Below are 57,671 nucleotides of genomic sequence, written 5' to 3'. Positions count from 1 at the left end.
CCCGGTTGGCTGCGTACGGAGATCTGGCCGCCCATCAGCCCGACCAGCGTCTTGCAGATCGCAAGGCCCAGGCCGGTACCGCCGAAGCGGCGTGTGATCGAGCTGTCGGCCTGCTGGAACTGCTGAAACAGCCGCGACAGCTGCTGCTCGTCCATGCCGATACCGCTGTCGATGATGTTGAACTCGAGTTCCACCCGATCGCCCCGCCGCTCGGCCAACGAGACGACGATCCGGACATGCCCCTGCTCGGTGAACTTGACCGCGTTGCCGGCCAGATTGACCAGTACCTGGCCGAGCCGCAACGGATCGCCGATCAGCGCCCGCGGGATCTGCGGCGGCAGGTTTATCACCACCTCCAGCCCCTTGTCATGGGCACTGCCGACCAGGATATCGGTGACCGTGTCCATCACCTCGCTCAGACTGAACGGCACCTGCTCCAGTTCGAGCCTGCCCGCTTCGATCTTGGAGACGTCGAGAATATCGTCGATCACACGCAACAGATGGCGGGCCGAGTTGTGGATCTTCTGCAGGTAGCGGCGCTGCAGTGCGGTCGGTTCGGTCTGCTCGGTCAACCTGCCGAAGCCGATGATGGCGTTCAGCGGGGTGCGGATCTCGTGGCTCATATTGGCCAGGAACTCGCTCTTGGCCCGGTTCGCCTGCTCTGCCTCACGGCGCGCCAGGTCCAGCGCCTGCTCCGCGCGGTCGCGCGCATCGACAAACACCGAGAAGGAGTGGCCCATGCTGGCGATCTCGTCCTGGCCACGGGTTGGAATGGCGACCGGCTCTCCGGCCACATGGGCCAGCATCGACCGGTTGAGGAGGTTCAGGCGACCCACGATACGACGACCGATATAGAACACCCCAAGCAGGGTGAAAGTCAGCATCAGCGCGGCAACCAGCGCCACCGCCACCATCGCGGTCTTGGCGATCTCTTCATGACGTCGAGAGGCCTGCTGCGCCGAGTGCTTGAGGTCGAGATAGTAGTTGAAGGTGCTGCCGGTCAGCTTCTGCGCCAGCACACGGGTCTGGCGGGCAGTGGACAGGGTTGCCCGTTGGCTCTGCAGGGTCGGTGCGCGCTCGTCGAACACCTGCGTCACCAGCGTTTTCAGTTCCGCCCTGCGCTCGTTCAGTTCGGGGCTTGGCAGCGTGGCTTGGTCGATCGTCTGCAGATTGACCTCGGCCGCCCGACGCAACTGATACAGCTGTCCGGGCCGCTCACTGCTCAGCGCCGTTGCGGCATAGCCCAACGCCGCCAGGGCGTGAGCGGCGACCGCCCGCAACCCATCGTCAGTGCCATCGGCCAGTTGTTCCCAGCCCTCCGACTGGCGGTAGAGCCGATCGGGTATCTTCAGGCGCCGCTCCTTCAGTTGGCGCTCTTCATGGATGCGGCGGCGCAGTTGCACCACGCTGTCGAAATACTCCTGCTGCCAACGTTCAGCCCCGCTCAGCGAAGCATCACCATCGGTCTCGTCCTGCTGCAGTCGCTCCATGACGCTGTCGTAGATCCGCATCAGGTCGGCATCAGTCTGGCTTTCGTCGGCCTGGCTGCGATCCACCCCAAGCATGCTCTCGAACACCTCGGCTGCGATCACCTCGGCATCGCGGGTCAGCTCGGCGGCGGTCATCGCGCGGTCGAAATGGGTGCCCGACAGCTCCTTGAAACCCCGGTACTGCTCGAACAGGACGTAGAACACCACCGCGATCGACAACAGGCTCAGGCCGAACACGCCGACGAACGCCAGGTTGAGACGAAAGCTGACGCTGCGTCCGTACGACAGCCGCGGCAGATCCGGCGATGCGGTGCCATCCCGGGACAAGCGCGAGGAGTACGGTGGACGCGGGTGGCTCATGACGGTTGCGTGACTCCTATACGGCTTAGAGTCTGTTTATAGACCTTTAGAGCGATTATGCCAGCCTACCCGGCGAGTCGACTACCAGGATCGCCTGCATCATGCCGAGGTCCTCGTGGGTCAGGTTGTAACAATGGGACACGAAGGTACCGGTGTAGTTTTCGAACCGGGTGCGGAAACGGATCCGCTGGAACGGTGCCAGGTTGACCCTGTCCAGCGGAATCAGCCAAGGATCCTCACAGGAGAACAGCAGGCCCGGTTATTTGAACGGCGGCGCAAACAGTAGCCCGCCCCGCGACCAGAGCCGGTTCAGGCCGCGTTCGACCCCGATCGGGGTATCTGGCCCAAAGTGGCGATCATAGATCTCGCCATAGTTGCCGACCGCCTTGATCGCCCGGTAGGCCCAGGCCTTGTTCAGCCCGAGCTGAGCCCCGATGTCGCCGCTGTTGCCCAGCAGGTTGTCGACCTCGGCGTCGTGTTCGCCGTTGAGATAGGAGTCGACATTGTCTTGGGTGATCCCCTTCTCCTCGGCCAGAATCACCGCATGCACCACCGAGCGCACGATCCGCGACCACTGCGGATCGTCGTTGCGCACCGTCGGGCCGATCGGCTCGCGCGAGACCACATCGGGCAGAATCAGATAGTCGTCCGGATTGTCCGCCCGATTGGCGCGGTTGGTGGCCAGGTTCATTCGGTCCGCGCTGTAGGCATCACAGCTGCCGCGGAAGAAGCTGTCGCCGTTGGAGAACAGCACCTTGGCGTCAAGCCCGTGCTGCTCGTTCAGTTGCATCAGGTTGCGATGGGTGGTGGTGTTCTCGGTGACGCAGATCGACTTGCCCTTCAAGTCATCGAGCTGCCCTATGCCGGAGCGCTTTCGAACCAGAAAGCCCTGACCGTCGAACAGGTAGATAGTGGGAAACTCGACGTTGTAAGTGGATTCGCGACCCAGCGTCCAGGTGGAGCTGTACATCACCACGTCGGTCTTGTCCTCCACCAGCGACGTGAAGCGTGTCGTGGCGCCCACCTCAACATACTGCACGAAATCGGGGTTGCCGATCACCGCGGCGGCCACCGCCTTGCAGAAATCCACATAGAAACCGGCCCAGACGCCGGAGGTTGTAATCGCGCTGCGCCCCGGATCGTCCGGGTAAACGCCGCAGCGCAGATCACCGTTGCTCTGCACCCGCTGCAGGGTCGAGCGTGCCGCGTCGGCGTTGGTCTCGGCAGCCGCTACCGGCAGCGACAGCAGCGCCAACGCGCCGAACGCGCCCCACATGCCGCGCCGAACGCTGCCCGACAAACTACGCATCGCCTTGATGTGTTTGACTCGCCCCTCTTCCGCTTTCACCCGGACCTCCATCTATCCCTGAATCGTGAACAGTCATGTATCCCGACTGTACGACGATTCGACCGGAAAACAAGAGGTGTTTTATCGGGTTACCCTGGCTATAGGGTCATTTTATTAAGAAGTATTTACGACTGTCGCAGTTCACCTCTTGGCAGGAAACGGCCAAGCCGACCCAGCAACAAAAAAAGTATCAGCAAGCCAAGCGCATAGAACATCTGCAGTCCCAACGTGAGCAGCGTCAGCGCGCACAACAGGGTGCCGACAGCAGCCGTCCAACGCCAGAGACCGGGCAGCAGTACCCAGCCCGCCGCCATGCTGAAAAGGTAGACCAGCACGAAGTTACCGTTGGCGTACTGGATCAACTCGGCGATAGGGATCGACTGCCACCAGGCCAGGATCGTGAACAGGGCGCAGGCCACGATCACCAGTGTCAGCGCCCGTGCCGGGACGCCATGTGCGTTGCGCGCCGCCAGGGGTTGCGGCAGCTTGCCCTCGTCGGCCAGACTCCAGACCAGGCGGGCGAAGCCCTGAAGGTAGATGTTGATCGACGCGAAGCAGGCTAGATAACCGACCAGCGCCGCCACACCGCTGATCCGCTCGCCCCATAGTTGACCGATCAACAGCGGCAGCGAGCTGACGTCGGTCCGCTCGTCGCCGTAGACACCGAAGCCGAGCACTGCCGCCGAGAAGCTCCAGTACACCAATCCGGCCAGCAGCACGCCGATCAGCAGCGCGGGCAGGAAGTCACGCTGCGGATTGCGGAACTCCTCGCCCATGTGGGTAAACGCCTCGATACCGACAAAACACCAGAACATGACCGCCAGCGCGGCCGGCATCGCGTTCCAGTTCAGATCATTGAGGTTCGGCACCGGCAATTGCACGCCAGACGACCCGGCACCCCACCAGATCGTGGCGACGGTGGCGATGATCACCAGCGCGATGATCGTCTGCACCCGGCCGGAGGCGCGGGCCGGACGCTGCCCCAGCAGATAGATCAGGCCGAGGGTGGCCAGTTGGATCAGCAGTTCCTGAGTGACATCGAGCGTTAACAGCGCATGCCAGAAACCGCTGGCCATCTTCAGCGCCGCCGGCAAACCGACCGGGATCGCCGCCAGGAACAGAAACGCGGAACTCCGCTCCATGCGGCCACCAAAGGCCCGTCCAATCAGCGACGGGGCGCCGCCAGCGTGGGGAAAACGCTTGCCGAGCTGGGCAAAGGTAAACGCGATCGGCAGCACCAGCAAAATCAGCAGCAGCCAGGCCCAGAGTGAAGCGCGGCCCGCGAGCGTGGCGGCAACCGCCGGCACGATGAAGATGCCGGTGCCCAGCAATGAGGTGGTCAGCAGGCCGACGCCCTGCAGCAGGCTCAACTCTTTGGATAAACGACTCATGATCGGATGCTCTCAGCGGCACAGCCTGGCGGGAAGGTTATCCCCCTCGGGGTGTGCACAGGTGGTGGTAACAGGCACCATATAGTAAGCCGCCAGGGGCCGGCGGTTAGCTGGCAAAGCGGCGGATTTCGCCTGCAGTTCGACGGATCTGAGCGACGATCTGCCACCGGCAGCCAAAAAGAGCGATCATAGGCCGTTGGAGGGGAGCATAAGGAACCCCCAAGAGGTAGCTAAGGAGCATCGTGGACAAGTTCGACCAACAGATTCTGGCCCTGCTGCGCAACGACGCGCGGATCCCGACCTCACAGATTGCCCGCGAGGTAAATCTGTCACGCACTGCGGTCAGCGAGCGGATCCGCCATCTCGAACAGCAGGGGATCATTCAGGGTTACCACGCCCGCGTGGCCACGCACGACCGTCCGGCGGTGCACGCCTTTCTCGAGCTGGTCTATCGAAACAGTCGATGCGAAGAGTACGTCGCCCAGATCCGCACCATCCCGGAGGTTAAGCGCTGCTGCGGCATCAGCGGCGAAACCGACATGCTGGTCTATGTCGAAACCGCGACAATGGAGCGACTGCTGGAGATCCGGGCGCTGATCGAGAATCTGCCCAAGATGGTACGGGTGAAGACCCACATCATCCTGAAGGAGTGGCAGATGTAAACGAAAACGACTCGCATTCATGCGGCAAAAACCAACCTGTTTACTATACTACTCGCGCATCAGTTTATGCTTGGAGAGATCCAATCGGAGTGCGATATGCGATAGCGCAAGGAGCAGGGAACTATGGCGTTTGAACAGATCAGAGCCTCGGAATTGCTCAAGCAGTTTCAGATCAGCGAGTCGGACCTTCAACTTATCCGCGAATTCGGCCAACTGCCTCAGATCGATGTCGACAACCTGATCGAGGATTTCTACGAGTGGTTGCAGTACCAGGGTTGGTATCGCGATTTCTTCTCATCCGGTGTACCGCCGAGGGTCAAGTCGCTGCAAGGGGATTATTGGCGGGACTTTCTCAAGGCCGAGGTTGACGAAACCTACACGGAAAGACGCATCACCATCGGCAAGGTACACGCGTCGATCAACCTGCCGGTATCGGCCTATCTGGCCGGAATGAACTTCTGTCAGGTCTGGCTGGGGAATCACGCTCGCCGGCAGATCAAGCAGAGCGACAAGCGCCTCGAGTTGATCACCGCCATCGGCAAGCTAGTGCAGCTCGATGCCAATATCGTCATGCATGTCTACGCCTGGCAAAGCATGGAAACCATTCGCCTGCAGGGCGAACTGACCAACAAGATCGTGACCGAAACCGCCCGGGTCGTGAATACGGCAGCAACCGGCGATTTCAACGTCCGCTACATCAGTCAGCAGCAAGAGGATGGTTTGGAGCAGCCGATCAACCAGTTGATCGAGAGCCTGGGACTGGTCGCCAGCCAGGCGCGGGAGATCGCCGAGGGTAACTACGATATTCAGGTCCGCCCGCGTAACGACAAGGATCAGCTCGGCCTGTCGATGAACCGCATGGTCTCTTCTCTACAGGATATCGGTCGGGTTGCCGAAGCGGTCGCCCAGGGCAACTACGAGGTCGGCCTGGAGCCAAAGGGGGAAAAGGATCGGCTGAGCCGGGCACTGAACCAGATGGTCGACAACCTGCGCCGTTTCAGTGTCGACAGCGAGCGGGAAAAGTGGTTGAAGACCGGCATGGCAGACCTGGCGATGGTGGTTCGGGGCAGCCTGGATATCACAGAACTGACCGACAGAATTCTGCGCTTCCTCGCCGACTACCTGCAGGCCCAGGTCGGCGTTTTCTACGTCACCCAGAGCGATGGCGCACTGGAACTGGCCTCCAGCTACGCCTTCACCCGCCGCAAACACCTTTCAAACCGTATCCAGCCGGGCGAGGGTCTGGTCGGTCAGGTGCTCAAGGAGCGCAAGCCGATTCTGCTATCCAATGTGCCACGCGACTACATCGCCATCAGCTCGGGTCTCGGCGAGCAGGTACCCGGCAACATTATCGTGCAGCCGGTGGTCTATGACGGCAGGGTCACGGGGGTCATCGAACTGGGTTCCTTCGGCACCTTCAGCGATATTCAACTGGAGCTGCTGGAGCAGGTCGGCGAGACCATCGCCATCAGCATCCGCTCCGCTCAGGACCGGGACACCATGCAACAACTGCTGGAAGAGTCGCAGCAGACGGCGGAGGAGCTGGAGGCTCAGCAGGAGGAGCTGCAGGCCGCCAACGAGGAGCTGGAGGAGCAGGCCCAGGCGCTGAAACGTTCGGAGGAGGAGCTGACCTCGCGCAAGGAGTTGCTGGAAAAATCCAACCGCGAACTACAGCGGAAGACCGCTGATCTGGAACGGCAGAAGGCGGAAGTCGAGCAGGCGCGAGCCGAGTTGCAGCGCAAGGCGGAACAACTGGCGATCACCAGCCGCTACAAGTCTGAATTCCTGGCCAACATGTCCCATGAGCTGCGCACCCCGCTCAACAGTCTGCTGTTGCTGTCGCAGTCGCTGGCCGACAACAAGGAGGGCAACCTGAGCGAAACGCAGGTGGAAGATCTGCGCGTCATCCATGAAGGCGGCAGGTCGCTGCTGCTGCTGATCAACGACATCCTCGATCTGTCCAAGGTCGAGGCGGGCAAGATGCAGATCAGCAGCGCCAAAGCCAACCTGACGGCGCTGAGCGACAGGTTGTCGAGTCAGTTCAAACCCATCGCCCAGCAAGGCGGGGTGGAGTTCCGGGTTGAGATGGCGGCCGATCCCGAGCTGGAGATCCATACCGACGAGCAGCGGCTGGAACAGATCCTGCGTAACCTGCTCTCCAACGCCTTCAAGTTCACCCACAGCGGCAGTGTCCGTCTGCTGATCGAAGCGGTCGATGCCGGTCTGGCGTTCCGGGTGATCGACTCCGGCATCGGCATCGCGGCGGAGAAGCAGAGTGCGATTTTCGAAGCCTTCCAGCAGGCCGACGGCTCCACCAACCGCGCCTACGGCGGCACCGGACTGGGTCTGACCATCTCCCGTGAGCTGGCCGGCCTGCTCGGCGGCGAGATTCACCTGCACAGCGAACCGGGCCAGGGCAGCACCTTCAGCCTGGTGCTACCCCGTCGACCCGCGCTTGAGCCCGCACTAACGATCGGCCGGTCCGGCAACGACAGCGACTCCACCCCGTTGCCCGCAGCCGCACACCACGCCGCGCTGACAGCGGAATCCGGCGGCACCGTCTCTGTCACACCGCCGCCCGGCAATTATGTGCTGATAGTCGAAGACGACCCCCAGTTTTCCAGGATCCTGGCCGAAATGGCGGAGCAACGCGGTTTCACCAGCCTGGTCACCGACAAAGGCAAGGCAGCGCTGAAGCTGGTGCTCAGCCACGAGCCCAAGGCGGTGATCCTGGATATGGGACTGCCCGACACCGACGGCCTGCAGGTACTGGAAGCACTCAAGGCCTCGCCCCACACCCGCGACATACCGGTGCATATCATTTCGGCCCGCGACGAAGACCTGCAGACGCTGCAAAAGGGCGCGCTGGGTTTTCTCACCAAGCCCGCCTCTGTCGAGGAGCTGGACCAGGTATTCACCCGTTTCGAGGCGTTGCTCCAGCGGGATATCAAGCAGTTGCTGCTGATAGAGGATGACAGCGGTGCCTGCCGGGCGATCCGCCGACTGCTGGAGGACAGATCCCTGGAGATCCATACCGCCCAAGATGCTGAACAGGCGATCGAGACTCTCAAGCGGCAGCATATCGATTGCTGCGTTCTGGATCTCAGCCTGCCGGATATCAGTGGCTTCGCGTTTCTCGAACGGGTGGATCGCGACCCGGAACTGCGCATGCCACCGGTGGTGGTCTACACCGGCAAGGAGTTGAGTGAAGAGGAGTACAAGCGGTTGATGGGATACACCAACCGCATCGTGATCAAGGATGGTCGCTCGCCCGAACGATTGCAGGAGGAGGTGGAACTGTTCCTGCACAGCGTCCACCGGGGCTTACCGCCCTCCCTGCAGCAGGGGCATGAGGTGATCAAGGCGTTGGACCTCAACGGCCGCAAGGTCCTGGTGGTCGATGATGATCTGCGCAACACCTACGCCCTGGCCAAGGTGCTCAAGGAGCACGGCTTGAAGGTCAGCCTGGCCGACAACGGCCAGTTGGCGCTGGACAAGCTGAAGACCGAGGAGGATGTGGAGCTGATCCTGATGGACATCATGATGCCGATCATGGACGGATACGAGGCGATGAAACGGATTCGCGATCAGATCTCCCAATCGGTACCGATTATCGCACTGACCGCGAAGGCGATGGCGGATGATCGGGACAAGTGCATCGAGGCAGGCGCCAACGACTATATGCCCAAACCGGTCGACATCAACAGCCTGCTGTCGATGATGAAGGTCTGGCTATACCACTAGGGGGCGGACGATGCAGGGCAAGACAAATGTCGCCGAGATTGAACTGACCGCCCTGTTGGAGTGTCTCTACCAGCATAGCGGTTACGATTTTCGCCACTATTCACGCAGCTCGGTGCAGCGCTGTCTTGCCCAGCATCTGCAGGTTGAAGGGTTGTCCTATGTGTCGGAACTGATCCCGTTGGTCCTGTATCGACAGGATGCCTTGCAGCGCCTGCTGCAATGTTTGTCGGTCAATGTGACCCAGTTCTATCGCGACCCCTTTTTCTTCCGGGCGCTGCAGGAGAGGATCTTCCCGGTGCTGAAGACCTTTGCCTTTTTCAAGATATGGCATGCCGGCTGCTCCAGCGGAGAGGAGGTCTACTCCCTGGCGATACTGCTCGACGAGGCGGGCCTGCTTGATCGCGCCCGCCTCTACGCTACGGACTTCAACCACGGCGTCCTGGCCAAGGCCAGGGAGGCGGTGTTCGCGGAGGAAGACCTGGATACACGGCAACAGGCTTACCGAGAGTCCGGCGGACAGGGGGTGCTGAAACAGCATTTTCATTGCCGGTACGGCGTGGCGAAACCGGCAAAGCACCTGCGTGAGCACATTACCTTTGCCCACCACAATCTGGCCAGCGATGGCGTATTCGGAGAGATGCAGTTGATCATCTGCCGCAACGTGATGATCTATTTCGACCGGCAATTGAAGAAACGGGCCCTGACTCTGTTCCACCAGAGCCTCTATCCGCTCGGATTCTTTTGTCTGGGCGACAAGGAGAGCCTGGACCGGGAGATGGAAAGCGCTCATTTCGAACTGGTGGACAAGAGGGCTCGTATCTACCGCAAGCAGTCGGTCAACATGGAGAATCTCGCTGTCGAGCATGCCGGCATGTTCACTGAGCCAGAGTGAGTGTACAGGGCATCGATCGCGTAGCAAGGACAGGAGGAGCCAAGGTGCAGCAAGAGAACGGTGTGGAGCTTGTACGTAGCGATGGCGGGTTGCCCAATATACTGATTGTGGATGACCGACCGGAAAACCACCGCGTCATCAAACGTATCCTGCATGAGGTCAAGGCAACCTTTCACTACGCCCACTCCGGCAAGGAGGGGCTGTCGATGGCACTCAGGGAAAAATATGCTGTCATCCTGCTCGATGTGATGATGCCGGACATGGACGGCTTTGAGACCGCCTCGCTGTTGCGGTGCAACGAGAGTACCCGGCATGTGCCGCTGATCTTCATCACCGCCGCCGACCCCAGCAAAGAGTTGGAGTTCAAGGGCTACGAAGTCGGCGCCGTCGACTACCTGTTCAAGCCGATCAACGCACACTCGCTGCGCAGCAAGATACAGGTATTTCTCGAGCTGGAGGATCAGCGCAGCCGTCTGCAGCGCACGCTGGGCGACGTACAACGGCTGGAGAGCAAGAACCGTCTGCTGCTCGAATCGATCGGTGAAGGGATTCTGGGGGTCGACGCTCAGGGCCGCATCACCTACACCAACCCCGCCTGCGAGAAGTTACTGGGGCTGCCGGAGGCTCAACTGAGCGGGCGCGGGATACAGGAGTTCGTCAACCTGTCGCATCACCAGGAGGAGCACATCGCCTGGCAGGACTCGCAGGTGTTCAAGCGCTGTAACGCCGGTCTCACCTTTCACGAGGAGTTCGGCCTGTTCTACAACAAGGAGAAGCAGGTATTTCCAGTCAAGTACCTGGCCAACCCCATCCACGACGGCAATCGGATGGTCGGCGTGGTGATCGCGTTTCAGGATATCACGCAGCGGCGCAAGATCGAGGAGCAGCTGTCACGCCTGGCACAGTTCGACACCCTTACCGGCCTGCTCAACCGCGGCACCTTCGAGAAGCATCTGCATCGGGCCATCGAACGGGCCGATAGCAATCGCCGGGGTTTCTCGTTGTTGCACCTGGACATCGATCATTTCCGCCAGGTAAACGATCAGTTCGGCCATGACGTGGGCGATCTGCTGCTGCAGGAGGTCAGCCACCGGGTATGCCGGCTGATACGCGACGGCGACCTGATCGGCCGCCTGGGCGGCGACGAGTTCATCATTCTGCTGGAGAGTTTCACCGAGCATCACAACCGCAACGCGGCTCAGCTGGCGGAACGGATCATCGATGTGTTGTCGGAGGCGTTCAAGATCCACGGCCACGAGTTCTTCATCGGCGCCAGCATCGGTATCGCCACCTTCCCCGAATCGGGGGAGCTGTTCGAGCCGCTGCTGCAGGCGGCGGAGCTGGCGATGTTCAAGGCCAAGAGCAGCGGGCGGCAAAACTTCCAGTTCTTCACCGAAGAGCTGCAGCAGCAGGCGCTGGCCGCCATGGAGCTGGAGCGCAACCTGCGCCGGGCGCTGGCCCAGCAGGAGTTCGAGCTGTACTACCAACCCAAGCTGGAGCTGGGCAGCGGTCGAATCCTGGGGTGCGAAGCGCTGGTGCGCTGGAAACCGGACGGCAATATGACTATCGGCCCCGACACCTTCATACCCAAGCTGGAGGAGATGGGCCGCATCGGCCAGTTGGGCGACTGGATCATCGACCAGGTCTGCCGCCAGCTGAAACACTGGCGTGACGAACATGGCCTGAGCCTATGCGTGGCGGTCAACCTGTCGGTCAAACAGCTGCAGCAGGAGGCGCTGCCGGAACAGGTCGGGCTGCTGCTCGATCAATATGAACTGCCCCGGGACTGCATCGAGTTCGAGATCACCGAAAGTATGATGATGCACGACCCTGAAAGTGCCGTGGCCACCCTGAGCGCGTTTCAGTTCCTGGGAATCGCCGTGTCGGTCGACGACTTCGGCACCGGCTACTCCTCCTTCGGTTACCTGCAACACCTGCCGCTGGATGCGCTGAAGATCGACCGCCTGTTCATACAGCGGCTGTTTCAGGAGGAGAAGAGCGCCGAAATCGTGCGCGCCATCATCTCCCTGGCCCACAACCTGAACCTGAAGGTGATAGCCGAAGGGGTGGAAACCCAACAGCAGTTGGCATTCCTGCAGGACGAGGGTTGCGATTTTGCTCAGGGCTACCTGATCAGTCGCCCGGTGCCGGCTGAGGAGATGACACAACTGTTGTTGGGGCATCGAGACGGCAAGCAGTAACCGTTTGCCCCTTAGTCAGGCCGATAGAGGTCAATGCCGACCAGCGTCAGGTCGTCGCTGCGCTCCTCCCGCTGCTGCCAGTCGCACAGGGCCGCCAGCAATCCCTCTCGCAACTCATCGATCGGTCGATCCCGATATGCCAGCAGCAGCTCTTTCAGTCGCCGCTTGCCCAGCGGGAACCCCTTTTCTCCACCGTTCTGGTCGATATAACCATCGGTGGTCAACAGCAGGCGCCGTACCTCGGAGATCCTGAGCTCATGCTCGGTGAATACGAAGTGAGGGTCTGAACTGCGATAACCTATCCCCTGGCGATCACCCCTGATCGTTTGCAGCTCTCCGACGCCGTCGAAATAGAACAGCGGGGTTTCAGCGCCGGCAAAACGCAGCAGATCACGCTGTTTGTCGAAATAGAGCACCGCGCCATCGAGGCCGGCGTTGCTGGCCGCATCGGGGCTGTCCTGGCGCAGCAACGTGCGGATGGTACGGTTGAACCGCTGCAGAATTTCCGCCGGATGCACCTCTTGATCGCTGGCCAGCAGATCACTGACGATGCCACGCTCTACCGCCTTGACCAGCATGGTCATGAACGCCCCCGGTACCCCATGGCCGGTGCAGTCGATCACCATCAGCATCGCCTCATGCGCGTTGCTGAGCGAATCGAACAGGAAAATATCACCACCGACCACGTCCTTCGGTTCCCAGATGGTGAAGTGGCTGTCGAAGAAGCTCTGCAGCTGCGCCTGTTCGGGCAGCAGTGCATTCTGAATCAACGACCCGTATTCGATGGAGTCGGAGATCTTGCGGTTGAACGCCTCCAGTTGACGTTCGGTCTCCTTGCGCTCGGTAATATTGATCGCCACGCCGGCGGTCGCGTAGAGACGCCCACGATGATCGTGCAGCGGGAAGCGGTATGAGAGGAAGATATTGTCCTGGTCATGTACCGGAACCTTCACTTCCCGTATGGTCAGCTCCTTGTACTCATCCGGCAGCTGATCCGGATCGATGACCGGTGCCGAGTCTAGTTTCAGTTGCGGACTGTCCAGCCCTACCACCTCGTAGTCCATGCCGAATACGCTACGCCAGCCACGGTTGACCAGCAGGTAGTTACCCTCAAGATCCATGACGTGTATCACCGCATCGGTGTTGTCGATCAGATCATGCATCAGCCGCCGGCTCTTGTTGAGCTCCTCCTGGGCCGCCTGCAACTGGGTAATGTCGGTCAGCACGACCAGATACAGCGCCTCATCGCCGATATCGACCTCGGTGGCACTGACCGTGAACAGGTTGCCGGCGATACAGGCGACATGGTTGGTATCGGGGTGGAGCCGCACATACTCGAGCCAGCTGTGCTCGCCCATATCCCGCTGCAGATAGTGTTCGCCCTCGCGCTGCTCGAAGGTGTCGCAGATGCAGTCATGGGCAAACTGCTGCAAGGAGTCGAGACGGTAGAATTTGAGAAACGCCTGGTTCACGCTTCTGATCCGGCGACCATCCGTGGTCATGACGATACTGGGCTGGGAATCCAGCACTTCGGCCAGATACTCCTGGCTTTCGCGCAACTCCTCGGTACGCTCCTCAACCTTCTGTTCCAGCGAGCTGCTCAGCTCCTCCACCTCTTTCTTGGCGGTGATGTCCTGGCGTATCGCGCTGTAGCCGATGTGGCGTCCATGATGATCGTACTCCGGCTGGATGATCGCCTCGACCCAGAAATGGCTGCCATCCCTGCGCAGGTTCTTCAGTTCGCCACGCCAGGTTGCCCGCTTGTCGGCAATGGTCTGCCACATCTCCCGATAGAGTGCGGGGTCGTTATCCGGGTGCTTGATCAAGCGGTGATTCTGGCCCAGCAGTTCCGACCTCTGATAGCCGCTGATCGCACAGAAGGCATCGGACACGTAGGTGATGCGCCCCTCGAGATCGGTTTTGGAGGCGATGACATGGCGGTCAAACGAGTCGAGCAGCGCTGTCAGTTCCGCCGTCGCCCGCTGCACCCTGCTCTTCAGCGACCGGTTCCAGTAGATCATCACCGCCGCCAGCGCCAGTACCACCGCCAATGCCTTCCAGATCAACGAGTAGTCGATCCCCTGCTGCACCGCGACCTGAACCCAATCGTGATAGAACTGCTCCCGCTCCTTTTCGGTCAGCGTGGCGAACACCTTGTTGATGATCGACTGCAGTTCCGGATAACGCGGCGAGATCAGGAAGTGATGATTGAACTGGAAATCGGTATTGCCGGCGATGCGCAGCTCACCGCCGGGCATCTGCCCCATGTAATACAGTGCCGGCGCCAGGTGTCCGATAAACGCATCGGCCTCGCCGCTGGCCACCAGCCCCAGCGCTTCGGGCACGTCGCGGGTCTCGATCAGCCTCGCATCCGGCAGCGACTGCCTGAAGTAGTGGGCACTGGTATACCCCTTGGGCACGGCGAAGGTGCGCTGACTGAGTTCATTCAGCGAGCGCACGTAGGCGATCTGGCTATTGGTCACGATAACCATCGGATAGCCGGCATAACGATCGCTGAGCAGTCCAAGCGAGCGCTCCTGAGGCGAGTCCCCTGCACCCGGAATCAGATCGATCACGCCGTTGGCAAACTGTTCGAGCACCTCCGGCCAGCTTTGCGCCGGTACATACTGGAACTGCAGGCCCGTACGCCGCTCCACCAACGACAGGTACTCGCCCATGATGCCGGTCATGCGTCCGTTGTCGATGATCGACAACGGCTTCCAGTTGACTTCGCTGTAGCGGATAACCGAGTGGCTGCGCAGCCACTCCTTTTCCTCACGAGTCAGGTTAAGCGCCTCCAACTCGGCCGGATCGGGATAGCTGTTGGAGTCACCCAGCCAGAGTTGAATAAGGCCACGCATTTCGTCGGTGCTGATCGCCGCCAGCCCCTTGTTCAGGATCGACGCCAGTTCAGGTGCACTCTTGCGTATGGCAATGGCCAGTGGCGAGGGTTGAAACAGCTGCGAGTCAAGCTCCGATTCGGGCAGCGCGGAAATTTTCAGGTTGGTGATGTAGCTCTTCTCCATCAGATACTGATGGGCCGCCATCACCCCCAGGGTCAGATCAGCCTTGCCGTAGGCAACTGCCTGCAGCGCTTCCTCGTCGCTGTCGACCAGGTAGAGCTCCACCTCGGGGTGGTATTTCTGAAAATACTCGGTGTAGTAGAAGCCCCGAGGCAGGGCGATGGTTTTATCGAGCAGCTCCTCAAAGCGCTGCACCGGCGGCGCGCCCTGGCGCATCACGACGCCGCGCAGCGCTTTGATGTAGGGCGCGGTAAACGCAAGATACTCGGCACGTTCGGGCGAGGGAGACACGTCGAGCAGCAGATCGATGGTCCCGTCACGGGCTCCCTGCATCGCCTCATCCCAGGCCGGTCCGGTGACATACTCGACGCTCAAGCCGGCTTTCTCCGCAATCAGGTTCATCAGCGAAACGGAGAGCCCTTCTGCCTGCCCCGCCTCGTTAAAACTGAATGGAGGCCAGTTGGCGTCGTGATAGACCTGGATCTGCGGATGCTGCGCGAGGAACTGACGCTCTGCCGCGCTGAGATCGACCCTGCGCCGAACCGGTGCGGCGGACTGTTCGCCAAACCATCTGCGCAGGATGGCATTTTTCTCTTCGTCACCGATCGAGGCGACCGCCTTTTGTACGATGCTGGCCAGCAGCGGCTGACGCTTGCTTACCCCCACATGCAGGCTGTTAACGTAGAAATCCACCGGCAACACCGGTTTGAGCCCGGTTTGCAGGTTGCGCGCCAGCTGATAGCGAACCACCGCATAACCGTCGATGTAAGCGTCGGCGCGCCCGAGCAGCACGGCATCTATCCCCTGCTGCAGCGAACTGACCGGAACCAGTTCGATATCGGGGAAGCGCTTGCGCAGATTTTCAACAATCTGATAACCATCGATCACCGCTATACGCAGCTGCGCCAGCGCCTCCAGCGACGCAGGCGCCACCGCATCGCTGCGCATAAAGGCGTAGTCCTTGACCTCGAAGTAGGGGGCCGTAAACTCGGTGTATTCTGCACGCGGCTCGCTTTTGTAGATCGCCGGCAGCACATCCAGCTCGCCACTCCTGAACGCCGCCAACATCTCTGCCCAGGTCTGGCCGGTGATATAGCGCAGTTTAAGACCAGTTTTGTTGGCCACCAGGTCGAGGATATCGCGCGCTATCCCCTGATAACGGCCATCCTGACCGACGAAATCGAACGGCGGCCAATCGGCTTCGCCACCGACCCGAACTTCAACCTGCCGGGCGATCCAGTTCCGTTCCTCCTCGGTCAGCTCCAAATCACCCGCCTGTGCAGCACTCCAGTGGGACAGAATCGCGTTGAACTCCTGGGGGCGGATATCATCCAGCGCACGCTGCAGAATATCGCGCAATATAGGGTTCTGTTTGGGCGTGCCGATCGCCAGTACCGAGCCCTGCCGGGTATTGTCCCGACCGTGAATCTTGAGGTTCTGCAACAGTTCCTGGGTGATCAGGTAGTCGACCACTGCCCGGTTGCCGACATAGGCATCCGCGTCGCCCCGGTTGACGGCGTCCAGGCAGTGGGAGGTGTCGCGGTACTCACGCACGGTGATCTGCGGAAAGTTGGCCTTCAGGTATCTGACCGTGCCGATATTCGCTTCCAGCGCGACGGTCTTGCCGGACAACGCCTCCAAATTGGCCAGGTAGGCGGCATCCTTGCGCGCCACAATAACGTGGGGGATATGCAGGTAGGGCCGGGTGAAGTTGAAGAACGCTTCCCGTTCCGGCTTGGGAGTGATATCGAGCAGTGCATCGAGCTCACCCTGCTGGGTTTTCTCGTAGATCTCGCTCCAGGGCCCGGAGACGATCTGCAAACGGCCATCCAGACGCCGGTTAAGTGCCGCCACCAGGTCGGCACCTATCCCTTGTGGTTGCTGGCGATAATCAACGAAATTCATCGGCGGCCAGCCATCCATCGCGCCAATTCGGATCTGCGGGTGGTTGTCGAGCCAGCTCAACTGCTGACTGTCGAGTGTGGCCTTGAATTGAGCGGGGTCAGCCTGCACCAGGCAGCTGAACAGGAGCAACAGCAGTGCACACACTCTCTTCATCGCGATATCCCTGTGCTGCCGCGGATCGATCGGCGCTACGGACTTAATCCTGGACCATCGCCGGCCGCGGCTGTCCTAGCCATAATCGTCAACCGAATATCCGGTCAGTAGTCATCCTTCAAATGTTCGCGGATCTCCAGAAACTCATCGAGATGGTCAAAGAAGATATCGATCAGATCGGGATCGAAATGCCGCCCGCGCTCCTCGCGGAACAGCGCGAAGATCCGCTCGTCGTCCCACGCCTTTTTGTAACAACGATCACTGCCCAGGGCGTCAAACACATCGGCCAGCGCCGTGATCCGGCCGGCGATATGGATATCCTTGCCCTTTAACCCCCGCGGGTAGCCGCTGCCATCCCATTTCTCGTGGTGTTCGTGGGCGACGGTCGCGGCCAACTTCAGTAACGGCCGGGAGGAGTAGGCCAGCATCTCATACCCCAGTTGGGCATGGGTCCGCATCACCTCGAGCTCCTCGTCGTCGAGGCGTCCCGGTTTGTTCAATATGCTGTCGGGAATGGCGACCTTGCCGATATCGTGCATCGGCGAAGCCTGCTTGAGCAGCTCAGCCACTTCAGGGTCCAGGCCGTAGTAGAGTGCGAACAGCCTGGAATACTCTGCGACACGCTTGACGTGGTTACCGGTCTCCTTGGAGCGGCTCTCGCCGATGGCGCCCATGGTGAACACCACCTCGCGCTGAGTCTCCTCGATCTCGCGGTTCAACTGCTCGATCTCGGCCACCCGCTTCTGGATCTCGTCATACTCCTGGCGCTGGCGCTTATCGCTGCGCTCCATGATCCTCTTCTGACGGTTGATATCTCTGACTATCTTGTCGGTAGTCTTGTTGAACCGCTCACGCAACCCCTCAAGCTCCATGATGAGCTTATCGTCGGGACTCATGCTCATCGGCTTATCCTTTTTCGATGAGATTAATGGTCAGTTTTTCGAAATCTTCGATAAAGTCCTCGCCCGCCTCGCGCGCGCTCTCGTTTTCCGGATCGTATATCCAGTTGACCTCAAGGCTATGTTCACCGCTGGCCTCCTCCATCATGTCGAACATGTCGAAGAACAGCTTGGAACTGCTGGAATTGAAGTAGACGATCTCCATATTGACCACCGTCCGCTTCGGCAGCTCATTGGCAAAATACTGATCCAGCCACTCCATCACCGGCTGGTAGAAATCAAAGGTATTCTCAGGATAGGACTTGCCGGAAAAGGCCATGATCCCGGCGGGATCCAGGTTAATCTCCGGCGTATACTGAGTTGCTTCCAATTGCAGTTTTTCCATGACAACACCCCGGATCATTTCACGAACGCCTTGAACTGAAAGTAGAATTTGTCGTCGCCGATGGAGATGAACTCATACTTGATCTGGTCGCAGCGTTTGGCGATCTCGTAGAATCCGATCCCCGCCCCTTTACCATGACTGTCCCGGCCGCTTTTTCTCAGCTCCCGGTATCGCCTCTTCAACCCATCGTTGTCCAGCCCCTGGATCTCCTCGAGTTTGGGCAGGATCTTGTCCCTGTCGCCGCTATCGAGAATATTCTGGCTGAGCACGTAGTAACTGTCGCCCTCCCCTTTGCCGACCATGATCAGCCCCTTGGGATCGAACTCGCCACCTGCGTTCTCACGGCTCTTGGAGTAGTTCATCATATTCTGCGAAAGCTCGATGAATATGACGAAAATATTGTTGGCAAGCCTCTGATTGATATCCTTTTTTTCGCTTTCGCGCTCCAGCGCATCGGTCATGCCGGCGATCAGTGACTGGGTGATGAAACCGCCATACGTGAGGAAGACGATACCGTCCGCCTCCAGTATTTTTTCTATCGCTTTAATATCCATTCCAAAGCCCTTCGGTCATCGGAGTATTGGCTAGCATTCCCGCTACCTCATGGATAATGCCCCGATCAGATTACAGAGTGACACATATCACTGTCACCTGCATCGCCCGATTAAAACATCCGTTTACAGAATACTAACACCAGAATTAGGGTTGTCACTTTTGTCCGACCGGTCAAGGTCGCCAGCTGTCCAACGTCTGCAGATAATTAGCCCGCTCAAAGCCCGCAGGGTCAGCCGCATTGCGGTAGGAGACACTGCCCTTGAGCTGCAGCAGGTTGTCGTATTCGTTCTCGTCCAACCAGTCGAGCAACATCGACTCCATCTCGCGGATGATCCCGGGACCGCGCTGCATCAGTGCGCTCGCCATCTGCGTGATATCGGCACCGCACATCTGCGCCTTCAACACATCCTCCGCACTGTGTACGCCGCCGGTCACGGCGATATCGATCGCGACCTGCGCGCGCACGATCGCGATCCAGCGCAACCGCTCGCGCAATTCGCCGGAGTGCGACAGCTCGAGCATCGAGTGCAGGCGCCGGGTGTCGAGCTGGATGTCCGGTTGCAGGAAACGGTTGAACAGCACCACCGCACTGGCCCCCACCTGCTTCAGCTGGCTGACAAAATGTACCGGGCTGGTGAACTGGGAGGAGATTTTCACCGCCAGCGGCAGATCCGGCACCGATGAGCGCACCGCATGCAGGATATCCAGGTAACGGCGCTCCACATCCTGCGATGATTCCTCGGCATCCGCGGCCACATAATAGACGTTCAGCTCCAGCGCATCGGCACCGGCCTCGGCGATCTGCCGGGCGTGTTCGGACCAGCCGCGCCGGGTGATGCCGTTCAAGCTGGCGATCACCGGTACCTCCAGATGCTCCTTCATCTGCTTGAGAGTCTCCAGGTAGCGCTCTTCGGCGGTCTTGAAACCATCGGGTTCCGGCAGATAGCCTTCGGACTCGGCGTGCCCCTGCTCCCGGTCATAGAGGAACTGATGCAACATCTGCTGATCTTTTTGGCACTCCTCCTCGAACAGGCTGTGCATGACGATCGCCGCCGCACCGGCATCTTCGAGTGCGCGTGCGCCGCTCAGCGTGGCGGTCAACGGCGAGGCCGAGGGCACCAGCGGGCTTTTAAGATCCAGTCCCAGATAACGTGCTTTCAATCGTTGTTTCATTGTCATACCTCCTCGGCACCGGTTGCTTGCGGTGCCTCATCCTCGGCGGGAGAATCAACCTCTTCCCAGCTCAACTCGGCCAACTGGGCGTAGCGATGGTAACGTTCGCTCACCTCATGCTGAGCCGCATCGAGAAACGCCTTGGCGGCCTCGGGGTGGGTGCCCATCAGCATGCTGAAACGCGCTTCGGTACCGGCAAAACGACGGTAGGGGATAGAGGGTGGCTTGGAGTCCAGCCGCAACGGGTTTTGCCCTGCGGCGGCGCGGCGCGGATCGTAACGAAACAGCGGCCAATGCCCTGAGTCCACAGCCAGACGCTGGTGTTCGTGATTGTCGGCCAGATCGAATCCGTGGGCGATACAGGGCGAATACGCGATGATCAGTGATGGCCCGTCGTAGCTTTCCGCCTCCAGGAAGGTGCGCAGGGTCTGCACATCCTTGGCGGCATAAGCCACATGGGCCACGTAAACATGCTCGTAGTCCATCGCCAGCCGCGCCAGGTCTTTTTTCGGCCCCGGTTTGCCGCTGGCAGAGAACTTGGCCACCGCCGCCCGCGGCGTGGCCTTGGAGGTCTGACCACCGGTATTGGAGTAGACCTCGGTGTCGAGTACCAGGATGTTGACGTTACGCCCCGACGCCAGCACATGGTCGAGGCCGCCGTAGCCGATATCGTAGGCCCAGCCGTCACCGCCGACGATCCAGACACTGTGCCGCGCCAATTTGTCAGCCACTGCCAGCAGTGCCTTGGCGCAGGGGTCGTCGACCCTATGCAGCGCCGCGCGCAGGGTTTCGATCCGCTTACGCTGCGCAACCAGTCCCGCCTCGCTGCTCTCGTCGGCGTTCAGTATCGCCGCCACCAGTTCAACGTCGAGCTTGTCGTTCAAGCCCACCAGCAACGCCCGTGCGTAAGCGCTCTGCGCATCCAGTGCCGCACGCATCCCCAGGCCGAACTCGGCGTTGTCCTCGAACAGGGAGTTGTTCCAGGCCGGCCCCCGCCCTTCGGCGTTATGGGTCCAGGGGGTGGTGGGCAGGTTGCCACCGTAGATCGATGAGCAACCGGTGGCATTGGCCACCAGCATATGATCGCCATAGAGCTGGCTGAGCAGCCGCACATAGGGGGTTTCGCCGCAGCCGGAGCAGGCACCGCTGAACTCGAACAGCGGCTGGTAGAGCATGGCACCTTTCAGCGTGGTCTCCTTGACCTGGGTGCGGTCGAACTCGGGCAGTGCCTCGAAGAAGGCCCAGTTGCGCTTCTCCTGCTCCAGCGTGGATTCCTTGGCCACCATATTGATCGCCTTGCGGCTGGCATTGCTCTTGTCACTGATCGGGCAGATCTCGACACAGAGGGTGCAGCCGGTGCAATCCTCCGGCGACAGCTGGTAGCTGATCAGGGTATCGGGCGGGAACTCCTTCGCGCCCTTGATCGGCACCGCCTTGAACCCGTCCGGCGCGGCTGCCAGTTCAGCGGCGTTGAACGCCTTGGAGCGGATCACACTGTGCGGACAGACCAGCACGCACTTGCCGCAATGGGTGCACAGATCCGGCTCCCAGTTGGGGATCTGCAGCGCCAGGTCTCTCTTTTCGTACCGCGCGGTGGCGGAGGGCCAGGCACCGTCCACCGGCAACTGACTCACGCGCAACGCGTTGCCGCGCCCCGCGATCAACTCGGCGGTTACGTACTGCAGGAAGGGATCCGGTGCCAGGTCGATGGTACGCATCGGGATCTGTCCCAACGGCGTAGCCGGAACATCGAAGCCCTGCAGATTGGCCAAGGCGTTATCGATCGCCTCGATATTCATCTCCGCAACCAGGCGGCTGCGCTTGCCGTAGGAGCGCTCCACCGCTGACTTGATCGCCGCAATCGCCTCCTCCTTCGGCAACACCTCGGTGAGGGCGAAGAAGCAGGTTTGCATAATGGTGTTGATCCGTTTGCCGAGGCCGGCACTCTCCGCTACTCGATAGGCGTCGATCAGATGCACGCGCAGCTTGCGCTCCCGCATCAGCCGCTGAACTTCGCCCGGTAGCGTGGTCCAGAAACTATCGCCGGTCAGCGGGGTGTTGATCAGCACGCAGGCGCCATCCTTCGCCAGCTCGAACATCGGGTAGCGGTCGAGGAATTGGGGTTGGTGACAGGCGACGAAATCCGCCTGCCCAGGTTGAATCTCGTAGGCAGCGTGGATCGGCTCAGGACCGAAACGCAGGTGCGACACCGTCACCGCGCCGGACTTTTTCGAGTCATAGACAAAATGTCCCTGGGCATAGCGCCCCGGCTCGCCGCCGATGATCTTGATGCTGTTCTTGTTGGCACTTACGGTGCCGTCCGCGCCCAGACCGTAGAACACCGCCTGCATCCACTGGTTGCAGGCGTCGGTACGAAAATCCGGATCGTAGGCCAGACTCAGTTGGCTGAGATCATCGTCGATACCGAGGGTAAACGGATTGCGCAGAGCATCACCGGCCAGGTGGTCGAACACCGCCTTGACCATCGCCGGGGTGAACTCCTTGGAACCCAGCCCAAAGCGCCCGCCTATGATCCGGGGCAGACCGGCCCCTTTCCAGTCGCCGCCCGAGTACGCCTGCAGCAGCGCGGTGGACACATCCTTATATAGCGGTTCGCCATCGGCACCAGGTTCCTTGGTGCGATCGAGCACCGCCAACGTTCTGGTAGTACTCGGTAACGCCTCGATCAGCCTTTTGCCATCGAAGGGACGGAACAGACGCACTTTGAGCACGCCGACCCTGTCGCCGCCAGCGTTCAGGTGCGTCACCGTTTCGACCGCGGTTTCCGCCCCCGACCCCATCAACAGGATTACCCGCTCGGCATTGGGTGCACCGCAGTACTCGTAAAGCCGGTACTGGCGACCAGTTACCGCGGCAAAGCGGTCCATCGCCGACTGCACAATGGCGGGGAAGGCGCTGTAGAAGGAGTTGACCGCCTCACGGGACTGGAAGAACACGTCCGGGTTCTGTGAGGTGCCGCGTACCTGGGGGCGATTCGGCGACATGCCGCGATCGCGACAGGCCTGTACCAGGTGTGCCGGAATCAACTCCCGCAGCTGCTCCGCGCTGACCAGTGCCACCTTGCTCACCTCATGGCTGGTGCGGAAACCGTCGAAAAAGTGCAGCACCGGCACCCGCCCCTCCAGTGTCGCCATTTCGGCGATACAGGCAAAATCCATCACCTCCTGAGCGCAGTTTGAGGCCAGCAGCGCAAAGCCGGTGCTGCGCGTGGCCATGACGTCGGAGTGATCGCAGAAGATCGACAGCGCATGAGTGGCCACCGAACGTGCGGCGACATGGAACACCGTCGGTGTCAGTTCACCGGCGATCTTGAACATGTTGGGGATCTTCAGCAGCAGCCCCTGAGAAGCGGTAAAGGTGCAGGTCTTGGCGCCGGCCTGCAGCGCACCGTGGACGGCACCGGCGGCACCGGCTTCGCTCTGCAGCTCGATCACATCGGGCACGGCACCCCAGAGGTTGGGGCGGCCATTGGCACTCCAGCTGTCACACAACTCGCCCATCGGGGAAGCGGGCGTGATCGGGTAGATCGCGATCACGTCATTGAGGAGGTGGGCGATGGTGGCAGCGGCCTCGTTGCCATCCATCATGCGGTATTCGGGCGCCATTCGGTTCTCCTTCTATCCGCCGGCACGGTTATTACCTGAGTTATTGTCTGAGTTATTACTCGAGTATCTCAGGTGCCACGTACGGAAAAACTGACACAGACCAAGTTCGCTGTGAAAAGGTCCGTGTCAGTATCAGGATAGTCGGCGAATGGCGCTTGCTCAGCTCACCTCTCGGCCGGAAGAGATAATATCCACCAATTCGCGGAAACTGGTGGCCCGCAGGTTGAGCTCAACCGATATCCGCAGACGACGGGCGATATCACTGGAGGAGATGATGCCGCGGATACGATGACTCTCGGGATCCACCACCAGCATGTGCGGCTGCCCCTCGTTCTTCAGCGTTTCCAGCAGGTCACCGATGGTGCCCTTCTCCACCGCGCCCAGAGTCACGCCCCGGAGCTTCTCCTTCGGCGTCATCAGATCGCCGATGGTCAGATCGCCCCGCGCCTGGCCGGAGCTGGTCGCCAGACTCAGGACTTTTCGGCTCTCCAGATCGGCCACGGTGACGATGCCACGAAACGCATCAGCGGTATCGGTGACCAGGATCGAACGTACGTGCGCCTGACGCATGGCGGCGATGGCATCATCGATACCTTCATCCGGTAGCAGCGTCAGTGGACGGTGATAGAGAAAGTCGGTCATTACCAGACGTGCCGGGCTGTTAAGGTCAAAACTTTCCACCTGATCCGACTCGATCACTGAGGGATAGTCACCCAGGCCGACGGTTTTCAATTCATGATAACGATGCATAGAACAGACTCCTCCTGCCCCTGAGGCAGAATGGGTAAAAATAGTGTGGTATCTAACGCTGGGATCAGATAAACGGAGGCGGGGCACGCGACGGCGGCAGCGTTAACGGGGAGCAGACTATGGTGAGAACAGGCGCAGGAACAGGTGCGCTATCCAACGCAGCCGACAGGTTATTTTTAGCGTTTTCCGGCAGCACGGAAGGCTGATCCGGCTCTGGCGTAAACCTGCCCTGAAGCTCTGGATCAAACGCCCCCTCCGCCAATACCGGAGAATTCAGATATCGCTCGTCGGCCAGGCTGCCATTTGCCACCTGCGACAGTAGCAGGGCGAGCAGACTCGCAAGCGACAGGCTGAGCAGCTTTCGGAGGTACAGCGTCATATCATCACCGCAAACGGGCCAGTCCGGGCAGATTCGATCCATACATTCAGAGTAGTGGAACGCAGGCATTTATCCAACAGTCGCAGATCCTGGCGGGTATGATCTAAATAATTGTTTAAATAGCGCTGATAAATGCGATTTATTGCCGTCGTGGACAAGCTAGAGTAGGCCCATATCCAAACATCAAGGAGTCGAAAATGTCCAACCCGTTGCCGACACTGTTCCTGTCCCAAGGTTCAGCAACCTTTGCCATTGAGACAGGTCTGTGCGGCGCTGCGCGCGCAGGGTATTCTGATCATCGGCTCCGGCAGTATCACCCATAACCTGCACGAGCGGTCGATGGATGCTTGGCTGCTCGGCTGCACGCCAGCGGTGCAAAGAAAAGAGGATAGAAAGATGAAATTACCGGCGATGATCGAAATTCCGGCCCAGGGCGAAACCCGCTACCTGTTTATCCTGGCGCATGGGGTCGGTGCCAACAAAGAGAATCTGGCGCCGCTGGGCCATGCCCTGCATACCGCCTTTCCCCATGCCTGCTGCCTGGTGGTGGACGGATTCGAACCCTTCGACGGCGGTTTCGGCGGACGTCAGTGGTTCTCCCTGCGCGGTGTCACCGAAGAGAATCGCCCCCATCGGGTTGCCGCCGCCCTGCCCGCCTTTATCGAGATGGTGGAAACCCTGCAGCAGCGCCAGGGCATCGATGCGGCACACACGGTACTGGTGGGATTCTCTCAGGGCACCATCATGTCGCTGGAAGCAATCAAGGCTCGGGATGGACTGGCCGCTCAGGTGTTAGGTTTCTCCGGTCGCTACGCGGCGCTGCCTGACCAGGCACCGGAGAACACCCGCATCCACCTGCTGCATGGCGAGAACGACAGCGTGATCCCGGTCAGCCATGCCCGTGCCGCCTGCGAACGGTTGGAGTCACTGGGTGCACAGGTCACACTGGACACCGAAAAAGGCGTGGATCATGAGATCAGCCCGCTGCTGCTGGAGATGGCGGTGCAGAGGCTGGCAGAGAGTCTGGAGGAGTCTTGATTTCCGGTCGACCGATGCCCGGTATGGTTTTTACCTGGTGAAAGGATCAGTTGTTCCTGATTCGGTGCCTGACTAGATTCCGAGACTCAGTATTGCTCTCCTCACACCTCTTGATCGCACGCGGGCTATAGTGAAAGCAGACAACTCCAGCCGATATACGTAGCCTCATGTCAAAGCTGATACGTTCGCTAACCCGTGCTCTTACTGTGATCGAAGCCCTGAACGGTCCCGACTGCGCACTGAGCCTGAATCAGCTGCACCAGACGACCCAGCTGGATCGTGCAACCCTTCTGCGCATTCTGGCCACCTTGATCGAAGCGGGTTGGGTGTATCGCAGCCTCGGTGATCAGTGCTACCGACTCAGCTACCAGATCCATGAACTGGGTACCCATATCCGCACCCAGAACAGCCTGGCACAACTGGCCGCACCGATACTTGATACGCTACAGCGGGAGATACACTGGCCTTCGGACCTGGCAATCTACAACGGCAGTGGCATGGAGATCGTGGAGACGACCCGGCGCCAGTCGCCTCTGTTTCTGTCCCAGGGCTTTATGGGATATCAACCCTTTATGCTGCAGTCCGCCGTGGGCCGGGCCTACCTGGCCTGGAGCCACCCCAAGGATCAGGCGGCAATTCTGCATCGCCTGCGACTGGGAGAGGGGCCCGATGCAAAACTCGCCCGTGACGAGGAGTGGGTCAGCAAGGTGTTGCAATCGACTCGTGACAAGGGTTATGCCGAGCGCGACACGCGCTATATTGGCGGCCCGGATGACAACGACACCTACCCGGTCCAGGTCGCTGCCGTTCCGATCATGGTGCTGGAAGAGGTGCAGGCCTGCATCAACATTGTGTGGCTCGACGCCTTCATCAAGCCGGGTCAAGTCGAGAAGGAGTTGCTGCCGAAACTCAAAGCCGCAGCGGACCAGATAGCGCAAGAGATCTTGAAGCACGAACTTTACTAACAGGAAATAAAAAAGGGCGCCGATGGCGCCCTAAAACACACTACTTCACTAAAAATCCCGACTAAAAACTGAACCCATACTCCGCAATCAATCGAATATCCTCCAGATTGCCCACACCGCCAACCTCAACATCGGCATAGCGCATTTTGAGAGCAAGATCCTTTGCAACACCTGTCTGCACGACATAGCCCGCCTCCAGGTTAAATTCACTATCCTTCAGTTTCTCATCACCATCCTTATAATCGCCCTCGGTATATCGGGTCATCAGCGTAAAACCCGGAATCTGTGAGGGCGCATAATCAACCCGCACTTGCAATGACTCCTCTTGCGGACTGTAAAAATCGAGAATCTGGACCGAGTTATTGGTCCAAAGCACCGATCTGTCGTGGTTAAATCCGTCCCAGCTTGGCTCATATAGATCATCACCCACGCGCTGATAGGAGAGCGAGTAGGTCAGATCCTTATGTGAATAAGCCACAACGATGTTGCTTAAATAGGTATCCAGTTTGCCATCGCTGCCTGGATTATCAGCAAGATTGGATTGATCGCCTATACCCTTGGCCATGTAATGGTAGATATCGAAATCCAGGTTATCTTCGCCAACAGGAATACCGTAGTGTCCACTGATAAAGGTCTGCCGCTTGGCATCCTGCAACTGACCGTGGGCAAGATGCACACCCAGACCGTTTTCAAACCTGTAGCGTCCGCCGACGATTACTACCGCATCGCCATCATCGGTATACTGCTCAAAGCTGTCATAGCCCGACGCTGCCGCCGCGGTACTGTAGATACCATAGAGCTTGGCGCCACCAATCTGCACATCCCCCCGGAGCGCCTCACGCGTACCGGGCTCCGAACGACCATCGGTATCGGTCATCAGCGGTGAGATGATCCGCATCCGCCCCATACGCAGGGTCATATTGTCATTAGGTTTGAGCTTGATATTGGCTTGGCCAATTTTACTGAATCCATCTCCATTCTCGTCCAAAAGCGGTATACGGGCTGTGTTTTTATCCGCGTACAGCTTACTTACTGAATAGATCGAAGCATCGAAACCAATTAAATCCTTGTAGTAATCCGAGGCATAATCCAGCTTAGCTGTGAAACTCATCTCTTCACTGTCTTCAGCACCGAAATGACGGTCCACCTGTCCATAGTGGGTGCGAAAAGTTAACGCAATATTATCATCGACTGCATATACATGTGAATTGATAACAAAACCTGAAGCCAAGATTATTGAACAATTTAACAGCTTTTTCCGCTTCATTAACTAATACTCCTGATCGCCTTATTTTTTATAATTTTCCTTTTCCTGCCCGGTCTCGACAGGTTGCTGCACGGACATAAAACAACCCTGGCGCAGAGCACGCAAATTAGATTTGCACAGAGTAAAAACAGCATTAAAGGTCTAACGTCAGGTTTTTCATTAGACCGGGCACCGCACTTTTCACACAGTGAAAACATCAATTGATGGACAGAGGGCTATCTATATAGATTGAGTATAAAACGTGAAACCACCCCTCGTGTTTCGATAACTACAACAAACGACTCGCAGGAGTTCTTATGAATCAGATGACACTGTCCAAGCTTTCGCTGGCAACATCGCTCGCCCTGTGGGCGACCACGTTCGGTAACCCGGCCTTTGCCGCCTCGACCGATCCGGCACACCCGAACATTCTATTGATCGTGGCCGATGACATGGGCTTTGCCGACCTCGGCAGCTACGGCGGCGAGATCGACACGCCTAATCTGGATGCACTGGCGGCATCCGGGGTCCGAATGACCAACTTCCACACCGCACCCGCCTGTTCACCGACCCGCGCCTCGCTGCTGACTGGCGTCGACCCGCACAAGGCGGGTCTGGGCAACATGGCCGAAGAGCTGGCACCCAACCAGGATGGCAAGCCGGGTTACGAGGGGCATATCAACGACCGCGTGGTCTCGCTGCCCACCCTGCTCAAGGATGCCGGTTACAACACCTACCTGACCGGCAAGTGGCACCTGGGCAAGGGTGAGGGCAGCAAACCCAACGACAGAGGGTTTGAGCACTCCTTCTCCCTGTTGGTCGGCGGTGCCAGCCATTTCTCCGACATGAAACCCTCCTACGCACCAACCCCGGAAGCGAAGGCGCCCTACGCGGAAGATGACGTGCTCTTGGATAAACTGCCGGACGGTTTCCAATACTCCTCCCAGTATTATGCCGACAAGATGATCGACTACATCGCAGCCGACAAGGATAACGGTGCGCCCTTCTTCGGCATGCTCAGCTACACGGCGCCACACTGGCCGCTACAAGCGCCGGAAGAGGCGATGGCAAAATACCGGGGCCGCTACGACGCTGGTTACGACGAGCTGTTCGCTCAACGCCTGGAGAAGCAGAAATCGATGGGGCTGATTCCGGCCGATGCCGAAAGCGCGCCACGCCCGCCCAAAGGCCGCCCCTGGGATAGCCTTAGCAGCGACGAACAGAAGGTTGAAAAACGCGCGATGGAGATCTATGCGGCGATGGTCGACGAGATGGACGCCCACACCGGGCGCGTGTTTGACTATCTGAAACAGAACGGCCTGTACGACAATACCGTGGTGGTGTTCCTGTCGGACAACGGTGCCGAGGGGCATGATCTGGATGAAACCTGGCCGGCCGATCTGTTCCCGAAGATCCGCAAGGTGATCGACGAAACCAACGACTTTAGTTACGAACAGATGGGCCGCGCCGGCTCCTATACCCTGTACGGCCCCAACTGGGCCTGGGCCGGCGCGCCTGCATTCAAGCTGCACAAGGGCTTCCCCACCGAGGGCGGCACCCGGTCGATCGGTATCATCAAGGCCCCCGGCGTCAACGCAAATGTGGTCAACAACAGCCTCACCTCAGTCAAGGATATTGCACCGACTCTGCTGGAGCTGGCCGGCCTCAGTCAGCCGGGCAACAACTATAAGGGCAAGGCAATCGAACCGATCTCCGGACAGTCGCTGCTGCCGGTTCTGGAGGGCAAGGCAGGCACCAGCGATCGCGTATTGGGTGGTGAACTGTTCGGCAAGTACTATGTTCGCCAAGGCGACTGGAAACTGGTGATGATGCCCAAGCCCTACAGCGAAGGCGAAGTGCAGCTGTTCGACCTGAGCCACGATCTGGCCGAGCGTCACGACCTGAGCAAAGAGCAGCCGGAGCAATTGGCACATATGCTTAAGCTCTGGGAGCAATATGCTGCAGACAACAACGTCATCCTCCCGGATTGGGTAAGCGGGTATTGAGACCTGGGCCGGACTTGCGTCCTGGCCCAACCGCCGTTGCATCGGCACCTCGACAACACAGGAATAGCTGATGAGAGCGCTGTTACCGACTCTGCTTCTGCTGATTGCGGCGCTGGCCCCCTCCCCGGCCAGCGCCGATTCCTGTGCCGCCTGCCACCCACAGGAGAGCGCCCGTTGGCAGCAATCCCAGCACGCCGTGGCGATGCAAATCGCCAATGAGAACAGCGTGCTGGGCGACTTCAGCGGGCACTACGCCGACAACGGCATTAAGGCAGAATTCCAACATGCCAACGGCCGCTTCGGCCTGCGCCTGACCGAACAGGGTGAGGCGCAGCAATGGAACGTGCGCTACACCTTCGGCGTCTATCCGCTCCAGCAATACCTGATAGATATGGGCGACGGGCGCCTGCAGGCGCTCAATATCGCCTGGGACAGCCGTCCAGAAGCCAAGGGTGGACAGCGCTGGTTCCGACTGGATGAACCCGAGCAACAGATTCCGGGCAGCCCGTTACACTGGCGCGGGGTTTATCAGAACTGGAACAGCATGTGTGCCGACTGCCATACCACAGCGCTGGTCAAAGGCTACTCTGCTGACCGCGACCGTTACGACACCCGCTACGATCGGCTCGGCGTCGGTTGCAGCGCCTGCCACAGCCAGGCTGAAGCCCACGCTGAAGCGGCCAAATCCGGCCAGTCCCTGTCCGCCGGTCTCGACCTGAAAGCCAGAGGTGCCTGGCTCACCGGCAGCGAACTCCACCCACCCCGGCATATTGGCGAACCATCATCGACCGACCAGATCCAGGTCTGCGGCCGCTGCCACGCACTGCGCACCCGGCTCAGCCCCAACCTCGGCGGCCAGCTTGGTGACGAGTACAGCCTGAATCGTCTGTTCGCGCCACTCTACTACCCGGACGGCCGGGTGCGCGAGGAGGTGTTCGTGCTCGGCTCCTTTCTGCAAAGTCCGATGTACCAGGCCGGCGTGGTGTGCAGCAACTGTCATGACCCCCACTCGGGTAAAACCCGGCTGGAGGGCAATGCGCTGTGCAGCCAGTGTCATGCCGCCGCAAGCTTCGATCGCGTCGAGCATCACCGCCACCCGCTCGGCTCCGAGGGCGCCCGATGCGTCAGCTGCCATATGCCGCAAACCACCTACATGCAGGTAGATGCTCGCCGCGAACACAACTTCACCACCCCCGATCCCCTGACCGCCGCCCAGGCCGGAAGCCCTGACCCCTGCCTGGCCTGCCACCAAGATCGGGACCGCAACTGGTCAGCGAAACAGGTTTCTCAACTTTGGCCCAACCACCGCGAGCGCTCGGACTGGTTCAGCGTCCAGCGTGCAGCACTGCCAGTGATGAAGGCTTTTCTGGAAAACAACGAGCGCGCGCCTCTGCTGCGCGCCAGCCTGCTGGAGATGCAGGCGCCCCAGCTCGCGCACGAGGCACCGGCGCTGGTAGCGGCGCAGCTGGATAGCGAATCGACACTGCTGCGAGAGAGCGCCTGGCGGGCCGCGCTGGACCTGCCCGCGGACAGCTTGGCACAGTTCGCCGATAAGGGGTTGAGCGATCCCACACTCGCCGTGCGCCTGGCTGCATTCGAAACCCTACTGCAGCGGCGGGCACTACCCGAAGAGAGCAACGAGGTCCGACAGGAGTATGAACGCTATCTGAACGAGATCGCCGACCGGCCCGCAGGTCGTACTCTGAAGGCGCGCTACGCCCTGCTCAGCGGACAGTCTGAACAGGCTGAGCGGGATCTAAACCTGGCATTGGAGATGGACCAGGGCTATCTGCCGGCACGTCTGGTATTGAGCGACCTGCTGCGTGAGCAAAAACGCTTCAGCCAAGCGGAGTCAGTTTTAAGCGACGGTCTCGCCACTCAGCCGGGAGAGGCGATGCTGCTACACCTGCGCGGCCTGACCCGCCTGCAACTGCGCCATATAGAGCCTGCGCTGGAGGATCTGAAAGCAGCACTGCAAGCCGCACCTGACAACAGCACTTACGGCTATCGACTGGTTTTGGCGATGCACCACACCGGACATCGCGATGAAGCCGCTGCGCTGTTGCTACAACTGACACAGCGATTTCCTGACGATCCGCAGATCCGCGCCCTGCAATCCCAGCTCCAGCCCAAGCCGGTCACGGCTGACTGAACAGCTTATCCAGTTGCGCCACGTAGGGCCGTACCGCCCTTTTATCCGCCTCGGGCACTCGCGCCAGCGCCTTGGCCACCACCAGTGCCTGCCTCAGCTGGCCCTGTTGCGGCTCGGGCAGCGTCTGCAACAGGATCTCCTGCTCAGGGCCGCTCCGGGCTGCCAGCGCCAGCATCTGCGGACTCTCCGCGGACACCTTCACCGCGCCATAGGCGAGTACGATCTGGTCCCCCGTGCGCGCCCAGCTGTCGGCACTGGTAAACCCCTGGCGTAGAACATTACTTTCAAGCCGCGTGTAGTAGTCCGGCTCATTCCGCCTCAAGGTCTGCACCGCCCGCTGATGCGGGTCGAACGGCTCACCGGCACGCGGCATGATCTGCCGCGCGAGCAGGTCCTGCTTACCCTCCGCCTTGAGCTGGTCACCCAGCTCGCGCACTGTGCTCAGGCTGGCGATGTAAGCTTCGATACGCGCCGGCGCCAGCTCCGCCGCCGCCATCGACGAGACCGACATCAGGGTCAGGAAAGCGAGTATTAGAGACAAAGGCCTGCTTGCTGAATCGCGCATATCGAGCTCTCTCTGTTGGACCTATCCGAGGATTCTATCCCTCTCCTCTGCCCTGTGACAGCCGGCACAGGGTTAGGGTCCCCAGTGCCAACAAAGAAAGCTCAGGCTCAGCCCCCGATCTGCCTCTGCACAAACACCGAGCAGCTGGCGTCGGTCATCACCTTGCGCGTATTGGAACCGAGGAAGTAGCGCTCCAACGGTTTCTTGCACGCCGCCATGATGATCAGATCGGCGCCGATCGACTTGGCTTTCTTGACGATCTCGTCATGCACCACTCCGCGACGGGAGTAAACATGCCCACGCTGCTCCTCGGGTATCTCCGCCTCGAACAGGGCTTTGACCTGCTGCAGGATCGCCTGCTCGATCTCGGTGGGCCGCTCCGACGAGGTCGCGGCCAGCACATGGTGCACATAGTTCTGGTTAACGTAGAGGGTGGAGATGGTGCCGCCGGCCGCAAGCAGGCGCTGGGCCACCTTCACCTGGGCATCGAACAGATCGGCGTGGTCCGGATCCATCGGAATCAAAATATTGCTGTACATCGCCTCACCCCATGATCTTGTTCGGCAGCCAGAGCACCAGCTCCGGTACCAGCATGCAGAGAATCAACACCGCCAGTTTGATGCCGATGAACGGCAGCACCGAACGGTAGATGTCGGACATGGTTACTCCGGGCGGAGCGATACCCTTAAGGTAGAACAGTGCGAAACCATAGGGCGGTGTCTGCACCGCGATCTCGATATTGAGGATCATCAGGATACCGAACCATATCGGATCGTAGCCCAGCGATACCGCGATCGGCGTGAACAGCGGCGCGCACATTAACACGATGATGAATTCATCGATAATGAAGCCGAGCAGGATCATGATCAGCTGCATCATGATGATCACGCCCAAAGGCGGCAGACCCAGGTCCTGGGTAAAGGAGGCCACCATATCCTGCACCCCCATCAGCAGATGGAAGTTACTGAACAGGGTCGCGCCGAAAATGATCCACATCGCCACGCTGATCAGTATGGCGGTCTCAAAACCGGCATGCCGGAACATCGACAGTTTGAAGCGTTTGAACAGGATCGCCAGGATGATCGCCCCGATCACGCCGATGGCGCCCGACTCGGTGGGGGTGGCGATACCGGATATGATGCTGCCGAGTACGGCGAAGATCAGCAGGACCGAAAACAGGCCGTCGCGCAGCGTCAACACTTTCTGTTTCGGCGTCATCTTCATCTCGTCGCCGGTGCCCAACGGCGCCCGTTCCGGGTTTAGCCGGCAGCTGATGATCACATACAGCGCCAGGCAGACGATGGAGATCGCCGCCGGTACCAGCGCAGCGATAAACATCCGACCGACTGAGTTCTGCGTGGCGGAGGCAAACATGATCATCGGCACACTGGGCGGGATCAGTATGCCCAAGCCACCGCCGGCCATGATCACACCCAGCGCCAGACGGCGGTCGTAGCCACGCTCCAGCATCGGTTTAAGCGCGATACTGCCGGAGGTCATGATACCGGCACCGATGATGCCGACCATGGCGCCGATCATCGAGCAGACGCCGATGACGCTGATCGCCAGCGAGCCGCGCACCCTGCCGATGATCAGCTGGCTGGCGTTGAACATGGCGTCGCCGATACCGGAGCGGGTCAGCAGTTGCCCCATGTAGATATAGAGCGGAATCGCCAGCAGGATAAAACTGAAATAGGTGGAATCGATGGTGGAGGGGATGATGTTGAAGATCCCCTCACCCCAGGTCAGGTAACCGACCGCCATGGCGATACCGCCAAGACCGAGTCCCACCGGCGCGCCGAAGGCGAAGGCGACCAGCAGGCAGACCAGCAGTACCGCGGTCAGCATCTCAATACTCATCATTATTGCTCTCCCGCTCTGCAAACAGCTCGCGACCGCTGATCAGCGCATAGATATCCTCCAGCCACTGCGCCAGCAGCTGGGCCGCCATCAGACCACCGGCGCTGATCATCATGATCCAGAAGTGGTGCATGTGCGGCGCCCACTCGCTCTGGCGCCGATAGTTGTACTTCAGCGCTTCCAGCAGCTTGTCGACACTGATATCGATCAGCACCAGCATGAAGTAGATGGCCAGCGCGTAGGTCAGCAGGTTGAACAGGCGACGGGTACGCGCCGACACCTTCAGGTAGAGGATGTCGACGTTGATATGGGCCTGCTTCTGCTGGGCGAAGGCGCCGCCGAGGGCGGCGATATAGGCGAAGATAAACAGCGACAGATCGTAGGCCCAGATGGTCGGCCGGTTCAGCACATAGCGCGAGAACACTTCGAAGGCGACCACGAAAGCCAGTAGCGGCACCAGGTAGGAGACCGAGCGACCAACGAAGCGAACGATGAACTGCACGCTCAGGCAGTAGGCTCTGAACAGTATGGCTAGCATAATGAACTTCCTGAAAACGGATCAGCTTACGCGGATGCGCACCCGAAGCACTCCGGCTTCCGATCCATCCGTGTAAGCTGAAAGGGGGGCGGATGACTATCCGCCCCGGTCACTGCACTGGCTCAGTTGGCATCCTGCTTGAGCACATCGATCAGGCGAGCACTAAACGGCCCCTCTTTCGAATACTCGTCCCACAGGCCGGCACCGGCTGTTTTCCAGGCTTCGCGGTCGGCGGCGCTCGGTTCCGGGCTCCACTCCATACCCTTGGCCTGCATATCGGACACGGCTTGGGCTTCCCAGGCGCGGGACTTGGTCAACTGATCCTGAGCATGTACCGCGGTAGCAGCACGCACGACCGCCTGCAGATCTTCCGGCAGTTGATCCCAGGCTTTCTGGTTGACGATCACCGGCAACACCTGAGCGCCGGCCAGCGGCAGACGGTACATGTACTTGGCAACTTCAACGTGGTTACCGTCGCGGTGGTCGATCAGGTTGGAACCGATGGAGCCGTCGATGACGCCGGTGGACAGCGCGGTGTAGATCTCACCCCAGGTCAGGTTGACCGGAGAAGCACCCAGGTTACGTAGGAACTTGCCGTACGCGCCCGGCGCACGGATCTTCAGCCCCTTGAAATCTTCGATGGAGTTGATCGGCTTTTTGGTGATGATGTAGACCGGCGGCTGAATGTAGGGCTCCAGGTTCTGGATGCCGTAGGAGGCGTAGGCTTCATCCAGGATATCGCCGAAGCCCTTCTCGTAGAACAGATCCATCAACTCACCAACGTCGGCGGTGCCGCCCGGCAGGCCGACTTCGACGATACCGGCCGGCATCTCACCGGCGTGCATCGGCTGGAAAGGCGCGCCCATGGTGATCAGGCCGGATTTAACCGCACCGAAAATACCGTTGGTGCTGACACCTTCATCGGCGTACATCATCTTCACCGCGATGCGGCCGCCGGACATCTTCTCGATATTGTCCGCCATCCCCTGATACACCTCACCGAACGCGGTACCGCGGCTGTAGAGGTTGGCAAAGCGCCAGTTAAACTCGGCGGCAGCCGCGCTGGTTACCGATCCGGCTGCCAGTGACAGCACCATTGCACCTGCGGCAACCGTGCGTGAAAACTTTTCCACCATGCTTTTCATGTGTTCGGTCTCTCCATTTAGTTAGTTATCGAGCAGGTCCTCGGATGGGGAGCCGGGCCCGCTTTGAGACAGTCAGATGACAGCCTTTGATCGACTATCTCAAAGGGCCGAGGGACGATAAACAGCGCCAGCCACACGTTCACATTGAGGCCGATCAAACAAATTCAATATGCCCAAGGGGGTATTTTCAGTGAAACGCGAGCGCGCACAGATCAGGTGCAAAAAGGCACCGAAATCTACCACTAAAAATACGGAATACATACAATTGATCGTTATTTTTTTCTAAAGGCAGATATTTTTACTACTTTGGTAGAAGTTTTTTAAAAAATCATCTAACTCAAAATCTGCGAGACAAAACAAACTGAATTTTGCGTCTCCCTGCGTTTTTTTCATTGCCGATCCGGCTGCGTATCGAAAAAATATTCTCCGCTCTCGATTCCGCACTTCATCCAGCCATTACTCGAAAACTGCAGGCATAAAAAAACCGCCCGATCTGCGGGCGGCTTTCAATACGGCGACAGGGTCAGATGCCGCCCATGCAGAGGTATTTGATCTCCAGATAGTCTTCGATGCCGTGACGTGAGCCTTCACGTCCGGTACCCGACTCTTTGACGCCACCAAAGGGCGCCACCTCATTGGACAGGATGCACTCGTTGATGCCGACCATGCCGTATTCCAGACCTTCGGCGACGCGCCAGCAACGGCCGATATCACGCGAGTAGAAGTAGGCTGCCAGACCGAACGGCGTGGCGTTGGCACGTTCGATCACCTCCTCCTCGTCGTCGAACACGAACAGGGTCGAGATCGGGCCGAACAGCTCCTGGTTGGCGATCGCCATGCTCTCATCGATGCCGCCGAGCAGGGTCGGCTGGTAGAACAGCTCCCCCACTTCGGAGCGCGCACCACCGAGCAGCAGCTGCGCGCCTTCGCCCACGGCATGGCTGACGACCTGCTCGACACGCTCGATCGCCTTGCGGTTGATCAGCGGACCGATCTCGACCCCCTCCTGATCACCAGGCCCCACCTTCAGTGCAGCGACCAGCTCACTGAATTTGGCAACAAACTGCTCCATCACGCTGCGCTGGACGTAGACACGGTTGGTACAGACACAGGTCTGACCGGCGTTGCGGTACTTGGATATCAGCACGCCTTTCACTGCAGCATCCAGGTCCGCGTCGTCGAACACGATGAACGGGGCGTTGCCGCCCAGCTCCAGCGACACCTTTTTCACCGTATCGGCGGCCTGATGCAGGATATGCTTGCCGACCGGTGTCGAGCCGGTAAAGGAGACTTTTCGCACCAGCGGATGCGAGGTCAGCGTATCGCCAACGGCGATCGGGTCGGCGGTGGTGACCATATTGATCACTCCGGCCGGGAAGCCTGCCTCCTCGGCCAGCGCCATCAGCGCCAGCGCACACAACGGTGTGTCCTCCGCTGGCTTGAGCACCACGGTACAACCGGCGGCCAAGGCCGGCGCCACCTTGCGGGTGATCATCGCCACCGGAAAGTTCCACGGCGTAATCGCCGCCACCACACCCACCGGCTGACGTATGGTGACCAGGCGCGATGTCGGCGAGGGTGAGGGGATCTGCTCGCCATAGGTGCGCTTGGCCTCTTCGCCGAACCACTCGGCAAAGGAGGCGCCGTAGGCTACCTCACCGCGCGATTCGGCCAGCGGCTTGCCCTGCTCCGCCGTCATCAGCTGGGCCAGAGCCTCTTGATTGTCCATGATCAGTTCATACCAGCGACGCAGCAGCTGGGCGCGGGACTTGGCGGTGGTCTTCTTCCAGCTGTCAAAAGCACGATCTGCGGCTTCGACCGCCGCCGCCGCTTCCTCGGCACTCATATCCGGCACATCAGCCAGGTGTTCACCGGTGGCCGGGTTGGTCACGGCCAGCGTCTTGCCGGAGGCAGCGCTGACCCACTGGCCGTCAACATAGGCCTGGGTACGGATAATTGTGCTCTGCATAGATATCTCTCTGTATGGGTTACCGCCGGCAGTCTAGCGCTGCCACTTTACCCCATACTAGCACCGGCACCACCAGCCACAGGTACAGGGGTATAAACGTTCAGTTTCATTCGGCTCAAACTTATTCCGCAGTGCTGGGCTGACTCAAACCAGGTCAAACTGCGTGGTCGCCTCGGCAATGATATAACGCCCGATCGGCAGCGCCGATGTCGCCGCCGGCGAGGGCGCATTGCAGACGTTGATAGTGCGCGCGGTCTTCACGAATAGGAAGTCATCCACCAGCTTGCCATCCCGCGACACCGCCTGCGCCCTTACGCCGGCCGGATAAGGGGTCAGGTCGGCCTTGGTCAGGCTGGGGCAGTACTTCTGCACCTCCTTCAGATAGCCGCTCTTGAACAGGGAGTTCTTCAACTCCACCAGACCGGGCTTGAGGTTTTTGTACAGCACCCTGCGAATGCCCGGGTAGCCCAGGGTTTCCAGGCTATCCTTCAGCGAAATATCGGTCTTGTTGTAGCCCTCGCGCTTCCATGCCAGCACGGCGTTGGGACCGACAGTTACCGTACCATCGATCATCCGTGTCAGATGCACGCCGAGGAACGGCATCGAGGGGTCCGGTATTGGATAGATCAGGTGATTAACAATCTGGTTGTGTTTCGACGGCAGCAGATAGTATTCGCCGCGGAAGGGGCAGATGCGGAATTCAGGCTCCAAGCCCAGCATCCGCACCACACGATCCGCCATCAGGCCGGAGCAGGAGATCAGGTAGCGGGCCTGGAACTCACCTTGTGTGGTCTGTGCACGCACCTCGGTCGCGGTCTCCCTCAGCCCGGTGACTTCGGTAGCGTAGCGGATCTCGCCGCCCTTCTCGATAAACCTGCGCGCCATCGCCTCGGTCACTTCGCGGTAGTTCACGATACCGCTGGAGGGTACGAAAATGCCACCGATACCGGTGATATTGGGTTCCCGCTCATGTAACTCGCCAGCGCTGAGCCAGTAGCGTTCGAGACCGTTGGCCTCGGTACGCTCCCACAGCGCCTTCATGCGCTCCAGCTCCAGCTCGTTGGTCGCCACCAGCAGCTTGCCACACTCGTCGTAACGGATACCGTTTTGTTGGCAGAACTCCTTTGTGTTGCGGTTACCCTCGAGACAGAACCTGGCCTTCAGGCTGCCCGGCGTGTAGTAGACACCGGCATGGATAACGCCCGAGTTGTGCCCGGTCTGATGCTGGGCGGCGGAGGTCTCCTTCTCCAGCACCAGCACCCTCTTGTCCGGATAGCGATCGAGCAACTGCATGGCGGTGGACATGCCGATGATGCCGCCACCGATAATCAGAAAATCGTACATACTGTCCTCTTCGCCGCTCCCGCGCATCCATGCGCCCGCGGCATACCTTACATCCTGTACATAAAAACCACCGGCATCGCTGCCGGTGGCTTAGGGATGATATCGCGAGTTAACGCCCAGGGTTAGCCGTCCGTTTACTGCTGCGGATTGCGCAGGGTTTTAGCGTGGCTAAAGTAGCCGCGCTGACGCATCAGCTCACGGCGCAGCCCTGGGTGCGCGGTGAACTTGTCGCGACCGTGCAGCCAGAAGTGGTTATTGATCAGCAGGAAGCTGCCCACCGGCACCGGTACCGACAGGATTGCCTGGCTGCCCTCCAGCGACTCGGACAGATCGGTCAGCCAGTTACCCTCTTCATCATCTTTCGGCTGCACGAACTGATCGATGTAGGACATGATCGGCTTGCCGCTGCGGTCGATATCGAATACCGAGTGGAACACATCCTTGCGGGTGTTCTTGCTCGGCGGCGCTGACCAGCGCATCTCGCGGTAAGCCAGCGGATTGGAGCTGAAGCTGTCCAGATCCTCCCAGTCATCCAGGTGGAGCAGCAGGGAGTTGCCACCAACCATGTTCTGCTCGTCGATCTTCAGCATCAGCACGTAGTCGGTGTCCTGCTCGACGAAGGTGCCGTCGTTGTGCAGCTCCATGACCCGGTGCGCCTGGCGCAGGTAGCTGTCAGAGCTGTCCTGGTTCTGGACCACGAAGCGGGCGTAATACTGGCCGCTCATCGCGTCATAGTTGGAACGGCCAAACAGGTGCGCCACGGCGGTGGTGAAGCGCACCATATCCTCGGCCTGCTCCACACTGTCCAGCCCCTCCGGCGTGATCAACAACGCGCCGGTGTCCCGGTTGACCAAGGTTTCGACCAACAGCGGCTGCAGCTGATTCGCGCACAGTTCGTTCAGGATCTTACCGACCCGGAAGCGCAGCATCGACTTGTACTCCAGCGCCTGCACCGGCCAATCGGCAATTGCCTCGAGGAAGGCGCTGACAACGCTGCGCTCGAAACGCACTTCCAGCAGACGTGGACTGAGGGCAGAGGGACTCAGGGTAAAGCCACAATCAGCAACTTCGGCGGATTCGATCTTCTCGGCTACAAGGGACATGACAGGACCTCTTTTCCAGTACTCGGACTCAAACAGAATTAATATTTATGTTTTGCAAAAATATCTACATTTTATAAAAACGTCAACAGATAATCATTTTTGCGGCATTATCTCGACAGTCGCTATAATCGCCCTTCCGTGCAAACCGAGGCTGTCACTGGATGAGCGATAAAGAGGGAAAGAGCAACCTGGCGGATATCGCCTATGGACTGCTCAAGCGCGATATCACCGAGGGGGCGTTTATCCCCGGCGACAAATTGCTGATGAGTGCGTTGCGCGAGCGCTATGAGATCGGCGCGGGCCCGATGCGCGAAGCGTTGTCACGATTGGTCGCAGAGCGGCTGGTCACCGCCGAGAGCCAGAAAGGGTTCCGTGTCGCGCCGATGTCGATCGAGGAGCTCAAGGATATCTACTTCGCCCGCGCGCAACTGGAAGCGATGATCACCGAGCTGGCGGTGGCGCGTGGTGACGAGAGCTGGGAGGCGGGGGTGATCGCCAGCGCCCATACCCTGTCAAAAGTGACCGAGGTGCACAGCGCCGAAGAGATGCTGGGACTCTGGGACAGCCGGCACAAGGCGTTTCATCTGGCGATCGCCAAGGGCTGCGGTTCGGCCAAGTTGCTTGAGCTGCGCCTGACCATGCTTGAGCAGGCGGAGCGCTACCGCCAGCTTTGGCTGCGGCAGACGGTATTCTCTGCCGCGGCGCTGGAGACCAAACGCGACGAGCATCGCCAACTGGTCGACGTCCTGCTGTCGGGCGACAGCACCAAGGCACGCAGGATGATGTTCGAGCATATGATGAATCCGGTGCCGATCATCTCTGAGATCATGGCGACACGCGGACTTACGCGCGGGGAGTGATTCTGCCGCCGTTATCGCAGGAGAAATCGATATAGGGCTGGTTGAACGCGGCATCATTGCCCCGGGCGATCTCGAAACACTCCGCCGCGTGGCACTTGACCAGCTCTACCACCTCGATATCAACGCGCCGACTAACCGCCATCTCGTCCAGTACATCCAGCACGGCGGATAGTTCCAATCCCTCTCTATACGGACGCTGCTGTACCAGTGCCTGAAAGATATCCGCCACGGCGATGATACGCGCCTCGATACTCAGGTCCTTCTCATGCGGATGAAAAGGATATCCCCCGCCGTTTACCCCTTCGTGGTGATAGGCCGCCCACCGGGCCAGATCTCCCAACCCCTTGATATGACGCAGTATCTCGTAGGTTTCGAAGCTGTGCTGATGCATGATCGCACGCTCTGTAGCACTTAATGGCCCCGCCTTTTCCAGTATCCGGTCCGGGGTATGCAGTTTGCCCAGATCATGCAGCAGGGCGGCAATTTCTATCTTGTCGCACTGCACCTGCGACAGACCGTGATTATGCGCCAGGTATTTCGACAGATCGGCCACCCGCAGCGAATGTTCGGTGGTAAATGGGCTCTTCTGATCGACGATATAGGCCAGGATCATCGACAGCTGTTTGATCTGCTGCAAGGTCAACGGCTGTTGCCGCTCCAGGTTGCCCATATCCCAGATATAACGGGTGATATGGCGATCCTCCAGCGCAATCCAGAACGCCTCGTGACGCTGGACAAGTGCGAACGCGTCAACGAACTCGGGACTGAAGTAACTGCCAGAATAACGGCGGATCGAAGCCAGGATCTCATCCCGTTGAAGCAGGATATCCACCCCGTAGTGGGGATAGGCGATCACGTCGATACGATCGGCCAGAAAGACCAGATTCGCCATCCATGCATCCCGATCCGCTACATCAAGACTGGGAAAATCCGCCCAGTGCGTGTGGTGGTGTAGCACCGGCAGCGCAAATGCGGCCAGCGGTTTAAAGGAACTCAGCAGGCGATAGCCAATCTCGCAGTGGATATGCGCCTCATCCCAGTCGAAGTGATTAACCAGGCCGGCGTGCATCTGCTCAGTGGAGACGCCGCAATCATGAATCAGCCCCAGTTCGAACAGATACTCCAGATCCTGCTCGCCATAGCCAAGTTCCTGCCCTAGCTGACTGGCGATAAACGCCACCCGCTTGCCGTGATTGGTATCGTTCATGCCGACCAGGGACACGGCGGTTTCGATCGCGATAATCATCTGGCGCAGATCAACACTGAGCACTGATCCTGACCGCATCTACCCGTCGCCTCCTATCGATAAAGCCCTCAATCTCACGGATAGAACCACCCGCTCCAATCCCCTGCTCAGGCCATAGAGACTGCGGGTCAGCAGGAACGCGTGTCACACCCTACAGTTTAAAGGTAGCCAATGGCGCTGCCTTTCACCCACCATTGCAGCGAGCGTGTTAAAGATACCGTCCATCCAGAAACTGCCGATAACGCAGGATCTTGACCCACTGATCCCCTTCCAGTCGATATTTATAGTAGCGGTCGCCCTCCCGAAATACGGGACGACAGGAGAAATCCTTATCCTCCATGCTCAGGCAGATCTGGTTATCATCGCTGATTTTCCAACGACCCTCTCGTGATTCCCAATAACGCACCTGTTCTACCCGTCCATCCGGGTAGTAATAACTGAAACTCGTTGCTCCGGAAGAAAGGCTGTAGGACTCGACCGTTTTTCCAACAAAAAGCGCCCTGAGTTCATCCCCGGTCAGCTGCGTCTTCTCAATCTGAGGCTTGATCTGACAACCCGCCAATATGCCCAGTGCCATAGCGCCCCCCAGCATTTTCGCCCACATCATCCCCTATCTCCCATGGCTTTGTATGAATTGTTCTATTGTCGGTAACATCAACCCGCTTTGCGCACACGCGTCAAAATCATGCGCAAGCCCCGGCATCAGATGCAGTAACGCATGGTTTGCCATACCGAGTTCGGAACGTCGGATGTTGATATGCTCGATCCAGCTTTCGATCCGCTCGATTCGGTTGTACCCCTGGCAACGGTCCAGACGATCGCTCTTACGCAACGAGGCATCTCGCTGGCAGTCTTGGCCCCCGACCAGGCCGAGTACCGGCAACCTTATCAACTCTTCGCTGCGAGGCGTGCCCAGCCACTGCGGCCAACTCTTCAGTCCGTACGGATACGCAATGTCCGAACTGGGCAAGGTGTACCAACCAGCACTGCACGCACTCAAGGTCGCGATACGTTCGGGGTACAGGTAGGCGTATCGATGAGCGAACTGCGCACCGCCGGAATAGCCGAACAGATGTATTTTCAGTTCGGACAGCCTTCGCGCCGTCTGCCACGTCAGCAGCAACATACTGAATGCCAGATCGGCCCTGCGCTGACCCGGCTTGGCAGCCAGCCTCTGGTAGTTGGGGAAACGATCGCTGTCGAAAAGTGGTGCAATCAAGCAGATTCCGAGACGCTCCGCCATGGAGCGAAAAGCGGCTGCCTGGCTACGGTAGTTGCGTGATATGCCGTGCACCGCAACCAGTATTCGCTCCGGACGCAGCTCCTCTGTTGGTCTGTAGATCAAACAGTTTAACGACTGCGCCGCGGTCAAGGTCAACTCGCCCATTTCACCGGGTGCTGGCAGAGTCAGATACTCAGACGACATCTCCCGCCTCCGTCTCAAGGTAGGCGGCCGGCAACCTCAATTGTCGAACGCTGAAACCGCGATCTGCCGTTAACTGCCAGTACTGGGTACAGTGCGGCTGCAACTCCGCGAGGTTACTACATAACAGGACGCCACCTCGATATCGCTTCAGCACCCCGATGAGAGTATCCAGAATCTCTCGATCCAGATGAGCTTCGTGGCTGTCGATCAGCAGGTAGCGCGGGCGCCGCAACATGGCACGCGCCAGCATAAGCCGGTATCGGTTACTGCTGGAAAGATTCGCGCCCCGCTCGATAAGCGCCGTATCAGGGCTCAATTCGGTTTCGATAGCGCGCTCCAGTCCGCAAAGTCGAAGCACTTCAGCATAGTACGCCTCATCGTATCGGCGGCGTCCGTAAAACAGGTTGCTATGGACGGTTCCTCTCAGCAGCGGAAGATCATTGCTCACCAACGCAACGGCCTTACTCCAGGCCCTGGGATCGATCTTACGTTGAGCAACACCGCCCAGCTCTACACCACCTTCAGTGCCGGACTCCAGCCCGGCCAGCAAACGCAACAATGTGGTTTTGCCACTGCCACCTGGACCGCTCAAAAGCACACGATCCTGAGTATCGAAGGAAGCCTCTATCGGCATCAGCCGCCCGGGGATAGCAACACCGGCAAGCGTCAGTGGTGCACTATCGCTACGCCTTACGCTCCCATTCCTTTTGCTACTCGGCTGGAGCTTCATCGACAGGAAATGCTCAAGCTTGTCGGTGGCCACTTTGTTCAGTGTCCACAATTCGTAGATACGACTTAAGCGTCTTAAATTGGCAAGCAGGTAGATCGCGGCGATCAACATCAGTGAAAAATCCGCTTGCGCCATGATCGACCGGGATACGAGCAGCTGACCCGATAGCACCAGAATCACCAGCGTAATCAACACCAATGCTTCATTGGCTCCGCGGAGCATGCCCGAAACCCGAGCACGCCGATTCAGCGCATCACGCAGGCGTCCACCCTGGCGCTGGAAGCGACGACTCTCGCGGCCCAGTTGATTGAACGAACGTATAACGTCTATCGCCGCCAGTTTTTCGGTCACATTGCGGATCAGGTGCGTGCGCTTGAGCCGTGCCGTTTCCGATATCTGGTACAACCTTCGACCCAGCATATAGTTAACGCACACGGCTAACAGCAAAGGCAGGATAACCGATACCGCGAGGCTCCAATGCAGAAATGCCAGGCCGATCAGCGATGCGATCAACCAAGTGCCCAGTACCACCATCGGCGCTATACCCTGTACGATCCAGTTACGGATCGCGCCCATGTCGCCGGTCAGCCTTAACAACGTGCCGCCTTTGGTAATTCTCGCGTTGTGGCGAGAGGGTAGACGCAGGGCATGAGCCAGCACAATTTGCCGCAGCTCCTGAACATAGTCCTGAGCCATGACCTCCGCTGCATAACGCTCGACGAAACGCCCACAGGCCAGCACGACCAGCGCCAGCAGAATACCCAATAGCGGATAGGCGAGATCGGACATCGGCTCGGCACCGCCCAGCTTACGCGTGAGCGTAACCAGTGCAGCCAGCGCAGCGGAGAGCATGAGGCCACTGCAGATCAGCAGACTGAGCAATCGGACTCTGAGATTACTCGCAAGCACCGAGGGCAACATCACCACCTCTGAACAGCGGAGCCAACACCGTTTGTATCACGTCTGAGGACTGCAACTGATCTGGCGTAAAAACCGGTAATGCCGTCGCCGCAACCACCTCCCGACAGGCGACCGGAGAGCGTGTCAGCGCACCGCTGATCGCGAGAACAGGCAGCCCCGCCATCGCTACCCGTTGAGCCACATAGGCTGCCGAAGACGCATTATCTCCGGCAATCAATACGCCCTCGAAACGGCTAACGAAGTCAGGACTGGCAATTAACGCCGACGTTTCCGGCTGCAACACCCCATCGGCAATCTCGACCACCATCACGTCGGCCCTGTGCTGCAACGCGCGCTGTTCGATTCTCGACAGAATCTCTAGGATCTGCGCCGGCGTCGTACCCACCGTCGAGGCGAACCCCGCATCGACAAAGTCTGCAACGTCAACGGCACCGGCATCGTGCATTCTCCAGTAATCTGGGCCGGCACCGGTACCGGTCAATTTAGCTCCCTGTACGCGGTATCCGGCGTTCGTCAGTCCCCTGATAGCGGCGCAGGCCGTGGTAGTTTTTCCGGCATCCATATCGCTGCCCAAAACCATCACTGCGGGTAAGGCAGCACCGCGGATGGAAGCTGCCGCTGGAAGACGCTGAAACCGTTTTAGGTTTAGTGGAACCCCCTCAATGTCGGCCAATATACCCTCTATAAACAGGTCCGTTGCCGGCTTCACTTGTGCATTGCGATCGGATACGCCAGCCGCTATCCCCCCAGCAGCGACCAGCTGACAGTCACCAAGGCCAGTCGGAAGCTCCGCGCGGTATTGTGCAGTGGAATACCTGGGCGCCGCCGCCAATATCAACCGGTCTCCCGTATACAACCAGACACGCCTGCCGTAGACATCCTCCAGACGCGCGTGCTGGCGTATTCGCTCGACACGGGCGACGACCAGATCCCCTGCGGCAGGCGCTTCGCCGCAAAACCTCGCCGCCAATGACAGATCGACATTGCGCGTAATGAAAGCACGTTTAGCATCAGAGACCAGATTCGAGATCACCGCTCTCTCCTGTTTGTGAACTTCTGGTTGTGAACTACTCGCTTCAGTTACGAAGCGTTTTGACGAGATCGGCTATGCGTTGATAACTCGCCTCTTGCGGAGACAAAAGATACTGCAGACGCGTCACTTTGGTCCCTTTTCTCGGGCGCGACAGGATCTCCTTGACCACAATCCCGAGCTCAGGTGCGTAACTGATTTCCCGCTGCTCCTTGAGTTTTACCGCGCCACCAGAAGAGGAACCAAAGCGCGAGCAGCTGAACAGCTGGACCGCCCAGTTTGTTTCCATCAACGATTCCTGCCCAGTTCCCTCATAGTTGCAGCGCCATCGGCGTTGATCACTACTCCCATCGCTTTTCATGCGATCGATGGTAAAGGTGACGGACTGCTGGTCGCCGAACGGTACAAGTTGCGCGGCATCTCCCGAAACGACGCGGCGCGTATACCCGCCCCTCTCAGCGGGAAAACGGCGATACTCCAAGGTCGGTAAATAGGGCAGATAGGATTCTTTGTACAGCCGTTTCCGCGCACTTTCCCACAGCGTCCAGTCCGGCCCGTTTTGAACCAGCTTTTTAACCTGTCCATTCGAATAGATCGCCACGGAACCGAGCGGGAGCTCGTCTGCGTACAGCTGAGTTGTCATCGACAGGACGATACCTGCAAATACAAAGGTTGAGAGTTTCACGCTGCTATTTCCCTCTGTTTTAGTCAAAGGCTAGCACTCAAAGACTTAAGAGTTTCTTAAATTAACCACAAGGAATGTAGTACAACCACTGAACCCTATACTCTTTTGCCGCCCGAAGGCTAGTTCGAAGCGGCAGTCCCTCTGAATTCGAGCCCCAATCGTCTCTGTGCGCTGACGGATATGGCTGATCAAGACCCGCAGTGGCAGGCATAAAAAAACCGGACCTTCCTGCGGCAGAAGGTCCGGCAATGCACGATACCTAAATCGTACTGGGGTGATGAGGGCAAATAGGCCTCAGGTACTCACTTTCAAGCAAACATCTCGCGGGCGATGGCACTCAGCGTCTCGACAATCTGGTCGATATGCTCCTTCTCGATAATCAGTGGTGGCGAGAAGGCGATGATGTCGCCGACGGCCCGTACCGACATCCCCTTCTCGTAGCAGCGCTGCATGATCTTCGGACCAACCAGCGAGCCGTCCGGCGCAGCGAACTGTACGGCACCGATCAGGCCGTAGTTGCGCACGTCAACGATGCCCGGCTCGCCCTGCAACGAATGCAGCGACTCCTGCCAGTAGGCACCGATCTCGCCACCGGCGCGCTCGAGCAGCCCCTCTTCGTCATAGATATCCATGGTCGCAAGGCCAGCGGCACAGGCGATCGGATGCGCCGAGTAGGTGTAGCCGTGGAAGAACTCGATCGCGCCTTCCGGCGCTGCGTTGATCACGGTGTCACAGATCTCGTCACGTACGAATACAGCGCCCAGCGGCACGGTGCCGTTGGTGATCCCCTTGGCGGAGGTGATCATATCCGGCTCCACTTCAAAGCGGTTGGACGCAAAGGAAGCACCGAGGCGCCCCCAACCGGTGATCACCTCGTCAAAGATCAGCAGCACGTCGTGCTTGGTGCAGAGTTCACGCAGCTTCTTCAGATATCCGATGGGCGGCAGCACGACACCACCGGCACCGGAGATCGGCTCGACGATCACCGCGGCGATGCTGTCCGGATCGTGGAACTGCAGCAGGTTCGCCAGTTCATCAGCCTTCTCGATACCCTGTTCCGGCAACCCCTTGCTGAAAGCGTTACGCTGCAGGTCCAGGGTGTGCGGCAGATGGTCCGCCGGCAGCAAAGGTCCAAAGCCCTTGCGGTTCGGGGTCAGGCCACCAACGGAGATACCGCCGAAGTTGACGCCGTGATACGCCTTCTCGCGGCCAATGAAACGGTACTTGCCCTTCTTGCCGCGGGCGTTCTGGTAGGCCAGCGCGATCTTCAGCGCACTTTCCACCGCTTCAGAGCCTGAGTTGGTGAAGAACACGCGGTTCAGATTGTCCGGGGTATATTTCACCAGACGCTCGGCGAACTCGAAGCCAATATCGTGACCCAGGTTGAACGGCGAGCTGTAATCCAGCTTCATCGCCTGCTGCGCGATGGCATCGGCAATCTTCTGGCGACCGTGGCCGGCGTTGACACACCAGAGACCGCCGGTGGCGTCGAGGATCTTGCGTCCGTCGTCGGCGTATAACCAGATACCTTCGGCCCGCTCGATGATGCGCGGCGCCGCTTTAAACGCCCTGTTCGCCGTAAACGGCATCCAGAAATGATCCATGCTCGTGTAGTTCTTCATCGTACAAACCTGTGTTGCGGTGTTGGGTATTGTGACTCAGCTGCCATCAAGTCTAGGTCCGGAACCCGTGCATGGAAAATGCTGACGAATAAAAGCCCAGGTTTAAGTCGATCAAACTTTCATGACGGATACCGCGGACGGTCACAAGGGATTACCAGGGGCCGAGCAGCGTAGCGGAGCCGGTCCGATTGCGCTGCCCAGGCAGATGAAGGCCCGGCGTCCCTGCCGGTCAGTCCGTACTCCTGTGCGGTGAAGGGGTCAGAAGCCCATCGACAATTCGAGGTAGGCGGTGCGCGGTGCGCCGATATCGATACCGGCGCCGTAGGGCTGGTCCGGGCCGGTCAGGCTGTAGTACTCCTGGTCGAGCAGGTTCTTCACCCCGAACGCAACGTGCGTATCGTCACCCATGCCGGGAATACGGTAGTCGGCGCGTGCGTTCCAGATCATGTAGCCGGGCATATGGCCGCGGAAGTAAGTATCGTCGACCACGGTAAGCGAGTCGGTGTTCTCGTTGTCGGTGTACTGGCTGGATTGGGCGTAGCCCTCCAGGTTGTAGGTCCAGTCGCCGCGGCGGTACTGCGCACCCAGGTTGGCGGTCCAGTTGGAGTAGTAGGGCAGTTCGTTGCCCTTCAGGTCACCCTCCTTGAACTCGGCATGGGTGTAGGCCAGGTTGCCGTGCAGGTTCAGGTTGGTGGTCAGGTCGTAGGCCAGCGCCATCTCGACCCCGTAGTGCTCAGTCTCGCCGCGGTTGACGTGGTGGCCGAGGGCGTCGCTCCACTGCAGCTTGTTCTCGAAGTCGATATGGAACAGGGTCAACTCGGCGCCCAGGCGACCGCTGTTGTAGCGTCCGCCCAGCTCGACGGTGTGGGCGATCTCCGGCTCCAGGTTGTTGTCGGTGGAGTCGGACAGCTGCAGGTGCTGCAGCGTGCCGAACGAGGTGTTGTAGTTGGCGAACAGCAGAGTCGACGGTGACAGCTCGTAACCGGCGCTGAGCGAGGGCAAAACCTCGGTGTAGTTCTCCTCGTTGCGGAAATCGTTGGCGACGTTGGAGCGCACCAGGCTGTGGCGGAACACCTCCACATCCTCCACGCGCACACCCGGGGTCAGGGTCCAGTCGCCGAAGCCGATGCGATCATCCAGGTAGAGTGCGTGGGCCTCGGTGCCCGCCTTGTCCAAAGTGCGCAGTACGCCGGTGACCGTCTTCGGCGAACTGCCGACGGCGAAGTTGTTCCAGCGGTAGCGGTTCAGGTCGGCCTCCTCCTTGATGTAACGATAGCCGACGGAGAACTCATGAGAGACGTTGTCGCCTTCGAACAGCTGGGTGTAGCGCGGCTCGATGCCGTAGACGTCGTACTCCCTACCCCACTCGTCGTAGCGCTGGCGGGCATCGGGGTTGAACTGCAGGCCGTACAGACGGTAGGTGTTGGCGTAGAAGCCCTGGATCTGAAACTCCTGGGTGTCACTGAGGAAATTGGTGTAGCGCAGGCGCGCCTCGGTACGATCACCGTCGAAGTGGTTGTAGTCGTAGCGCGACTGGTAGGGATCGGCGTCGAACTCGGCCTTGTTGAGGCCGCCAGGCAGTTCGGTCTCGGCGTTGAAGTAGCGCAGGTGACCATCCAGCTTTTCGTCGTCGTTGAGCCAGGTCTCCGCCTTCAGCATCAGGTCGTCGATATCTTCATCCGAATTTTCCCGGAAGCTACTGCCGTGGCTGCCGGAATAGAGCAGCGCCAGACCGGTGTCTTCGCTGACATGACCACCGTAGAAGGCATTGACCTGGCCACGGATATCACCCTCGCCGTCGCCGGTGGCACCTTCGCCACGCAGGGAGATGCGTCCCTTGGTCTCCTGCGGAATGGCCGGGGTGACGAAGTTGATGATACCGCCGACGTTCTGCGGTCCGTAGCGCACCGAGCTGCCGCCCTTGACCACGTCGATCGCCTCCAGGTTACCCAGGGCAACCGGCGCGATGGAGAGCTGCGGCTGACCGTAGGGGGCAAAGGAGAGCGGCATGCCATCCATCAGAATGGTGGACTTTTCGGAGAAACGGGCCTTGAGGCCGCGCACGCCGACGCTGAGGGCGTGGTTGCCGCCGTAGCTCTCGGACTGGCCCAGCACCTGCACACCAGGGATCTTGCGCAGCGCCTCGGCAGTGCTGGATGCGCCTGCCTCATCGACGTCCTCCTTGCTCAGACGGTAACGCGCGCCGGGAAACTCGCGCACCGTGTTCTCGTCCGCCTCGCCGAGCCAGTCGCCGACCACTGCGAGCGGTGCCAGGGTCGCGCTCTGCGACTGCTGCGCCTCCGTTTCTGCCCAAGCCTGGGGCGCCATAACACCGAGGATCGCCATATACAGGGCACCATGACGGAGACACTGGCTTGAACGGTGCCGCTGCCCTGAGTCTGTACCGAACCCGGGCCGGGATGGGGGGATACTATTCACTACTAGCTGCTCCTATATGCATACATAAATACTAATCATTATCATTTACATAAAGAGCAAGACGTAGAAGTGTTGCGATACCCAACCCTGTTTCGAAAAAAATCCTTAAACAGACGAAATGAAGTAGAGATTCCGAGCACCGCGCAACGCCGCTCACGAATCCCGCAGCAGGTTGTTCGAGGTGCCCTAGAGGTAATACTCGAGCAATAGAGCGATCCGAACAGACAGGTAGCCACTGGTCGCCACTCAGAATTGCAGTAACTCCCTGCATTTCACCAAGGCGTTCTTGAGATGCTTTTCCACCATCGTCTGCGAGATGCCCAGCTCCTGGGCCGCTTCGCGCAGCGTCAGTTCCCGGTAGCGCACCAGCAGCAGCGTCTCCCGAGCCCTGGGCGGCAACTGGTCGATCGCCTGGCGCAACTGCCGCCGACGCCGCGCCTGTACCAGCAGCTCCAGTTGATCGGGCTCGGGCGACTCAAGCTCCTCCAATTCACTCTCGCCCGCCCCTTCCGGTGCCCGCCGGCACTGGCGCAGATGGTCGATCGCCAGATTGCCGGCGATACGGAACAGAAAGGCTTTCGGTTGGTTGATATCCCCCAACCCCGGCATCCGCGACAGCCGCAGAAAGGTGTCGTGCAGCAGCTCCTCGGCGATATCGACATCCCTGACCATCGACTGCAGATGCGCCAGCAGCCCGGTACGGTAGCGCAGGTAGAGCGTATCCAGGGTCATGGGATGCAGCTGCACCGGAGCGCTCCCTGACCACTCCTCCTCATCCTTAAGATGGCCCGGATCCAGGGCCTGATCACATATTTTTGCAGTCATTCATCCAGCTTGGGTTGGGTATCGGCTGTCGGGAGCGTCTTAGCCTAAACGTAATGAGATTGATTCGCAATTTCATTCAATGTCAGATATCGATAACCGTACCGGTCAACAGGGAGATCCGACATGCAGCCACGCTTCGTTATCCTCGCCCACGTCCCCACCGACTCCATCAACCTGGGTTTCATCCCCGCCATCCGTCGGCGGGGGTTGCCGCTGCTGCTGGTCACCGACCAGCCGGAGCGCCACCGCAAACTGATCGCCGACGGACTGTTACGGGCCGATGAACTGCTGGCGGCCGACGTGTTCAATCCGCTGGCGGTGCTGAACGCCCTGGCCGAGCGGCAGATCGCGCCGCTGGCGGTGTTCGGCAACAGCGATCATCTGCAAAGCGCCACTGCCATCGTCGGCAGCTTTTTCGGCCTGCCGGGCAAGGATTGGCGGGCCTGCCTACGCGCCAAGAACAAGCTGATGATGCGACAAACGATACAGACCGCCGGGCTGGACAACCCTTGGTTCCGTTGCGTCAGCCGAGTACAGGAGCTGGATGACGTGCCCCTGCCCTGCATCGTCAAGCCGGTGGAAGGGGTGGCCAGCGAGGATGTCAGTCTGGTGCAGAGCCGGGAGGAGCTGAAGCACGTCTGCCGCGCATTCTGGCAGCTGCATCCGGGCCAGGCGCTGCTGCTGGAGGAGTATCTGGCCGGACCGCTGCACACCCTGGAAACCCTGGGCGACGGCGTGCGGCTGGAGGTGATGGGCAGCTTCGAGACCTTCCTGTCGCCACCGCCGGCGTTCATCGAACTGGGCCAGCGCCTGCAGCGCCACGCACCGCCCGAGGTCGAAGCGGTCGTGTTGGCGCAGCTGCGCGCACTGGGTGTCGGTTTCGGCAGTTGCCACACCGAGTTCGTGCTGACCGAGCGCGGGCCGCGCCTGATCGAGGTGAACTACCGCAATATCGGCGATCACTCCGACTTTCTGCTCGCCCAGGCACTGGGGTTCGAGCTGTTCGATGCGGTGATCGGCCTCTACCTCGGCGAGCCGCTACCGACCTTGCCGGAGCGTGCCCTTGGTGCCCGTATCCACTGCCAGAGTGCCGAGCACAGCGGCATCGTCACCCAGGTGCCCGAGGCCTGCCGCCTGGAGCGCGACGGCTGCCGGATCGAGTTTACGCCTCTGTGCAAGCGAGGCGACCGAATCGAGCAGCAGCACTCCAACCGCGACTATCTCGGCATTCTGTGCGTGACAGGGCCAAGCGACACCCTGCTCGACGAGATACTGGACACACTGACCGACGAACTGAAAGTGATCATTGAACCCTGCACCGATGCACAGGAGGCTGCCTGATGAACGCCCCTAATCTATCCCTGCAACGACTGGTACCCTCCAGCGACACAACGACAGCACAGGCACGTGCAGAGGCCGAGGCCGAACGCAGCTGCATCCGCAACCTGCTCAACTGTTACCTGCGCGAGGTGGCCCGCCCGCGTGGCCATCTGCATGAGCAGCCGGCCCCCGAACTGCGTCAGACACTGCCGCTGGGCTGGCGTCACAGCCACAGCCTACGGCATTGGCTGATGCTGCAACTGCCGCACACCGGCCGGCAACTGATGATCGCGGTCAGCCGCCCCTCGACCACCGGCAACTACCGCTACGCCCTGCCGGTACTGGCTCGCCATATCGACGGCGGCCCGGCGGCCTGGCAGCCGATCGGCGCACTGCAACTGGCACGGGCGCTGATCGACGATCTGAGCCGGGCCGAGGGGGTGGCGTTCAATCTGGAGCTACTGCAACAGATCGAGCAGAGCCTGGCGGTGACCCGCGATATCCTTGCCGACACGGCGCACCGAGCCGAACTGCACGACGCCGACGAACTTTACCGCTACTCCGAGCAGTCCCTCGCCTTCGGCCACCCCTTCCATCCGGCGCCCAAGTGTCGCCAGTGGGGCGAGCCGGTCAACGAGGCGGACTACGCGCCGGAGTATCGCGGCACCCTGCAACTGCACTGGTTCGGCGTGGCCGCCGCGTTGCTGCGGGTCGAGACGGTCGCCCCGCTGACGCCCGAGCAGTTGCTGGCCGATATCGCGCAGGACGCACCTCCGAGCAAGCGGGTGGCGATTCCGGTGCACCCGATGCAGGCGCGTTATCTGCTCGGGCTGCCCGCCATCCGCCGGGCGCTGGCCGAGGGCCTGATCGAGGATCTCGGCCAGGGCGGCGAACCCTACGCTCCCACCGCCTCGGTGCGCACCCTCTACCATCCGCAGCGACGTTGGTTCCTGAAGGGTTCGCTCAATATCCGCATCACCAACTGCGTGCGCAAGAACGCGATCTACGAGCTGGAAAGCGCACTGGCGATCCAGCGTCGCCTACAGCCGCTGCAGGCGGAACTGAGCGAGCGCTTCCCCGGTTTCCGTCTGCTCGGCGAGCCGGGTTTCCTGACCCTGGAGCTGCCCGACTGCGACGCCGATAGCGACAAGGCGGTGCAGGAGGGGTTCGGTCTGATCGTGCGCGAGAACGTGCACGCGGCCCTGGTCCGGGGCGAGCAGGCGATCCTCGCCGGTGCCCTGTTCCAGGAGGGAGCGCCGCTGGCGAATCGGCTGCCGGTTGCCGACCCTCGGCTCTGGCTGCGCGGCTATGCCGAGGCGCTGATCCCGCCGATGCTCGACGCCTTTTTCCGCCACGGTCTGATCTTCGAACCCCATCTGCAGAACACGCTGATCTGCCTGCACAAGGGATACCCCAGCGGCGTCGCCGTGCGCGACTTCGAGGGGGTCAAGCTGGTCGAGGAGCAGTGGCCGCCGGAGCGCACCGCAGATCTCGGCCCGCGCGCGCGCCAGTCGGTTTTGTACAGCGAGGCGCAGGGGTGGAACCGGGTGCGCTACTGCCTGTTCATCAACAACCTGGCCGAGGCGGTGCACTACCTGTGCAACGACAGCGCACAGCTGGAAGCGGAGCTCTGGCGGACCATCGCGCAGGTGATTCGCGGTTACCGCGACCAGTGCGACCTGCCCCGCGCCCACGCCCTGCTCGATCCTCTGCTCGACGGCGAGCCGCTGCCGAGCAAGACCAATCTGCTGGTGCGCTTCCACAAGCACGCCGACCGTCTGGCCGGCTACGTGCCGGTGGCCAGTCCGTTCGACGCCAAACCCGTCAAGCCGGAAACAGGAGTCTGAGATGATCGAGATCCCACAGGCGGTACGCCAGGCAGCGCTCGAGCTGCAACGACAGCAGCCGGACCCGCTGGCGGCCTACATCTACGACCTGCCCGCGCTGGATGCCCATCTGCAGCGGCTAACCGGCGATCTGCCGCCGCAGGTGGAGCTGTTCTACGCCGTCAAGGCCAACCCGGACCCGCGCATCCTGCACCGGGTCGCAGCCGCGGTGCACGGGCTGGAGATCGCCTCAGGCGGCGAACTACAGTTGATCGAGCCGCTGCTGGATAGTCGCCCCTTCATCTTCGGTGGGCCGGGCAAGCTGGACAGTGACATCGCCGCCGCGCTGGCCGCCGGTACCGACGCCCTGCACGTGGAGAGCGCCGGTGAACTGGAGCGGCTGATCGCACTGGCCGAAGCCGCGGGCCTGGTCGCGCCGGTGCTGCTGCGCATCAACCCGCGCCTGCCGGAGCGCATGCGCACCCGGCTGACCATGGCCGGCTGCGCCACCGCGTTCGGCATCGACGAAGAAGCGCTGCCGGGCGTCATCGCCCGTGCTCGCGCCAGCCGCTGGATCAAACTGCAGGGGTTCCATATCCACGCCCTGTCGCACCAGCTGGATGCCGAGCGCCATCTGAGCCTGCTCGACCATCTGCTTCGGCTCAGCCTTGATCTGGCCCGCGAGCACGGCGTCGAACTGCGCACCCTCAACCTCGGCGGCGGCATCGGCGTCAACTATACCGACCCGGCGCACCAGTACGACTGGTCCCGCTTCGCGGCCGGTCTGCATGAACGGGTGCAGCAGCCCGCGCTGCGCGACATCCGCCTGCGCTTCGAGATGGGCCGCTACCTGACCGCCTTCTGCGGCTACTACCTGATGGAGGTGATCGACCTGAAGCGCAACCACGGCGAGCAGTTCGCCATCTGCCGCGGCGGCACGCACCAGTTCCGCCTGCCTCCGGCGCAGGGCCACAGCCATCCGTTTGTCTGTCTGCCCGGTCGCGGCGGTCGCCCCGACAGTCAGACGTTGCACCACGTCAGGCTCACGGTGGCCGGGCAGCTGTGCACGCCCAAGGATATCCTGGCGCGGCAGGCCGAGGTGGCGCGGGTCGCCATCGGCGATCTGCTGGCCTTCCCGCTCGCCGGAGCCTACGCCTGGAACATCTCGCACCAGAACTTCCTGTGCCACCCAGCACCCCGTTTCCATTATTTGGAGAAAAGTCTGGACACTCCCGAGGAGAGCCGATGAACGCCATCCTGCCCAATGTCCACCACCTGACCGATCGGCCCGAGCCCACCGCCGCCGACCGTGCCGAGGCGGCGCGTAACGGCCTGTTCCGCCTGCTGCGTAGCCTGCTGCGCGAACAGCTGCTGCCGATGATGTTCGCGGCCGACGGCACCGCCGACCTCAGCCTGCACGGCGACCACGGGTCTCTGCGACTGGTCGCGCCGCGCTTCAACAACCTGGATGCGCTGTGCGACTTCGACGCCCTGATCCGGCAGCCGATCGATGCCGCGGCCGAAGCGCTGCAGGATCCGCTCGAAGCACTGCAGTGCGTCCTCGCCCTGCGCCGTGACGCCGCCGATCCGGCCTGGCAGCGGATCGCCGACGAACTGGCCAACGGCCTGCACAACGAAGCGCTGACCCTGTGTTGGCGCCATCATCAGGACCGGGCTATTGCGCAGCGCTGCGCCCAGGAGGGGATCGACAGCCTGATCGACTGGGCTAGATTGGACGGCGGCAACGCCGGTATCCGCCTGGAGCAGTGGGCGGCGGTGGGCCACCCCTACCACCCCGGCAGCAAGACCAAGCTCGGATTGAGCAGCGACGAGGTCTGGCGCTACGCGCCGGAGTTCGCCCCGGCGGTACCGCT

Annotated in this window: 43 protein-coding genes (2 of these 43 cut by a window edge); 13 read left to right on the top strand and 30 right to left on the bottom strand. The window is 60.1% G+C overall.

Translation table 11 applies throughout. The features are described from left to right. From IEX40_RS17125 to yjeH, 4 genes are all read right to left on the bottom strand, one after another. Window positions 1-1,850, bottom strand: the 5' portion of a protein-coding gene (locus IEX40_RS17125) for a hybrid sensor histidine kinase/response regulator (RefSeq protein WP_188750495.1). Its footprint begins 1,636 nt before the window's first position; only the first 1,850 of its 3,486 coding nucleotides appear in the window; it begins with the start codon at window positions 1,848-1,850; its stop codon lies off the left edge, out of view. Window positions 1,851-1,905: 55 nt separating this feature from the next. Next, on the bottom strand, window positions 1,906-2,052 hold the full coding sequence (locus IEX40_RS22280; RefSeq protein WP_373286490.1) for a multicopper oxidase domain-containing protein: 147 nt from the start codon (window positions 2,050-2,052) through the stop codon (window positions 1,906-1,908). Window positions 2,053-2,109: 57 nt separating this feature from the next. After that, window positions 2,110-3,198: an amino acid ABC transporter substrate-binding protein gene (locus IEX40_RS17115; RefSeq protein WP_229680809.1), complete on the bottom strand. Its 1,089-nt coding sequence runs from the start codon at window positions 3,196-3,198 to the stop codon at window positions 2,110-2,112. Between the two features lie 125 nt (window positions 3,199-3,323). Next, complete coding sequence (gene yjeH, locus IEX40_RS17110; RefSeq protein ID WP_188750493.1) at window positions 3,324-4,589, bottom strand: L-methionine/branched-chain amino acid transporter; 1,266 nt, start codon at window positions 4,587-4,589, stop codon at window positions 3,324-3,326. Between the two features lie 242 nt (window positions 4,590-4,831). Between yjeH and IEX40_RS17105 the strand changes: the two genes are divergently transcribed. The 4 genes from IEX40_RS17105 (at window position 4,832) to IEX40_RS17090 (ending at window position 12,088) form a co-directional block, all read left to right on the top strand. Then, window positions 4,832-5,251 (top strand): Lrp/AsnC family transcriptional regulator, encoded by a 420-nt coding sequence (locus tag IEX40_RS17105; protein WP_188750491.1) that lies wholly within the window; start codon window positions 4,832-4,834, stop codon window positions 5,249-5,251. Window positions 5,252-5,374: 123 nt separating this feature from the next. Then, on the top strand, window positions 5,375-8,995 hold the full coding sequence (locus IEX40_RS17100) for a response regulator (protein WP_188750489.1): 3,621 nt from the start codon (window positions 5,375-5,377) through the stop codon (window positions 8,993-8,995). A 10-nt stretch (window positions 8,996-9,005) separates the two neighbouring features. Continuing rightward, the gene (locus IEX40_RS17095; protein WP_188750487.1) at window positions 9,006-9,887 is read left to right on the top strand and encodes a CheR family methyltransferase; all 882 of its coding nucleotides are present in this window, start codon (window positions 9,006-9,008) and stop codon (window positions 9,885-9,887) included. A 44-nt stretch (window positions 9,888-9,931) separates the two neighbouring features. Continuing rightward, a complete protein-coding gene (locus IEX40_RS17090; protein WP_188750485.1) occupies window positions 9,932-12,088 on the top strand; it encodes a two-component system response regulator in 2,157 nt (718 codons plus the stop codon). An 11-nt stretch (window positions 12,089-12,099) separates the two neighbouring features. On the opposite strand, the gene IEX40_RS17085 is transcribed toward IEX40_RS17090, so the two are convergent. The 8 genes from IEX40_RS17085 to IEX40_RS17050 all read right to left on the bottom strand — a co-directional run bounded on the left by IEX40_RS17085 (window position 12,100) and on the right by IEX40_RS17050 (window position 24,936). Next, window positions 12,100-17,169 (bottom strand): transporter substrate-binding domain-containing protein, encoded by a 5,070-nt coding sequence (locus tag IEX40_RS17085; protein WP_188750483.1) that lies wholly within the window; start codon window positions 17,167-17,169, stop codon window positions 12,100-12,102. Between the two features lie 104 nt (window positions 17,170-17,273). Beyond that, a complete protein-coding gene (locus IEX40_RS17080) occupies window positions 17,274-18,071 on the bottom strand; it encodes an HD-GYP domain-containing protein (protein WP_188750481.1) in 798 nt (265 codons plus the stop codon). 4 nt (window positions 18,072-18,075) lie between these two features. Continuing rightward, a complete protein-coding gene (locus IEX40_RS17075; protein WP_188750479.1) occupies window positions 18,076-18,453 on the bottom strand; it encodes a DUF1987 domain-containing protein in 378 nt (125 codons plus the stop codon). A gap of 14 nt (window positions 18,454-18,467) precedes the next feature. Continuing rightward, complete coding sequence (locus IEX40_RS17070; RefSeq protein WP_229680808.1) at window positions 18,468-19,007, bottom strand: SiaB family protein kinase; 540 nt, start codon at window positions 19,005-19,007, stop codon at window positions 18,468-18,470. A gap of 172 nt (window positions 19,008-19,179) precedes the next feature. Continuing rightward, complete coding sequence (locus tag IEX40_RS17065) at window positions 19,180-20,181, bottom strand: dihydroorotate dehydrogenase-like protein (RefSeq protein WP_188750477.1); 1,002 nt, start codon at window positions 20,179-20,181, stop codon at window positions 19,180-19,182. Between the two features lie 2 nt (window positions 20,182-20,183). After that, window positions 20,184-23,807, bottom strand: a complete 3,624-nt coding sequence (gene nifJ / locus IEX40_RS17060; protein ID WP_188750475.1) for a pyruvate:ferredoxin (flavodoxin) oxidoreductase — start codon at window positions 23,805-23,807, stop codon at window positions 20,184-20,186. A 159-nt stretch (window positions 23,808-23,966) separates the two neighbouring features. Beyond that, window positions 23,967-24,557, bottom strand: coding sequence for a CBS domain-containing protein (locus tag IEX40_RS17055; RefSeq protein WP_188750473.1), 591 nt, complete (start codon window positions 24,555-24,557; stop codon window positions 23,967-23,969). Window positions 24,558-24,621: 64 nt separating this feature from the next. Further along, the gene (locus tag IEX40_RS17050) at window positions 24,622-24,936 is read right to left on the bottom strand and encodes a hypothetical protein (protein WP_188750471.1); all 315 of its coding nucleotides are present in this window, start codon (window positions 24,934-24,936) and stop codon (window positions 24,622-24,624) included. Window positions 24,937-25,182: 246 nt separating this feature from the next. Here IEX40_RS17050 and ypfH point away from each other — a divergent pair, with 246 nt between their 5' ends. After that, the gene (gene ypfH / locus IEX40_RS17045) at window positions 25,183-25,974 is read left to right on the top strand and encodes an esterase (protein WP_188750469.1); all 792 of its coding nucleotides are present in this window, start codon (window positions 25,183-25,185) and stop codon (window positions 25,972-25,974) included. Between the two features lie 167 nt (window positions 25,975-26,141). Next, a complete protein-coding gene (locus IEX40_RS17040) occupies window positions 26,142-26,939 on the top strand; it encodes an IclR family transcriptional regulator domain-containing protein (protein WP_188750468.1) in 798 nt (265 codons plus the stop codon). A gap of 61 nt (window positions 26,940-27,000) precedes the next feature. Here the strand turns inward: IEX40_RS17040 and IEX40_RS17035 are convergent, their stop codons facing one another. Further along, complete coding sequence (locus IEX40_RS17035; RefSeq protein ID WP_188750466.1) at window positions 27,001-28,206, bottom strand: OprD family outer membrane porin; 1,206 nt, start codon at window positions 28,204-28,206, stop codon at window positions 27,001-27,003. Window positions 28,207-28,502: 296 nt separating this feature from the next. On the opposite strand from IEX40_RS17035, the gene IEX40_RS17030 reads away from it, so the two are divergent. Both IEX40_RS17030 and IEX40_RS17025 read left to right on the top strand, forming a co-directional pair. After that, a complete protein-coding gene (locus tag IEX40_RS17030) occupies window positions 28,503-30,191 on the top strand; it encodes an arylsulfatase (RefSeq protein ID WP_229680807.1) in 1,689 nt (562 codons plus the stop codon). A 70-nt stretch (window positions 30,192-30,261) separates the two neighbouring features. After that, window positions 30,262-32,343, top strand: coding sequence for a tetratricopeptide repeat protein (locus tag IEX40_RS17025; protein WP_188750463.1), 2,082 nt, complete (start codon window positions 30,262-30,264; stop codon window positions 32,341-32,343). Here the strand turns inward: IEX40_RS17025 and IEX40_RS17020 are convergent. From IEX40_RS17020 to glaH, 8 genes are all read right to left on the bottom strand, one after another. Next, window positions 32,330-32,908, bottom strand: a complete 579-nt coding sequence (locus tag IEX40_RS17020; RefSeq protein ID WP_188750461.1) for a hypothetical protein — start codon at window positions 32,906-32,908, stop codon at window positions 32,330-32,332. The two genes, IEX40_RS17025 and IEX40_RS17020, sit on opposite strands and share 14 nt — an antisense overlap. Window positions 32,909-33,015: 107 nt before the next feature. After that, window positions 33,016-33,447 (bottom strand): universal stress protein, encoded by a 432-nt coding sequence (locus tag IEX40_RS17015; protein ID WP_188750459.1) that lies wholly within the window; start codon window positions 33,445-33,447, stop codon window positions 33,016-33,018. Between the two features lie 4 nt (window positions 33,448-33,451). Next, entirely contained in the window at window positions 33,452-34,768 is a 1,317-nt protein-coding gene (locus tag IEX40_RS17010; protein WP_188750796.1) for a TRAP transporter large permease, read from the bottom strand. Then, window positions 34,758-35,306 (bottom strand): TRAP transporter small permease subunit, encoded by a 549-nt coding sequence (locus tag IEX40_RS17005; protein ID WP_188750457.1) that lies wholly within the window; start codon window positions 35,304-35,306, stop codon window positions 34,758-34,760. The genes IEX40_RS17010 and IEX40_RS17005 overlap by 11 nt, the downstream gene beginning before the upstream one ends. A 122-nt stretch (window positions 35,307-35,428) precedes the next feature. Further along, a complete protein-coding gene (locus tag IEX40_RS17000) occupies window positions 35,429-36,442 on the bottom strand; it encodes a TRAP transporter substrate-binding protein (RefSeq protein WP_373286489.1) in 1,014 nt (337 codons plus the stop codon). A gap of 532 nt (window positions 36,443-36,974) precedes the next feature. Beyond that, complete coding sequence (locus tag IEX40_RS16995) at window positions 36,975-38,420, bottom strand: NAD-dependent succinate-semialdehyde dehydrogenase (protein ID WP_188750454.1); 1,446 nt, start codon at window positions 38,418-38,420, stop codon at window positions 36,975-36,977. Between the two features lie 144 nt (window positions 38,421-38,564). Then, the gene (gene lhgD / locus IEX40_RS16990) at window positions 38,565-39,764 is read right to left on the bottom strand and encodes an L-2-hydroxyglutarate dehydrogenase (protein WP_188750452.1); all 1,200 of its coding nucleotides are present in this window, start codon (window positions 39,762-39,764) and stop codon (window positions 38,565-38,567) included. Between the two features lie 134 nt (window positions 39,765-39,898). After that, the gene (glaH, locus tag IEX40_RS16985) at window positions 39,899-40,867 is read right to left on the bottom strand and encodes a glutarate dioxygenase GlaH (RefSeq protein ID WP_188750450.1); all 969 of its coding nucleotides are present in this window, start codon (window positions 40,865-40,867) and stop codon (window positions 39,899-39,901) included. 161 nt (window positions 40,868-41,028) lie between these two features. Here glaH and csiR point away from each other — a divergent pair, with 161 nt between their 5' ends. Next, window positions 41,029-41,727, top strand: a complete 699-nt coding sequence (gene csiR, locus IEX40_RS16980; protein WP_188750448.1) for a DNA-binding transcriptional regulator CsiR — start codon at window positions 41,029-41,031, stop codon at window positions 41,725-41,727. On the opposite strand, the gene IEX40_RS16975 is transcribed toward csiR, so the two are convergent. The 9 genes from IEX40_RS16975 to IEX40_RS16935 all read right to left on the bottom strand — a co-directional run bounded on the left by IEX40_RS16975 (window position 41,711) and on the right by IEX40_RS16935 (window position 52,651). Beyond that, the gene (locus tag IEX40_RS16975) at window positions 41,711-43,012 is read right to left on the bottom strand and encodes an HD-GYP domain-containing protein (protein ID WP_188750446.1); all 1,302 of its coding nucleotides are present in this window, start codon (window positions 43,010-43,012) and stop codon (window positions 41,711-41,713) included. The two genes, csiR and IEX40_RS16975, sit on opposite strands and share 17 nt — an antisense overlap. Window positions 43,013-43,181: 169 nt before the next feature. Further along, entirely contained in the window at window positions 43,182-43,580 is a 399-nt protein-coding gene (locus IEX40_RS16970) for a hypothetical protein (protein ID WP_188750444.1), read from the bottom strand. A 3-nt stretch (window positions 43,581-43,583) separates the two neighbouring features. Next, window positions 43,584-44,399 carry an alpha/beta fold hydrolase gene (locus tag IEX40_RS16965; RefSeq protein ID WP_188750441.1) on the bottom strand — a complete coding sequence of 272 codons (816 nt, stop codon included), beginning with the start codon at window positions 44,397-44,399 and terminating at the stop codon, window positions 43,584-43,586. Further along, on the bottom strand, window positions 44,389-46,011 hold the full coding sequence (locus tag IEX40_RS16960; protein ID WP_188750439.1) for an ABC transporter transmembrane domain-containing protein: 1,623 nt from the start codon (window positions 46,009-46,011) through the stop codon (window positions 44,389-44,391). Before IEX40_RS16960 ends, IEX40_RS16965 begins: the two co-directional genes overlap by 11 nt. A 13-nt stretch (window positions 46,012-46,024) precedes the next feature. Next, window positions 46,025-47,083, bottom strand: coding sequence for a P-loop NTPase family protein (locus IEX40_RS16955; protein WP_188750437.1), 1,059 nt, complete (start codon window positions 47,081-47,083; stop codon window positions 46,025-46,027). Between the two features lie 43 nt (window positions 47,084-47,126). Next, the gene (locus IEX40_RS16950) at window positions 47,127-47,765 is read right to left on the bottom strand and encodes a hypothetical protein (protein ID WP_188750435.1); all 639 of its coding nucleotides are present in this window, start codon (window positions 47,763-47,765) and stop codon (window positions 47,127-47,129) included. A 308-nt stretch (window positions 47,766-48,073) separates the two neighbouring features. Further along, window positions 48,074-49,387 (bottom strand): omega-aminotransferase AptA, encoded by a 1,314-nt coding sequence (gene aptA / locus IEX40_RS16945; protein ID WP_188750433.1) that lies wholly within the window; start codon window positions 49,385-49,387, stop codon window positions 48,074-48,076. Window positions 49,388-49,645: 258 nt separating this feature from the next. Continuing rightward, window positions 49,646-51,733, bottom strand: a complete 2,088-nt coding sequence (locus IEX40_RS16940) for a TonB-dependent receptor family protein (protein WP_188750431.1) — start codon at window positions 51,731-51,733, stop codon at window positions 49,646-49,648. 339 nt (window positions 51,734-52,072) lie between these two features. Then, a complete protein-coding gene (locus tag IEX40_RS16935) occupies window positions 52,073-52,651 on the bottom strand; it encodes an RNA polymerase sigma factor (protein ID WP_188750429.1) in 579 nt (192 codons plus the stop codon). Between the two features lie 123 nt (window positions 52,652-52,774). Between IEX40_RS16935 and IEX40_RS16930 the strand changes: the two genes are divergently transcribed. The 4 genes in view from IEX40_RS16930 to IEX40_RS16915 are tightly spaced (at most 1 nt apart) and all read left to right on the top strand, a layout consistent with a single transcriptional unit that may run on beyond the window. Continuing rightward, window positions 52,775-53,992, top strand: coding sequence for an ATP-grasp domain-containing protein (locus tag IEX40_RS16930; protein WP_188750427.1), 1,218 nt, complete (start codon window positions 52,775-52,777; stop codon window positions 53,990-53,992). Then, complete coding sequence (locus IEX40_RS16925; RefSeq protein WP_188750425.1) at window positions 53,992-55,818, top strand: IucA/IucC family protein; 1,827 nt, start codon at window positions 53,992-53,994, stop codon at window positions 55,816-55,818. Before IEX40_RS16930 ends, IEX40_RS16925 begins: the two co-directional genes overlap by 1 nt. A 1-nt stretch (window position 55,819) precedes the next feature. Then, a complete protein-coding gene (locus IEX40_RS16920) occupies window positions 55,820-57,046 on the top strand; it encodes a type III PLP-dependent enzyme (RefSeq protein ID WP_188750424.1) in 1,227 nt (408 codons plus the stop codon). Continuing rightward, window positions 57,043-57,671 carry the 5' end (the start) of an IucA/IucC family protein gene (locus IEX40_RS16915; protein ID WP_188750421.1) on the top strand. It continues 1,222 nt past the right edge of the window, so the window shows 629 of its 1,851 coding nt (coding positions 1-629); its start codon is at window positions 57,043-57,045; its stop codon lies off the right edge, out of view. The genes IEX40_RS16920 and IEX40_RS16915 overlap by 4 nt, the downstream gene beginning before the upstream one ends.

It is taken from the genome of Marinobacterium zhoushanense (genome assembly GCF_014641945.1).
In the GTDB taxonomy this organism is placed as follows: domain Bacteria; phylum Pseudomonadota; class Gammaproteobacteria; order Pseudomonadales; family Balneatricaceae; genus Marinobacterium_D; species Marinobacterium_D zhoushanense.
This window is presented reverse-complemented; position numbering and strand designations above follow the sequence as displayed.

What these genes read in the sequence shown, in the direction of transcription:
- yjeH (WP_188750493.1), bottom strand. Translation starts at nt 4,589, where the DNA reads ATGAGTCGTTTATCCAAAGAGTTGAGCCTGCTGCAGGGCGTCGGCCTG.
- IEX40_RS17100 (WP_188750489.1), top strand. Translation starts at nt 5,375, where the DNA reads ATGGCGTTTGAACAGATCAGAGCCTCGGAATTGCTCAAGCAGTTTCAG.
- IEX40_RS17095 (WP_188750487.1), top strand. Translation starts at nt 9,006, where the DNA reads ATGCAGGGCAAGACAAATGTCGCCGAGATTGAACTGACCGCCCTGTTG.
- IEX40_RS17085 (WP_188750483.1), bottom strand. Translation starts at nt 17,169, where the DNA reads ATGAAGAGAGTGTGTGCACTGCTGTTGCTCCTGTTCAGCTGCCTGGTG.
- IEX40_RS17080 (WP_188750481.1), bottom strand. Translation starts at nt 18,071, where the DNA reads ATGAGCATGAGTCCCGACGATAAGCTCATCATGGAGCTTGAGGGGTTG.
- IEX40_RS17075 (WP_188750479.1), bottom strand. Translation starts at nt 18,453, where the DNA reads ATGGAAAAACTGCAATTGGAAGCAACTCAGTATACGCCGGAGATTAAC.
- IEX40_RS17070 (WP_229680808.1), bottom strand. Translation starts at nt 19,007, where the DNA reads ATGGATATTAAAGCGATAGAAAAAATACTGGAGGCGGACGGTATCGTC.
- IEX40_RS17065 (WP_188750477.1), bottom strand. Translation starts at nt 20,181, where the DNA reads ATGAAACAACGATTGAAAGCACGTTATCTGGGACTGGATCTTAAAAGC.
- nifJ (WP_188750475.1), bottom strand. Translation starts at nt 23,807, where the DNA reads ATGGCGCCCGAATACCGCATGATGGATGGCAACGAGGCCGCTGCCACC.
- IEX40_RS17055 (WP_188750473.1), bottom strand. Translation starts at nt 24,557, where the DNA reads ATGCATCGTTATCATGAATTGAAAACCGTCGGCCTGGGTGACTATCCC.
- IEX40_RS17050 (WP_188750471.1), bottom strand. Translation starts at nt 24,936, where the DNA reads ATGACGCTGTACCTCCGAAAGCTGCTCAGCCTGTCGCTTGCGAGTCTG.
- IEX40_RS17040 (WP_188750468.1), top strand. Translation starts at nt 26,142, where the DNA reads ATGTCAAAGCTGATACGTTCGCTAACCCGTGCTCTTACTGTGATCGAA.
- IEX40_RS17035 (WP_188750466.1), bottom strand. Translation starts at nt 28,206, where the DNA reads ATGAAGCGGAAAAAGCTGTTAAATTGTTCAATAATCTTGGCTTCAGGT.
- IEX40_RS17030 (WP_229680807.1), top strand. Translation starts at nt 28,503, where the DNA reads ATGAATCAGATGACACTGTCCAAGCTTTCGCTGGCAACATCGCTCGCC.
- IEX40_RS17025 (WP_188750463.1), top strand. Translation starts at nt 30,262, where the DNA reads ATGAGAGCGCTGTTACCGACTCTGCTTCTGCTGATTGCGGCGCTGGCC.
- IEX40_RS17020 (WP_188750461.1), bottom strand. Translation starts at nt 32,908, where the DNA reads ATGCGCGATTCAGCAAGCAGGCCTTTGTCTCTAATACTCGCTTTCCTG.
- IEX40_RS17015 (WP_188750459.1), bottom strand. Translation starts at nt 33,447, where the DNA reads ATGTACAGCAATATTTTGATTCCGATGGATCCGGACCACGCCGATCTG.
- IEX40_RS17010 (WP_188750796.1), bottom strand. Translation starts at nt 34,768, where the DNA reads ATGAGTATTGAGATGCTGACCGCGGTACTGCTGGTCTGCCTGCTGGTC.
- IEX40_RS17005 (WP_188750457.1), bottom strand. Translation starts at nt 35,306, where the DNA reads ATGCTAGCCATACTGTTCAGAGCCTACTGCCTGAGCGTGCAGTTCATC.
- IEX40_RS17000 (WP_373286489.1), bottom strand. Translation starts at nt 36,442, where the DNA reads ATGGTGGAAAAGTTTTCACGCACGGTTGCCGCAGGTGCAATGGTGCTG.
- IEX40_RS16995 (WP_188750454.1), bottom strand. Translation starts at nt 38,420, where the DNA reads ATGCAGAGCACAATTATCCGTACCCAGGCCTATGTTGACGGCCAGTGG.
- lhgD (WP_188750452.1), bottom strand. Translation starts at nt 39,764, where the DNA reads ATGTACGATTTTCTGATTATCGGTGGCGGCATCATCGGCATGTCCACC.
- glaH (WP_188750450.1), bottom strand. Translation starts at nt 40,867, where the DNA reads ATGTCCCTTGTAGCCGAGAAGATCGAATCCGCCGAAGTTGCTGATTGT.
- csiR (WP_188750448.1), top strand. Translation starts at nt 41,029, where the DNA reads ATGAGCGATAAAGAGGGAAAGAGCAACCTGGCGGATATCGCCTATGGA.
- IEX40_RS16975 (WP_188750446.1), bottom strand. Translation starts at nt 43,012, where the DNA reads ATGCGGTCAGGATCAGTGCTCAGTGTTGATCTGCGCCAGATGATTATC.
- IEX40_RS16970 (WP_188750444.1), bottom strand. Translation starts at nt 43,580, where the DNA reads ATGATGTGGGCGAAAATGCTGGGGGGCGCTATGGCACTGGGCATATTG.
- IEX40_RS16965 (WP_188750441.1), bottom strand. Translation starts at nt 44,399, where the DNA reads ATGTCGTCTGAGTATCTGACTCTGCCAGCACCCGGTGAAATGGGCGAG.
- aptA (WP_188750433.1), bottom strand. Translation starts at nt 49,387, where the DNA reads ATGAAGAACTACACGAGCATGGATCATTTCTGGATGCCGTTTACGGCG.
- IEX40_RS16940 (WP_188750431.1), bottom strand. Translation starts at nt 51,733, where the DNA reads ATGGCGATCCTCGGTGTTATGGCGCCCCAGGCTTGGGCAGAAACGGAG.
- IEX40_RS16935 (WP_188750429.1), bottom strand. Translation starts at nt 52,651, where the DNA reads ATGACTGCAAAAATATGTGATCAGGCCCTGGATCCGGGCCATCTTAAG.
- IEX40_RS16930 (WP_188750427.1), top strand. Translation starts at nt 52,775, where the DNA reads ATGCAGCCACGCTTCGTTATCCTCGCCCACGTCCCCACCGACTCCATC.
- IEX40_RS16925 (WP_188750425.1), top strand. Translation starts at nt 53,992, where the DNA reads ATGAACGCCCCTAATCTATCCCTGCAACGACTGGTACCCTCCAGCGAC.
- IEX40_RS16920 (WP_188750424.1), top strand. Translation starts at nt 55,820, where the DNA reads ATGATCGAGATCCCACAGGCGGTACGCCAGGCAGCGCTCGAGCTGCAA.